Raw genomic sequence first — 57671 nt, forward strand, 5'->3', positions numbered from 1 at the left:
CCCGCCGCGGTGTCTGCACTTTCCGTCGCAGCCGGCACCTTCCACAGTCTGGCCCGGGGGTCGGATGGCACGCTCTACGCATGGGGAAACAACTACTACGGCCAGCTTGGCGACGGAAGCACCCTCCAGCGCACGGCGCCGGTGTCGGTGAATCTGCCGCCCGGGGTAAGTACGCTCAGGGTCACCGCGGGCCGAATCCACACCCTGGCTCAGGGCTCGGATGGCAAGCTGTATGCGTGGGGGAACAACCTCTACTACCAGCTCGGCGACGGCAGCTTCACGGATCGCCCGACACCTCTACCGGTCGTTTTCCCCACCGGCGTGTCCGCACTCGGCGTCGCAGCCGGCCACTACCACAACCTGGCTCGGGGCTCGGATGGCAAGCTCTATGCGTGGGGCGACAACGGCTCCGGCCAGTTGGGCAACGGCAGCACCGCGTACAGCAGGACACCGATGCTCGTGAGCCTGCCAGCCGGCGTGTCCGCGCTCAGCGTCGCAGCCGGCGATTACCACAGTCTGGCCCTCGGATCCGATGGCAAGCTCTATGCATGGGGACGCAACTACTACGGCCAGCTCGGCGGCGGCAGCATCACACTGCGCACGACGCCCGAACCGGTGAGCCTGCCCGCCGGGGTGTCCGTGGTCAGACTTGCCGCGGGCTTCGACCACAGCCTCGCCGTGGGATCGGATGGCCAGGTGTTCGCGTGGGGACGCAATGCCGACGGCCAACTCGGCAATGGTGTGCTTCGCAACAGCGCCGTACCGCTGTCGGTCAATAGCGCGCAGACGATCAGCTTCGCAGCGCTGCCCGATCTTCCGTTGTCAGCAGCCACCATCGCCGTGAGCGCCAGCGCCAGTTCCGGCCTGCCGGTGCGCTTCGATTCATGGACCCGCCTCGTGTGCACGGTGAGCGGAAGTACCGTGACGCTGCTGCGCACCGGCATCTGCGTGGTGTCGGCCGATCAGGACGGCGACGAGAGCCGGGCGCGTGCCGATACGGTGACCCAGTCCTTCACCGTCACCGGCACGGCGCAGACCATCAGTTTCGCGCCGCTGGGCAATACCTGGCTGGGTGAAGCGTCGCCGGCGCTGGTGCTGTCCGCCAGCTCGGCACTGCCGGTCACACTGGTGTCGAACACGCCCGGCGTGTGCGCGGTGGAAGGCAGCGGGCTCACGCTCCTCATGATCGGTACCTGCCAGCTCACAGCCAGCCAGCCGGGCAATGCCAGCTTCGAGCCGGCCGCACCGGTCAGCCGCAGTTTCACGGTGTCGGCTGCGCGCAGCACGCAGAGCGTGAGCTTCACCGCCTTGCCCGCGCTGGCAGTGGGCGCCAGCGGCGCACTGATCGCCAGCGCCAGCAGTGGCCTCGTCGTAGGCTTCGACAGCCTCACCCCGGACATCTGCGCGATCAGCGGCAGCTCGCTGACCGCGGTGAGTACCGGCCTCTGTACGGTGTCGGCCACTCAGTCTGGCAACGCGAGCTTCCGGCCGGCGAACAGCGTGACACAGAGCTTGCAGATCGGTGGCAGCCAGGGCGAAGACGGCGACGTGCCCTTGCCCGGCTGGGCACTGGCCGCCCTGGGTATGGCCCTGGCCCGCGCCGCGATGCAGCGCAGATCGCGGAAGAACGGCGATTGATGGGATGTCGCAGGCGCTGAGCGGTCTAGCGAGCGCGCACTGACCAAAGGATGTCCGGGGTCGCACTGGCAAGCGTGACTGAAATCTTTGGTCCATAAAATGGATGCCGGAAGAACAGCACAGGCACGCGATTGATGGCACTCGGCTCAACATGCAGCGTGATGTCACCCAGGCTTCGCCTGTCGTGGCCGGTTGCCGTGTCCGGAATGCTTCTGGTGTTTGCCGCCGCAACAGCCGACGCCGCTCCGCGCCACGTCGACGCCGACGTGGCCGCGGCGCTTGAACGCGGCGAGGCGCCGCGGGTGATCGTCGAGTTGATCGACGACGACAGCGTGCGGATGTCGAGCACGGTGCAGCGGCGGCGCGACACGATGAAGGCGGCTGTGATCGCCGCGCTGCCGGCGGACCGTGTCAGCGTGCGCCGCCGCTACAGCACGATGCCCCTGCTGGCACTCACGCTGAAGCATGCCGATGCGCTGCGCGCACTGCGGAGCGACGACCGGATCGCCGCTGTATATATGGACAAGCAACGCAAGGCGATCGGCGCGCAGGCGCTGCCGCTGATCGGCCAGCCGGCGGCAGTCAGTGCGGGGTATCCGGGCGCGGGCACGGCGGTGGCGGTGCTCGATACCGGTGTCGATTACACACTGGCGCCGTTCGGCGCCTGCACGGCGGTCGGCGTGCCCGCCGGCACGTGCAGGGTGGTCGCGGCATACGAAGCGGCGGTCGAAGACAATGCGCGCGATGCCGATGGCCACGGCAGCAAGGTTGCGATGACGGCGCTGGCGGTCGCGCCTCAATCTTCCATCGTTGCCATCGACGTGTTCGAGCCCGAAGGCGCCTTCGATTCCGACGTCATCGAGGGCATGGACTGGGCGATTTCGCAGCGCGCGACCTACAACATCGCTGCGCTGAACCTCAGTCTGGGCGACACCCAGCAAAACGCCAGCGCCTGCACGCTGACGCCCTACGTCGCCGCCGTGCGCCGGGCACGCAACGCCGGGCTGGTGGTGGTGATCGCCGCCGGCAACGACAGCTACACGAGCGGTGTTGCCGAACCAGCCTGCGTCGCCAACGCCGTAGCGGTCGGCGCCACCTACGACGCCAACGTCGGCCAGCGCGCCTTCGGCAGCTGCACCGACAGCACGACCGCGGCGGACAAGGTGACCTGTTATTCCAACAGCGGCGAGCCGCTCGACCTTTTCGCGCCGGGCTCGGTACTCACCCTGAGCGGCAACACGCTGGACGGCACGTCTTTCGCCGCGCCCATGGTGGCGGGCGCGGTGGCCGTGCTGAAACAGCGCTTCCCGCTCGACACGCCGGCCCAGCTCGAAAGCCGGCTCACGCTGGGCGGAACCATGATCACCGATGCGCGCAACGGCCTGCAGCGCCCGCGTCTGGCCGTGGGCGCCGCGGTGGCCGGCGTCGGCACCGAAAGCAATGACGCCTTCGCCGCCGCCCGCGCACTGAGCGGCACGGCCGACAGCAACAGCGGCAGCAACACCCTGGCCAGCAGCGAACCGGGCGAGCCGGCGCACGATGGTACCGCCGCCACGCGCTCGCTGTGGTGGACCTGGACCGCGCCGGCATCCGGCGTGCTCACGCTTGACACGAACGGCAGCAGTTTCGACACCATGCTTGCGGTCTATACCGGCAGCGCGCTCGCCTCGCTCACGCTGCAGGCGAGCGACGACGACAGCGGCGACGGATCGCAGAGCAGGCTGGAGCTCATCATCGCAGCCGGCACGACCTACCGCATCGCGGTCGATGGCTTCGCAGCCGCCACCGGCAGCATCGTGCTCAACCTCGCTTTCGACGAACGCGCGGAACAGACCATCGTGTTCCCGTCGCCGGGCGATGTGTGGCTGGACCAGGGCAGTGTCGCGCTGGAAGCGCTCGCCAGTTCCGGCCTCACGGTGACTTACGCGTCGATCACACCGGCTACCTGCAGCGTGAGCGGAAGCACCGCCACACTGATCGCCGCCGGCACCTGCAGCATCGTTGCCAGTCAGGCCGGCAACGGCGACTGGTTCGCCGCCCCTTCGGTCACCCTGGGCTTCACCATCAAACCGGCGCGCGGCACTCAGACCATCACCTTCCCGACTTCCGCCACCACCGCCCTCGACGCCGGTCCAGTCGCGCTCGCCGCCAGCGCCTGTTCCGGGCTTGCCGTGAGCTATACCAGCCTGACACCGACCGTGTGCAGCACCGCCGGCAATCTGGCCAGACTGCTCGCCACCGGCACCTGCACCGTGCAGGCCAGCCAGTCCGGCAACGACGTGTGGCTCGCCGCCATACCCGTCAGCGCGAGCTTCGTGGTCACCGCTGCGACCGCCAGCACTCCGAACGACGGCGATGTGCCACTGCCGGCGTGGGCGTTGGTCGGGCTGGCCGCGGCGCTGGCGGGGAGTGTCTGGCGGCGCGGTCGTTGAGCACTCGGGGCAGGCGCACGCCGCTCAAGCGCGCAAGCCTGCGCGGCACAACCCGATTGACCCCGGCGATCCGGCAGCCATCAAGGTGACGGGTCACCTCCAGGCTTCAGGCGAAGTCATCCGGTGCGAACATTCCGGACGCGTGCGGCAAGTGCGGAGCAGGACGACGCGGCGAAAACGCCGCTGTTGCCGTACCGTCCTCGTCATCCCACCGCAGACCGAAAAACATGAACGGGATGGATCGCATACGGTTGATCACCTCGACCAGCCGGATGCCGTTCGGCTTTGCCTTCACGGACTGCACCAGGCGCCGTGTCGTGCTGAGTGCCAAGCCATGCAGCTCGGCGATCAGCGCCACCGGCATGCCCTGTGCAATGCACATGGCCACCTTCGCTTCCGCTCTCGTCAGGTCAAAAGCGCTGGCCAGGATGCTCGAGTCTGTCTGAAGATCGCCTTTCAGTTCATGCACCACCGCCAGCAGCACCGGACACGAAATGAAAGCCGACGTCTCCTTATCCTGCAACAGCATCAGCGTCATGCCCGCGACACGCAACCCAGCCGGCCGCGCGATACCGACATGTTCGCTGGCAGCGAACGTGGGAGGAGATCCGGCCGACAATCGCGCAGCGTCCGCCTCACGATAAAGCCTGTCGGCCAATGCTCGCAAGGCCCGGTCGTCCTCTGCGTGTGCGAGCGCAACGCGACCTTCACGCTCTGATAACGCTGAACCAGACGACATCAGCGAGCGTGCGGGCCGGTTTGCAAAAAGCACCCTGCACTCGCCATCCAGCAGAACGATCGGCGAACCGCGGTGCTGCATCACGAGTTCAGCAGCCGCATGCTGGCGTCCGAGCCGCGCGTGCAACTGCGCAAACGCGTAGGCCTTTGCGATGTGAAAGGAAAGAAGGTCGCAGGCCAGGACGTCATCTCCTGCCAGCGGCCCCAGTTCTGCGCGCCGTGTGACCAACAGACTGACGGCGGTGTCACCGCTCGCAATCAGTTTGATGCCACTGACCCAGCGTCCTTCATCGGGCGGCAGAAATGCCTTGTAGAGGGGCTCGCTGCAAACGACTGCATCGACGACCCGTTCAGGACAGTGAACCCAGCATCCCGGGCTCGTTGTGTGCAGACGCGTCAGCAGCGGATCACCCTGGCGGACTCGTCTTTTGAACGCACGCCGCGCCTCGGGCGGCACGTCGCCAACTTCGGCATGGAACACAAGCTCACGCCGTGACACCTCGATTTCGCATAGCGCAACCGTGTGGCCTCGTACCACGCGCTTCACCTCTGACAGCGCGTACGCCCAGGTCGCCTCCGAACTTCCGGTCGCGGCGCGATAAAGCTGCTCGATGACCGCATGCAGTTCGGCTCCCTGCTCCATGACACCTCCCGACGCCCCATCACCTCGTACCCGCTCGCATCACCGCGCATACATCGACGCCGGCGCAGCCGGTGGCTGGCCTGCTTGGTGCCGCCACTATGGTCGGAGCTCAATTTCCGATGCCGAACGCAAGCCCTGCTCTGCTCAGGCGCCTCCGCGGGGTGCGGTGCGCATACGCCGCGCGCCCGGGTTCGGGCCGAGCGCAACCGCACGAGCGTGCGCTGCGGCCTCGTTGGTCGGCCGGCGCGGGCGGTGTGCCGTCTCGCCGTCGCACCGCATGCCGAGGAACATCAAGGGCAATGAAAGCACACGGCTCACCACCTCGCTCTGACGAGTGCAGCCCATTTTCGCGAGCATGGACTTCACCTGGCTGCGTATCGTGCTCACCGCCTTGCAGCGGCGCTCCGCGATCTGTTCCACCGACAGGCCCAGCGTGATCGCAATGGCGATCCGCGCTTCCGCCCGCGTAAGTCCGAAGGCACTGGCCACGACCGCCGGATCGGGCGCCGACGCGCCATGCAGCACATGGGCCACCGCGAGCAAGGAAGGCTTGAAACCGAAAGCGCCTATCGTGCGCTCGGGCAGCAGCGAACTGAGCATCATGCCGAGCACGCGGCTCCGCTCGGGCTGCGCCACACCTTCGTGGCCGCTCACCGCCAGCGGCAGATAGGCACTGGCCGGAAAGCGGTCGTCACCCGCCTGGCCGTACAGCGACTTCGCCACCGCGAGTAAGGCCCGGTCGTTGTCCGCATGCCGCAAGGCCAGACGGCCGTCCAGCGCGTACAGCGCGCCACCGCCAGACAAAAGCGAGCCCGCACTGCGGTTTGAAAATCTGACCTGGCATCCGCCATCGAGCAGGAACACCGGCACGCTGAGCTGATGCAGCGCGGCCGACGCAACGCCCGGGCCATCGTCCGGCGGCACGCGCTGCTGATTGAGGCGATACGCCTTGGTGACATGCCAGGCAAGCCGTTCGCACAGCACGAACGCGTCGCCCACCAGCGGCCCCTGATCCAGCCGCCGTGTCACCGCGAAGATCACCGCCACATCCCCGTCTTGCATCAGCTTGATGCCGCTACTCCAGCGTCCGCCATAGGGCAGCAGGAACTCCTGATAGAAGGGGTCGGCTGCGACGAATGCGTCGTCGAACACCTCATGACAATGCGCCCATCGCCCAACTGCCGTAGGCAGCAAACGCGCCAACCGCGGATCGATCATGTGATAGCTGCGTGTGTAATCAAGCAGCGCCTCCGGCGGCGCATCGCCCGCCTCGGCATGAAACAGCAGCGCGCGCCGCGAAACGTCCATGGCCAGCAGCACCACCGCATGCGCTTTGAGTAAGCACTGCACTCCCGCCAGCGCCTGCGCCCAGCTCACGCCGGCCAAGCCGGCGCCTGCCTCATAAAGCCGCGCAACAACCTCGTCCAGCTCCGAGCCCTGTTCCATGACACCTCCGAACGACGCATCGACCACGCAAGGCCGCGCCGCATGGTGGCGGGAACGATGCTTACATGATGTTACATGCGGTCGGGGTATGTGTATCTCATCGGGATGGGGGAGACGATGGGTTGCGTAGCTTGGGTTGGGTACGACGGTGGGGACTTACCCAATATGGGGGATGAATTGGTTGTGGTCGAAGTCTAGATTTCTTCACGAGAGGTAATCGACATGCCGTTAAAAAGTGGAGAGGTTTCGAATTTCAGCCGGCGAAATGCGGAGTGTTTGAAGACATGCTCCGAACGTGCAGCGCGCAATATGCAGTGCCTGACTATTCTAGAAGAGCAAGCATGAATGAATCGGAAAAAATATGGATTGCGCGCATACCAGGCCTTAAGCGTCTGTAGGGCGTTACACACGGGGAGAGTAGTTTAAAAATCTTATGGGGAAAAATATGCCTTTAGTTCTCACGATCGACCAAGCGCTTGTCGCCACGTTGAAAAACACCCCTTCAAATCAACAAAAAACGCTTGGAACCCAACCACATTTTTCTGACTATCAAGTACAGCCACTGGCTACATCATTAAGAGCCGACATTGAGTACGCAATGGCGGTTCGAAAGGACTTCAGAGATCTTAGCGCATCGGAATTCAACTTTTCACAAGAAATTATTGCAGGGCAATCACAAACCGAAGAGCTAAACTATCAGGTTAAAGCAGCCAAATGCGCAGTAAATGCCACGACAAATGAGTTGAATTCAATTAGACAAAAAAAAGAACACGAACAGAGTCGACGTGATAAGTATCAAGCGTTAAACAACAGCCATTACGATGGCAGTACATCAGAACAAATAATTAATTTAAAAAAGGACATCACCACCCTCCAATATTATGGCGGAACAAACGAGGACCATCACGCAACGTTAAGAGAGCGAGGCAGAAGAGTTGCAGATATGACAGAAAAGGTAGAGAAAACTTATCAACACCGTATAACTGTTGAATCTGCAATCTTGAGAAACACATACGAAAGCGAAGCAGAAACAATCGGCCACACATATCTCGCCGCGGTAGAGCGTGTGAAAGAAAAAGAAAACCAATTTAATTCATTAGAAAGAAAATTGTTATTGAACGAGGAACTCCTGTTAAGAAAAAAGTCCGCCGGACAAGCAGGCGGGGCTTTCGACTACGCCAGAAGAATTTCGTCAACGTTGACAAAGTATCATCATATAAAGCAATTAATTATAAATAAATCAATCGCCATAAATAACGGACTAGATAGAGTGTTGTCACCCGAATTTTCCGCCACTCGACCTTCAACATTGCCAGAAAACATTGATTTAAATACAATTGAATTTCTTGACGCCATCGATATTTGGTCAATTGAAGTCAATACTTTTCTCGAGACATTATCTCACTCAGAAAGAAATGACGATCACGTGGCAATAATTGCAATAAAAGACAAAAACACAAATCTTGCAATCGAAGTTTTGAAGGAAAACAATTCGTACCTTCGTGGAATAAGTGCTTGGGTGATCGAGGACAATGAGACTCTTTTAAGAGCAGCCATCCAATCGCCCTCTCAAGTTACCGAAAAAATTGAGGCAATAAAACATTCATCCCACGCCCAAAGAACGATTTTCGGAATTCAAAGCCTTTTTAATCACAACCCGAATGGAAAATGGAATATTTCAATTGAAAAAATACACCAGCCAAAAGCAGCACTGACCCACGTCGTCCTGTATTTTCATTGCGTCCGTTATTCCTAATTTCTGAGCCAAGTGTGAAAGTAAGCCATGCACGATTCACCTTCCCATATTTCAGAAAATCAACAGACTGAGCTTATATACAGTATTCACGAGCAGGACTTTATTCATGGCAAACCCGAAAATAAAGCCTTTTCGCCGACTGAATACTTAAACCCAATACGAGATGCAACAGAAATAGCAAGCCATCTTTTTGGCATTTTTGAAGCCGGCAATTCAAAAGAAAAAATTGCTCCTACCATCGGCCTGTTCACAAAGGCGCTGCAATTACAGCAAGCAAACTATGATATGAGGATAATTGCAACAGGACTATGCAATTTTTCTTCGATTTACGATCTTACTTCAATTGTTAAATATACCTCGATGACAAATCCAACGAAGTTCGCCGCTCTTTCTACGCTGCACATCGCATCAAGCACGTTATCAACAATATCGACCGCCGTTTCAGCCAACGAGAGTGATAATATAAATCGCCAGTGCACCCCAGAACTGTTGTCATTCCTCGGTTCGGCTTTTGGAACAGCATCTCTGTGCACGATCGGACCGCCAGCATGCATTTTTGCGGGCACATTACTCGCCCTTGACACAATAAAGCTTTATGGATGCGTAGTTGAAAATTATTAACAGTTCAAGTTAGATTGAAATCTGAATGCAACATTAGAAATCTCGATACCCGCTCGTAATCGGATACCGCCAATCCTTCCCGAACCCCCGTTCCGTCACCCTCACACCTGGCGGCGCCTGCCGCCGCTTGTATTCATTGCGTTTCAGCAACCCGATCACCCGCTTCACATCCGCTTCGGCAAAACCCTGCGCGATGATTTCGCGCGGTGATTCGTCGCGTTCCATGTAGGCCTGGATGATGGCGTCGAGCGTTTCGTAGCTGGGCAGGCTGTCCTGGTCGGTCTGGTCGGGGCGCAGTTCGGCGGACGGGGCGCGGGTCAGGATGTTGTCGGGGATGTCGGGGCGCTGGCTGTTACGCCACGCGCACAGGCGATAGACGAAGGTCTTGTAGATGTCCTTGATCACGGCGAATCCACCGGCCAGGTCGCCGTACAGCGTGGAATAGCCGACCGCCATTTCGCTCTTGTTGCCGGTGGTGAGCACGATGGCGCCGGTCTTGTTGGAGAGCGCCATCAGCATGACCATGCGCGCGCGAGCCTGCACGTTTTCTTCGGTGGTGTCGGCCGCGGCGTCGCCGAACAGCGGCTTCAACATCTGCTCGAAGGTGGCCATGGCCGGGGCGATCGACACTTCGTCGTAGCGCACGCCGAGATTGCGCACCAGTGCGCGCGAGTCGTCGAGGCTCATCTGTGCGGTGTAGGGCGACGGCATCATGACCGCACGGACGTTTTCGGCGCCAATGGCATCGACGGCGATGCACAGCGTCAGCGCCGAATCGACGCCGCCGGACAGGCCGATCAGCGCCTGCTTGAAGCCGTTCTTGCCGAGGTAGTCGCGCACGCCGAGCACCAGCGTTTCATAACAGTCCTGCTCGACCGGGGTGACCGGCGGCAACGGCTGGGCGACGATGTCGCCGTCGCTGAATTCGACCGTGGCGAAGTGTTCGCGGCAATGTGGCGCACACCAGGCGAGGCGGCCGAGCCGGTCGAGCGCGAACGAGGCGCCGTCGAACACCAGTTCGTCCTGACCACCGACCAGATTGCAGTACACCGCGGGCATGCCCGTCGCGACCACGCGTTCGGCCAGCACCTGTTCGCGCGTGACCGGCTTGTCGACGTGGTAGGGCGAGGCGTTGAGCACGGCCAGCAGCTGGGCACCCGCGGCCGCCGCGGCCTCCGGCGCGCCGGCTTCCCAAACGTCGGCGCAGATATTCACGCCGACCTTCACGCCGGCAACTTCGACCACCAGCGGGGCCGTGCCTTCGTCGAAATAGCGCTGTTCGTCGAACACTTCGTAATTGGGCAGGCGCTGCTTGAAATAGGTCGCTTCGACGCGGCCGCCGCGCACGACACTGGCGGCGTTGTACAGGCGGTCGCCCGTCGCATGCGGGTGACCGACCAGCAGCGCAAGGCCGGCTGGCGCTTCGGCCGCCAGACGCGCCAGCGCGGCGGCACAGCCGCGGATGAAGTCCGGCCGCAGCAGCAGGTCTTCCGGCGGATAGCCGCACAGGGCCAGTTCGGGTGTCAGCAGCAGCTGGGCGCCCTGCTCCACCGCGCGCTGCGCGGCGTCGAGAATCAGGCGGACGTTGTGGTCGAGGTCGCCGACCACGCAGTTGATCTGCGCAACCGCAATGCGGAGGGTGCTCATGGCCTCACTCCATGCGCAGGAAATGTTCGCGGTAGAACTTCAGTTCGTCGATCGATTCGTAAATGTCGGCCAGCGCCTCGTGCCGCTGTGCCTTCTTGAACTGCGCCGCGAGCTCGGGCCGCCAGCGCTTGCACAGCTCCTTCAGCGCCGACACGTCGAGATTGCGGTAGTGGAACCAGGCTTCGAGCTGGGGCATGTGGCGGGCGAGGAAGCGGCGGTCCTGGCAGATTGAATTGCCGCAGATAGGGCTGGTGCGCTCGGGCAGGTACTGGCTCAGAAACGCGATCATTTCGGTTTCGGCGGCCGCTTCGGTGACGGTCGAGGCGCGCACGCGCTCGGTCAGGCCGGACTTGCCGTGCGTACTGGTATTCCATTTGTCCATGCCGGCGAGCACCTCGTCGGACTGGTGCACGGCGATCACCGGCCCTTCGGCGACCACTTCGAGATGCGCGTCGGTGACCACGCAGGCCAGCTCGATGACGCGATCACTGTCCGGATAGAGACCGGTCATTTCCATGTCCAGCCAGACGAGGTAGGTGGGGTCCTGTGCCATAATCGAGAAAATTTCCAAGCGGGATTAATGCGTTCGTCCGAACGCGGATCGGCCTGATTTTGTCACACTCACGTGACCTGGACTCCGTCTAAATCGGAGTTCCGACAGGAACCGCATCCACCCGAGGCTCTCCATCATGCTGACCGAAATATTCGTCCTTGCACTCGTGCTGACCACCGGCGTGCGCCTGTGGCTCGCGACCCGCCACCGCGCGCACATCGCGGCGCACCGCGCCGAAGTGCCGCAGGCCTTCCGCGACAGCATTCCGCTGGACGCCCATCAGAAAGCGGCCGACTACACGATGGCGCGCGTGAGCCTTGCCCGCGCCGACGTGGTGGTGAGCGCACTGTGGCTTCTGGTGCTGACGCTGGGCGGCGGCCTGCAGTGGTTCTACGACCTTGCCGGCAGCCTTGCCGGCGACGGCCTGCTGCGCGACCTGGTGTTCGTCGGCGTGCTGACCCTGGCGTCCGGCGTGATCGATCTGCCCTTTACGCTGTACCGCACCTTCGTCATCGAAGCGCGCTTCGGCTTCAACAAGATGACGCCCGCCATGTTCTTCGGCGATCTGATCAAGCACGGGCTGGTGGCGGCCGCCATCGGCGCGCCGGTGCTGGCCGCGGTGCTGTGGATCATGGACAGCTTGGGCAGCGCCTGGTGGGTGTACGCCTGGGCGTTCTGGCTGGCGTTCAGTCTGGCCGCGATGCTGCTGTACCCGACGCTGATCGCGCCGCTGTTCAACAAGTTCGAGCCGATGCCCGACGGCGAGCTGCGCAGCCGCATCGAGGGCCTGCTCGAGCGCTGCGGTTTTCGCGCCGACGGCCTGTTTGTCATGGACGGCTCGCGCCGCTCGGCGCACGGCAACGCCTACTTCACCGGCTTCGGCAAGGGCAAGCGCATCGTGTTCTTCGACACCCTGCTCAACCGGCTCGGCGGCGACGAGATCGAAGCCGTGCTGGCGCACGAACTGGGCCACTACAAGCATCACCACATCTGGAAGCGCGTGGCGCTGATCGGCGGCGGCAGCCTGGCCTTCTTCGCCCTGCTCGGCTGGCTGATCGACCAGCCGTGGTTCTACGCGCAACTGGGGGTGAGCAGCGAGGGCAACGTGATCGCGCTGATGCTGTTCGCGCTCGTGATGCCGGTGTTCTCCTTTCCGCTGTCGCCCATCATGTCGCTGATGTCGCGCAAGCATGAATTCGAAGCCGACGCCTACGCCGCGGCGCAGACGCGTTCCGGCTGGCTGGTGTCGGCGCTGGTGAAGCTGTACCGCGACAACGCCTCGACGCTGACGCCCGATCCGCTGTATTCCAGCTTCTATGATTCGCACCCGCCCGCCGCATTGCGCGTGGCGAAACTGCAGACGCTCTGACCCCTCAGGAACTCATGGACGCACACGAACTTGCCCAGCAGCACTGCACGCCGCAGAAGGGCGCGCACAAGCGGCTGACCGGCGACACGCTTGCCACCCACCTGCGCAGCGTGCCGGGCTGGATAGAGGCGGACAACCACATTTCCAAGGACTTCCAGTTCGCCGATTACGCGCAGGTGGTCGCGTTTGTGAACCAGGTGGCGGCACTGGCAGCAGCCGAAGATCATCACCCGGACATCATGTTCGGCTTCAACCGGGTGCGCGTGGTGTTCACGACGCACAGCGTGCGCGGCGTATCCCTCAATGATCTGATCTGCGCCGCCCGCATCGAAGCGATGCGCGACCTTTGAACACCGTTGCAGGTCGCGTCGTGTCGGCGCACGGCCGGCACTACATGGTGCGGCTCGACGACGGACAGGTGCTGCAGGCCTTCCCGCGCGGCAAACGTTCCGAAGTCGCCTGCGGTGACCGGGTCGAGCTGTCGCTGCAGGCGGATCAGGCGCGGATAGAGAGCATTCACGAACGGCGCAGCCTGCTCTACCGCAAGGATGCCTTCAAGCAGAAAACGGTCGCCGCCAACGTCGACCAGGTGGTGATCGTCACCGCGACCGAACCGGGCTTCAACGCCGATCTGGTGGCGCGCATCCTGATTGCGATCGGGGCGCAGGACGTCGACGGGCTGATCGTGCTCAACAAGTGCGACCTCGCCGAGGGCCTCGCGGGCGCCCGCGCCCAGCTCGCCGGCTTCGCCGCCATGGGCTACACGGTGCTCGAGCTGTCGGCGAAGCAGGACGTGTCGATGCTCGCCAGCCATCTGAAGGGCCGACTGAACGTGTTCATCGGCCAGTCGGGCATGGGCAAGTCGACCCTGGTGAACGCGCTGATCCCCGGTGCCGCGGCGGCAACGCGCGAGATTTCGGCGGCGCTCGATTCCGGCAAGCACACCACCACTTACGCCCGGCTGTATGAGCTGCCGGGCGGTGGCGAACTGATCGACAGCCCCGGTCTGCAGGAATTCGGCCTGTCGCACCTCGACCTGCCGGCGCTGGAATACGCCTTCGTCGACTTCCGTCCCTGGCTCGGCAAGTGCCGATTCCGCGACTGCGCGCACGACCGCGAGCCCGACTGCGCGCTGCGCGACAACGTCGCCCCGGGACGCATGTCGCTCTACCGCATCCTGCGGAACGAACTGCAGCGGCCGCTGTATTGAGCCAGCAAGCGAGCGAAATACCGGGACATTTTCCCGTCGTGCAGCCGCCCCGAAGCAGGTAGTCCCCGTCCTACAGCCTTGGGCACTCTGCACGTCTAGCATCCGGCCGGTTGCCTCAAATCGCCATCGGAGCCGTGCCCATGCCCAGGATGAACGTCACTGTTTCACTGCGTTACGACGTCGACACCGCGGGCAGTCTCGCGCTGCGCATCCTGCCCGCCGCCACACCCCAGCAGAAGGTGAGCGGCGAGTCGCTGGTGTCGTCACTCGGTGCGCGCAGCCGCATCGTCAACGGCCGCCTCGGCCAGCGCGTACTGCACGTACAGGCGCCGCCCGGTCCGCTCGAAATCGACTACTCGGCGCGCGTGCTGACCACGCATCACCTGGCCGACCCGGCCGCGCTGGCCGAGATCGGCGTCGCCGAACTGCCGTTCGATGTATTGCCCTTCCTGCACGAAAGCCCGTTCTGCCCGACCGAGCCGCTGACCCGTCTGGCCTTTCGCACCTTCGGCCGCATGAAGCCCGGCTACGCGCGCGTGGCCACGCTGTGCGAGTGCGTGCGCGACCGCACCCGTTTCGACCCGGCCCAGGCCGGTGCCGACAAGTCGGTCATGGACACCCTGCTGGACAAGAGCGGCGCCAGCGAACACTTCGCCCATCTCGCCATCTCGCTGTGCCGCGCACTCTACATCCCGGCGCGGCTGGTCAGCGTGACCGGGCCGGGCAGCAGCGCGGCGCAGGGGCTGTCCGGTCTGCACTGCTGCATCGAAGTGTTTCTGGGTGATCGCTGGTATCTGTTCGACCCGACCGGCACGGCGCCGATCGGCCGTCTGATCCGCGTCGGTACCGGCCGTGACGCCAGCGATCTGCCGGCCATCAGCATGCAGGGCGAGGCACAGCAGACGGGTGGCCGTCTGCAGATCACGACGCTGTGTGACGCCAGCGACATGCAGTCCGACGCCTCGGACGCGCTGCGGGCGATTTCGACGGCCGCGCCCGACCTGACGCGCGGCGGATCACTGACCGAGCAGGACGGACGGCGTCAGGCCTGATGCTCAGGCCCGATGTCCGGTCCCTTGATCACTGCAGCATGAAGGTTTCGTATTCCAGCCGACCGAGCTTGCGGTCGAGCGCATACAGGCCGAACAGCAGCGTCAGCAGCACCGACAACGCATAGCCGTAGCCGTAGAAGCTGGCGCCCAGCTTGAAGAACAGCGCGGTGAACAAGATGTTCGACACGCAGAAGAAGGCGCACAGGCCGAGAATGAGCCGGCGCTGGTCCAGGTAGAAGAACACATTCAGCAGTGCCAGCAGGCCCACCTGCAGGCTGGCCGCCAGCGTCTGGATGTACAGCAGCGGCAGGTAGAGCTCGGAAATCTCCAGCAACGCAAATACCGCCGGGCCGGCCACGATGGCCGCCAGCATGGCCAGCGTCTGGATCTTGCCGATTTCGGCCAGGCCCTGACGGATCGAATAGACCATTTCGTCGCGCATGTCCTCGATGTATTCGAGCGAGCCGCCGGCGCGCACCGCATCGAAGAAGCGATCGTAGTACTCGACGAAATCGGTTTCGATGCGCACCAGGAACACCGCCATGCCGGGGATGATCGACAGGTAGGCCATGAACACCGGCAGATCGTAGATGACCGAGGCGCGCAGGGGCCCGATGATGGCGTCGGACGTTTCCGGCCAGCTCCAGAACATGAACTTGTCGGCCCACACGCCGAGGTTGTACAGCAGGCCGATCGCCATCAGCGTCGGATAGCGCGTACTGCGGTCGGCGAATTCGTACGAGATGGTGACCACCGAGCGGTAGTGCCACGACGTCATGATCCACATGCCGACGAGCAATACGAAATGGCCGAGCACGAAGCCGCCGAGCAGGCCTTCCAGCCCCCACGGCCGGGCCAGCAGCGCAGCGGTGACGGTGATCGCGTAACCCAGTGCGTACAGCAGCAGGATGGCGCGGTACATCTTGAGCCCGGACAGGAAGATCGTGGCGACCCAGATGCCGCACAGCAGAACGAAGCCCGACAGCATCAGCAGCCGGTAGGCGACCGACAGGCCGGAAAACAGCGTGAATGCCAGCACCAGCCCGATGATGCCGGCCAGCGCGATCACCCACAGCAGCAGGCCATTGAAGTTCGACATGATGATGTCGTCGCGCTTCTCGAACAGACGGTCCGACACGAAACGGGTGAACGCCAGCTGCACGATGCCGGTCAGGATGAGCGAGGTGGCGATCAGATAGGTCACCGACACCTGGAACTGCGTGACCAGGAATTCCGGCACCACGACGGCACGTGACAGCAGACCGACCATCAGGATGCCGACGATGGACAGCACCCATGGTCCGGAGCCGATCACGCCGGCGTAGCTGTAGGCCTGCGCCAGCCCGAGCAGGCTGTCCTTCTTCAGCAGTTTGCGCAGTTCGAAACCGATGCCGGCCATCAGCGCGCTCCATGCCCGAACGGGCAGCCACCGGCGGTGCGACCTTCGCGCGCCAACGCCTGGGTGTAGACCTCGCGGTAGCGGTCGAACATCTGCGTGTCGCTGTAGTAGCGTTCGACGCGCGCGATGCCGGCCTGTTGCGCGGAGGCCCAGGCGACCGGATCGCCGAGCAGTTCGAGCGCCGCATCGGCCAGCGCCTGCGGATCGGCGATGCCGACCACGCGGCCAGCCGCGCCCAGCGCCTCGTCTTCGTCGCCCAGTCCGTACATCAACTGGCGGCACGACCCGACATCGGTCGACACCGCAGGCACGCCCGCCGCATACCCTTCCAGCAGCACCAGCGGCAGCGCCTCGGAAATCGACGACAGCACGACCAGACCGATCTTCGGCATCAGTTCGTCGATCTTCTGCATGCCGAGAAAGCGCACGTTGTCGTTCAGGCCCAGACTGTCGACCAGGTTGCGGCACTCTTCGGCATAGGCCGGATCTTCTTCGGCCGGGCCGGCGATCCAGCCCTGCGCCTCGGGCATGCGATTCACGACGCGACGCATCGCCCGGATGAAGGTCTTGATGTCCTTGATCGGCACCACGCGGCCGATCAGGCACAGCACCGGCGGCACCTTTTCGGGCCGCTTGTCGCGCAGCGGTGCCAGCTTGTGGATCGCCACGCCATTCGGAATGTTGCGCGTGCGCGGGGCGTCGGCCCCGTCGGCAACCTGGCGCAGACGGTTGATTTCATACAGCGCGATGATGGGGTCGGCCGCGCCATAGGTCAGCCGGCCCAGCCATTCGAAGAAGCGTATCCACAGCTGGCGGAAATAGCTCAGTTCGGACGCGTCCTTCTGGAACACGTTGCGGTTGTCCCGTATCCACTCGTTCTGGTACAGGTCGATCTTGCGTTCCTTGGTGTAGATGCCGTGCTCCGACAGCACCAGCGGCCGGCCGGTCGATTGCGCCAGCATGGCGCCGAGGAAGCCGGCGTATCCGGTCGACACGCTGTGATAGACCTTGGCCGGAATCAGCCCGTGCGCGACGCGCGCGAGCTGCCACAGTGGCTGGTGCATGATGCGCACGGTCCAGAAGTAGTCGACGAAGCTGGGGTCGCTGCAGTACTTGCGGTAGCGGTCGGTCACGATGTCCCACGAAGCCTCGCTGCGCAGGAAGTCGTCGAGGCTGACCCGGCCGCCCGGACTGATTTCACGGCACGCCGCACCGAACAGGTCGAGCGCGTCACCACCGCTGCGGAAGGTGTCGTGCAGGGCCGCCATGCGGGCGAAGCCTTCGGCGTCGCCTGCCATGCCGGTCTTGCGGTCGTGTGCGCTGGCGCTGCCCAGGTCGTCGTGCAGGTAGTGGGTTTCGATGTGCTTCACGTTGTCCGGCAGCGTGTAGCGCATGTCGCCGTAATCGCTGCGCCGGCTGCCGATGAACACCACGGCGAACGTGAGGTCGGGGAAGGCGCGGATGATCTGGTTAACCCAGCTCGACACGCCACCCGACACGTACGGAAACGTGCCTTCGAGCAGCAGCGCCACATCGACGCCTGCCGGTTTGATCGGCTCTGTCATGCGTGCCCCCAGAATCGCAGTACCGGCTGCAGGCGCGAAAGGCCCTCCCAGTCCTGCATGCTCGCCAGCAGGGTTTTCACCCGCGCGTAATCGCGCCGGGCGAACGCCAGTTCGGCCAGATAGGGCACCACGCGCGACGCCGGCAGGCCCAGTTCTCGCGCGCGCCGGTAGGCGGCGTCGGCTTCGTCGAAGCGTTGCAGCTGCTGCAGCAGGCGACCGTGCTGCAAGTGCAGCGCCGGATCGTCGGTCAGCCCTTGCAGCGCGGTTTCGGTATGGCGCAGCGCTTCGCCGACCGCGTAGTCCAGCAGATCGCCCTGCACCAGCCCCTGATAGATGAGTTCCCAGTACAGCGCGGCGAGTTGATGCGCGACCGTGCTGCGTTCCGCGACATCGCGGCTGGCCGCGAGGCGCTTGCGCGCCTCGTGAATGGAGGCGTTGAGCTGCTTCTCGCGTCCGTCGAGCAGACCGTAGGCGAGCAGGCGCAGATCGTCTTCGGCATCGCCCAGCAGTTCGCGCAGCACCGGCGAGCCGATGCGCGACGGCGCATGCGACAGCGCCACCATCGCACGCAGGCGCTGCGGCACCGGCGCACGCTCGTTCTTCAGGAACTGGCGCACGCCGGCCTGACGGAATCCGGCGGACGACTTTTCGCTGCTTTCGTGCGTGTCGAGTTCGGGCAGACGCACCGCGGTGAAACGCTGCGGCGCACGCAGGCGGGGCAGCAGGTGGCGCAGCAGCGCACCGATGATGACGCCGACGAAGCCGAGCAGCGGCACGAAGAAGATGCAGCTGAACAGCAGCGCCAGCACGCTGGCGCGCGGCTTCGACTGCCGCGCCGGGATCAGCAGATAGACGGCCAGCGCAAGCAGACCGCTGGCGGGCGCGTGTATCGCCAGATAGGCCAGCAATGCCTGATCGGCATGCTCGACCAGAAGCAGCGCCTGCAGGGCGCCGAGCTCGGTCAGCAGGGCCATCAGGCCGAGTTTGCTAGCGCCCATGACGACCCTTCAGCAGTCGATCCAGCAGCGTCAGCGGTTCGACCGTATCGATCAGGTGGATGCGGCTGCCGATGCCGCTCGCATCCAGCCCGCCGCTGCGGTGCTGCGCCAGCCAGGCGTCGATGCGCGCGAGATAGCCTTCGACCGCCGCACTGCCGGCAAGTGGCATCAGCGTGATCAATTGCGAACCGGTGTCGCTGCGCACCAGCCAGACCACATCAAGCGAGCGCTGGATGCGGCTGATCTGCAGCGCCAGATCGTCTTCCGGCGCAGCGGCCGGAAAATCGAGCGTGACCAGCGCGCTGGCCACCCCGGATTCGACCCGCACGCGCCACATGCGCGCCAGTTCGAAGGCGAAGTCGGGCGGGCAGTCGGGGTGTACCGTGCGGATCGGTGCCGCCAGTTCGCTCGCCGACAGGCCGTCGGCGTAGTAGCCGAGCAGCAGGTTGAGCATCTGCAGCGTTTCGTCATGCAGCGCGAAGAACGGCATGCCGTCGACCACCAGCAGCGCGCGCATGTCGCCGTTCATGTCGGTCAGCGGCGCCACGACCAGGTAGCGCGAGCCGCTGAGCGCGCGTTCCTCGTCGAGCGCGATGTGGGCAAGGCGGCGCCGTTCGCAGGCATAGCCGACCAGCGGATCCGCCATGTCGATGTCGAACTGCGCACCCAGATGAACCGGCGCGGCGCCGACCGCATGGCCGTCCTGATCGATCTGCAGCAGGGCGGCTCGTTCGATCTGGCAATACTGGGACACCAGCCGCAGCAGTTCGGCGGCACCGGGCAGCGAAGTCCCCGCGGCCGCCGGCGCCGATGCCAGACCGCGCAGACTGACCAGCGCATCGCGCATCGACACCGGGCGCGAAATGAGGTCCTGCTCCAGCCGGTCATGCGACAGGCGCAGCAGATAGTGCTGGTGCGTCAGATATTCGAGCCGCTGTTCGAGATAGGCCTGCACGCTTTCGGCGCGCCGCACGCGGCCGCGCCACAGCGACGAAAACTCGCCGCTGATCATCACCGTGATCAGCCAGCCGAGGAAATACAGTTTGGGCAGTTCGCCCAGCGCCACGCCCAGCTCGCCGAACACGAACCAGGCGCCGAACACGATGGCGCTGCCGACCAGACCCGGAATCGGTCCGTAGCGCAGCGCCACCAGCACCGGACCCAGCCACACCCACGCGAACTGCGAGCGCAGGAAGAAGGGATCGAGCGGATTCAGCCAGAACGCCAGTGCCAGTGCCAGCACCGGCAGCACCAGGGTTTCGGTCAGCGCCGATGCGCCGGCGCCGGAACCGGTCGGCGTGAAGCGATCGATGATGCGCCTGAGCAGCGGCTCATCGACGCGGCGGATGACCGGCTTCTCGCCGGGCGCGCGCGGATTCATTTACTTCAGGGCCGGCACGAGGAGCGACTTGATCAGTTCCTGCGCCACGCCGGACAGCGATTCGCGGCTCCAGCCGCTCTTGCCGCCGACGCCGCTCCACACGACCTTGCCGCCGTCGATCTCGACGATCTGCAGCGCCACGCCCACCGCCGGTTCGCCATCGACGCCGACCTTGTAGCGCCACTCGTCGACAGTGCCGGTGACCGCATAGCGCGCGCCCTGCTCCTTCGCCCAGTCCATCGCCTTGTCGGCGTCCTTCGGTTTGCCGGATTCGAACAGGTTGTCGTTCTGCAGGCTGACCGGGTAGCGCTTCAGGTTGGCCACGCCGAGCGAACGCAGCAGGCCTTCGGTGACGCTTTCGGCGCGCTGGCCGGCGAATGGCGTTTCGGTCGCGTTGGCGAACGGCAGCACCACCCAGGCGGCGTTCTTGTCGGCGCCCGAGGGCGGCGAGTGGTCGATGACGGCGCAACCGCCAAGCAGCGTGACGACGGCCAGCAGGCCCAGAGTGCGGTGGATCAGGCGGGTCATGGTGTATCTCCCTGTTCTAGAAAGGCGGCCATCAGAAGAACAGCCGGTAATGAAGCGCAAATTCGGTGGTGCGAGCGAACAGCCCGCCACCGCCCTTGTTCTGTCGCCAGGACAGCGAAAAATGATCGGTGCCGAGCACGCTGCCGGCCAGGCCGAGCGCCACGTCGTAACCGGCACCCGACACGCTGTTGTTGAGCACGCCGACCGAGCCGAAGGGCCGCAGCGCCTTCGTGTAGTCGCGCGCCAGCCGCACGTTGTGGGTCAGTCGCACACCGTGCAGGTTGAAGCTTTGCGGCCGCAGCGCGGTGGCGTCGGACGCGCTGGCGAAGAACAGCCGGTTCTTGATGTCTACGGCACGCGCATCGGCGAGATCAATGTCGGACGGATTGAAGCGGTAGCCCGCCACATAGGCGCTGACTTCGAGGTCGGGCAATTCGGTACGGATCGAGTGCACATATTCCGCCTGCCATAGCCGGCCGCGGCCGATGTCGAGATCGTTCTGCGCCTGATAGCGGTAGCGCGACAGCTGCAGACCGATGCGGTCGTAGCGCGACACGCGATAGGTGCCGCGCAGTTCGACCTGATCGCGCATGCCGGCGACGCGCAGGCCGAGGTTTTCGGTGGCCGGCATGTTCAGGCCGATGCCCAGCGATCCGGACAAGCGCCGGTCGATGCGCTGTTCGCGCTCGATGGCGAACGGATGAATCGTTTCGAAGCCGTCGCGCTGGCCGACGGTGATGCGGGTCACGCCATCGCCGTGCGCCCAGGCCAGCCGGCCGAGCAGGTATTCGCGTTCGTCGGGTACCGCGGAGTAGTCGACGTTGTCGCCGCGACCGCGCGTGATCGAGCCGAACTCGACGCTGAACCGCAGGTCGGGCGCGACACCGATGTCGAGTGTGGCGGACTGCTGGCGCTCGTCGATGCCGGCCAGTTCGCGCTGGGCGATGTCGAGGTCGAAGCGGTCCGAGTAGTCGAGCAGCGCATCGCTCAGCTGCAGGTGCAGCGGCGCGTCGTCGCGCTGTGCGTCCATCGTTTCGAAGGCGGCCGTCTGGGCACGCCGCACATCGCCGACCATTCGCGCACTGTTGACGCGGTCGTAGCGCGGCAGGCGTTCGTCCCACTGCTCAAGCAGCGCGCCGACCGCTGCGACATCGCCTTGACCGAGTGCGGCCGTGATGTCGGCCCACAGTGGGCGGTTCAGCGCGCGACCGTACTGGTGCCACAGAAAGCCGCGCACCGCTTCGTATTCGCCGTGATCGATGAACCAGGACAGCGCCAGTTCCTTCGCCGCCGGCAGCCATTCGCCGTCGGGCGCGCGATCGAGCCGCAGCACCTCGCGCAGCAGCGCATGCGATGCGTCGCCCGGCTGTTGTGCGCGTGCGAGGCGCACACGCGCCAGCCGCTGCAGCTGCGCGATGTCGTCGGCGGCGAGCACCCGCAGCTTCGGCCGCTCGGCGCGCCACAGCTGCTCGCGCAGCCGCCAGGCGCGCTCGGTTTCCTGATTCTGTTCCAGCGCATCGGCGACATTCATCATCCACAGGAAGTCGCCGCGCTGCGCGCCGACGCGCGGCAGCAGATAGCGTTCGAGCGCAGTCTGCGGGCGCGACAGCGCCTGCCAGGACGCCGCCAGCGCGTCATGCAGCAAGGGTTCGCGCGACCATGACTGTTCGTGGCGCGCCAGCAGTTCGCGCAGCGCCAGCGTGTCGTTGCCGTCGATGAACAGCCACAGCAGCGCGGAGCGCACCTCGACCGAGCCCGGATCGATGGCCAGCGCGGCGCTGAAGTCGTCCAGCGCCTGCGCCTTGCGGCCGGCGGCCTGATGCCAGCGCGCGCGGATCTGCAGGAACAGCGGAAGCTGTTCGGCATCGCGCCGCTGGGCGTCCGACAGCTCGCCGATGATGCGGCCGATGTCCTGCGGCCGACCCGTGAACACATAAAGATCCAGCGTACGCATCAGCCAGACGCGATCGCCATGGAGGCGCCAGCCGCGCTCGGCTTCGCGCGCCGCCTGCAGCGGTGCGACATCCAGCAGCAGTTCGACCAGATCCTGCAGTTCGGACACCTCGGCATCGTCGAAGCGCGTGATGCGTGCCAGCGCGTCGCGCGCGCGGTCGTCGTCCTGCAGCAGCTGGGCCAGCGATGCATAGAGCCGCCAGTAATCGCGATCGGCATCGCTGGCCGCCGGGCGGACCGCTTCGAGCGCCGCCATCGCTTCATCGAAGCGGTTACGCGAAATCAGCAGCGCCGCCCGGCGCGACGTGCGACGCACATCCGGCGTGGCGCTGGCGTCGATGCGCGCCAGCGTGGCCAGTGCGAGCTCGATGTCGGCGGCGCGCTCGGCCAGATCGGCCAGCGCCACCAGCACCGTCTGCGGCGGGTTCGCCCCGCCCAGGCCCTGCAGGAATTCGATGCCCTCGCGCGGTCTGCCGAGCCGTTCATAGGTGGCGATGATGGCGGTCAGCAGGCGGCTGTCGCCGGGCTGCCGTGCGATGCGGTGACGCAGGCCAGCCAGCAGGGCTTCGTCGTCGAGCAGGCCGGGGGCCAGCCGCAGCACCGCGTCCCACGCGTCTTCGCGGCCGGTGCGCCGGGCGATGACCAGCCACTGGTCGAGACCTTCCTGCGGTTTGCCGGCCCACTCCGACGACGTGGCCAGACGCTCCCGCCAGATCAAGCTGTCGGGCGCCTGGCGCACCGCCGATGCGGCGACGCGCTGCGCGTCGTCGAGCTGGCGGTTGCCCAGAAAGGCCTCGAATCCGAGCGTGTAGATGCGGTCATCGAACGGCAGATCGGGCACGCCTTTCGTCGCCACCCGCCAGGGCCGCGCATCGAAGCCGGACTGCGCCAGCAGCGTGCGCCGCCATTGCTGCTGCAGCGACAGCTTCAGCATGGCGCGCGCGAAGCGCGCCGCCGCGTCGGGACGGTTGGCGGCGCGCGCCAGCGTGACCAGGTAGTACAGCACTTCGGTGTCGCCCGACAATTCACCCAGTTCGCGTTCGGCCGTTTCGAGCGCCAGCGCCAGCAGGTTGCCCGACTGCAGGGTGCGGATGGCCTGCAGATAAAGCTGACGACGCGTTGCGGCATCCGGTTCGGCGGCACGCAGCAGCAGCAGGATTTTCGCGGCGCTCTGGTACTCGCCGTGGCCGAGCAGTTCCTTCGCCGCCTCGCGATAGATGCGCGGGTCAGGCCGCACACCTTCGCGCGTGAAGCCCGACAGCAGTTCCAGCGCCAGCACCGCCTGGCCCCAGGAAAGCGCACGTTCGACCAGTGCCATGCGGTTCTGGTCGGTCAGGCCATCGATCAGCACGGTGCGGCGCAACTTTTCGGGCAGGGCCGCTTCGAGTTCGGCGCGCCGCGCAGAACCTGGCTGGCTGGCCAGCAGCTCGCTTTCGAACACCGTCCATTCGACCCAGCGCGCCTCGGTGCCCGCGGCACCGGCTGGCGTGCCGGACAGCAGCGGCGCCAGCGCGCGGCGCGCATCGTCGTAGTCGCGCCGCGCCAACGCCTGTCGCACCAGCGCCAGGCGCAGTTCGGGATTGTCGGGATCGGTGCGCAGCAGATTGCGCAGATAGGCGATGGTCAGCGTGTCGCCACGGGTCGCGTTCAGCGTGTATTGCACCAGTTCGCGATACGGATAGAGCACGACCAGCAGCAGCGCCACCAGCAGCGCAATGCCCAGCAGCACATGCGGCGCGACCAGCCGCGGCCGCTCAAGCGAGGCGGCAGCGTAACTCGATCGTCGCAGCATGCGCGGTCAGCCTGAAGTGTGAAAGTCCCGCGTCGCTACGGTAGGGCTTGAGCGCCTTGCCGTCCGCACTGGCGGTGCATCGATCGATGTTCGCGAGCGCGAATTCGAGCGGCACGTGGGCTCGCAGGTCCAGCACCAGCCGATCTGCATCGCGCGTCATCGCGGCGATGCGGCCGTTGCTGCTGGACAGCGCGGGCGCCGCCGGCGCCGTGGGCAGCAGGCCGAAGCTCGCCTGATCGGCGGCCAGATGCAGATAGCGGCCTTCCGGTCCGGCGTTGAAGCCCGCCACGCCGGACGCTGCGGCGATATCCGGATAACCCAGTTCAACCGGCAGGCGCAGCGTTCGCAGGTGCGGCGCATTGCGCACCAGGTAGCGCTGTCCGTCCAGTGAGCGCGCCAGCACGAGGTCGTTGAAGTTCATCGCGATGCGCACGTACTCGCTCGGAAACACCGGGTGGACGTCCTGCGCCAGCGCATGGCGATACACCTTGTGCAGCGCGTCGAGCGCCGCCCGCTTGCTGGCCGAATACGTGTGGTAGTAGATGTTGATCGGCTTCAGACGGCGCGGTGAGCCCGTGTAGTCGAAGGTTTCGATGACGCGCCCGAAGCCGTAGAACGGGCCGGTCCACAAGTTCGTGTAGACGTTCTCGTTCATGATCGGCGCATGCACGTGGAAGCGCCGCCCCTGCCACGATCCCAGCGCGGACACCGCGGCCAGACTGGCGTAGTTGCGGGTGGCCACCGTGTAGCCGCCATTCATCTGCAGCATGCCGGCGGCGTCGACGATGTCCAGCGCAGCTTCGGTGGGCGACGCATCGCCGGTCCACAACATCAGCCCGACCGGTTTGCCGGGCGGTGCCAGACGACTGCGGATGTAGTCGCGCGAACCCAGAATCTCGCGCTGCAGGCTCGGCACATAGCCCTTGGGCGCCAGCGAGTAACCTTGCAGCGACTCGCGCACCTCGCCGCGTTCCACGCTGTCCCAGAAGAACGGGTGCGTATAGCTGTGCGACGCGATTTCGACGTGCGGCAGCGCGAACATGCGACGCGCCACATCTTCCATCAGCGGCGACTCTTTCGGGTACGCACCCTGCGGGCTGGTTTCAACCTCGATGACCGACATCGCGTGCGGCACGACGTAGCGCTTGAGCACATCGTCGAGCAGCACTTCCGCCGCCAGACGACGGCCCGGCATTTCGGCGCGCGAAGGAAAACCGTCGCCATCGATGTGGGCGAAGAACATGCGGCGTCCGGCTGCCGTCGTGGTGTCGGCGACCGGCAGCGCAGGCAGCGCCAGCGCCTGACGGATGAAGGCAAAGGGTTCGACGATCCAGCGCGACTGTTCGTCCTCGCCCGGGAGCACGCGCACCACGAAAGGATTCAGCACGTAGCCGCCCCACCCGGTGAGGGCGGCCGCATCGTAGTGCGTACCGTTGGCGTCCGACAGGCGCAGCAGCGTCCGTGCACCGGGCGCCGACACCCGGATCGGCTCGACACCGCGTCGCTCGGGAAGCGCCGGCGACTCGTAGCCGATCAGCGCATCGGCACTGACGACCTTCAACGCACCTTTCGGCGGCGCCGCGTCGTCGAGCCCGGCGGCACGCACGAAGCTGCCCGCGGGCTGGAACCCGAAACTGCCGAATACCGCAACCCGCGTGCCGTCGGCGATGCGCGCAGCCAGCCAGTTCGACAGCGCGCCGGTGCGATCCGGCGGAACGTAGCCGTCGAACCAGGCGACGACGCCGGCGTAGTCGCCGGCGGAAACCGCTTCCGGAAGGGGGCCGTTGACGTCTACATACTCCGCCACATAGCCCATGTGATTGACCGGCATTTCGGCGTAGCGGTGTGCATTCGACGCATTGATGCGGGTCGATTCACGGGCGTTGTAGAGGAACATCACCTTGCGCGGCAGCACTTCGATCAGGCCGACGCCGGTTGTTTCGAGCGCGGCATCGGTGACATAGGGCACGATGCCGTGCGACAGGATGCGTTGGGCGGTCGCCCGCGCCAGCGCGCGGTCGGTCGGCGCCACATAGTCGATCGCCAGCACCGTGGCACCATGCTGGTCGCGTGCCGCGAGCAATTGGCCCAGCAGCCAGTCGCGATCCGCCTGCGACACCTCGACATAGCGTTTCTTCTTCGCGTCCCAGCCGCGATAGAGCGATTCGGCCGCCACGGCGAACACCTCGCCGCGCAGCGCGGGCAGCAGTTCGAAGCCGCGGTTCATGATGAGGCGGATGCCCGGAAAGCGTGTGCGCATCAGGCGGATCACCGCCACCAGGCCGGCCTGCTGCGCCGCAACGTCAGCGTTCTTCACCAGGTGGTAGGAATCGAGCGTGTCGAGAAAGAAGCCGCGGTAGCCGCGCGTCCACAGCGGTGCAATGACCTGCTCGGCGAAGAAGGCCGGCCAGTCCGGCTGCGCCTGATCGATCACGATGGATTGCCAGTCGGTATTGCTGCCGATGCGCCACGGCGCCGGGATGCGCGAGGCGTAGCCGCGCGACGGATGCACTTCGCCGACGCTGACATAGGCGAACAGTTCGCTGCCGGCACCTTCAGCCTTGCCGGCACGGTAGGCGACCGGATCGAAACCGTGGTCGGGTTCGACCACCGCGATGTCGAACGCCTTCAGGGAGGCCAGCGGCGCCTGCTTGCCGTAGTGCAACGCGATCGAAGGGAGGTCAGCCGCGCGCGCTGGCGTCACGCAAGCGAAGCATGAAGCGACGAGACACAGCAGGACGCACAGAACACCTCGCAACCCCCGGGGCATCAGGGTACGCGGCGTGGCGCACGCGTCGGTTGCGCGTGCGCAATGCCAGTCGGCTCGAGCGGACATGCTCCGGACAGGTTCGTGGTTGGAACCCGGATTAACGACGGCCTTGCGGGAACCTTTAGCTTTGCGGGCGGGGCGGCGGAAACGCCAGAAAGGACAACGGTCCTGTGCGGCGCAACGCGCGCCGCCACGCAGCGCACCGGGCCCCGAGCGATATCAGCCCGGTATCCAGTCCGGCGAGGGCAGTGCGTGGAAGGCCTCGCGCAGGCTTTCGCCCCAGCGGCTGCGGATCATTTCGAAGTAGGCGTTGTCGGCGTCGATGCGCAGGCTGGAGCACACCTTGAGCCCGTCGCGGCGCAATACCAGGAGGTCGAGCGGCAGTCCGACCGACAGGTTGGACCGTATGGTCGAATCCATCGATATCAGCGCGCACTTGGCCGCATCGTCGAGCAGGGTTTCCGGGCGGATGACGCGGTCGATGATGGGCTTGCCGTACTTGGCCTCGCCGATCTGGAAGTATGGCGTATCGCGTGTCGCCTCGATGAAATTGCCGGCCGAGTAGATCTGGAACAGCCGCGGCACCTCACCCAGGATCTGACCGCCGAGGATGAAGGATGCGTTGAATTCGATGCCGAACTCCTGCAGGGCATCGGCGTCGCGCGCATACACCTCGCGCAGGCAGTCGCCGACATGGCGGGCCGCTTCGAAAAGGTTCGCCACGGTATGCAGGTTGGGGCCGTCGGTGGTCAGGCGCTCGCGCAACAGGCTCACCAGCGTCTGCGTGACCGCGAGATTGCCTGCGCTCATCAGCACGAGCACGCGTTCGCCCGTCCGCTCGAACACATTCATCTTGCGGAAGGTATTGATGTGATCGACCCCCGCATTGGTGCGTGAATCGGACAGGCAGACCAGCCCGGCGTCGAGCAGCATGCCCACGCAGTAAGTCATGGCAGAATTTCCGGCAGGTGTGGAAGAGGAATGTTATCCGTGTCGGCGGGGCTGTGCGCAGTGCGGCCCGAAAAGCGACAGCCGGGCGAGCCCGCCCGTTCAGTGGCGGTGCACGGACACCCGCGTCACCGTCATCACGGCATGGTCAGCCGTGTCGCTCAGACGCACCGGGCAGGCGTCCAGATGATCGCGGCCGACAGCCAGCCGGCAGTAGCCCTGCCCGGCCAGCGACCGTTCGAGCACATCGACGCTGACCCAGCCGGCTTCGCCACCGGCAGCCGGGCCGCTGGCCAGCCAGACATCGACCCAGGTATGCGGCGCAGCCCATTCCCCGGCGGCATCGACCAGATAGCCGCTGACGAAACGGGCCGGCAGGCCGGCGGCACGACAGCAGGCGATGAAGGCATGCGCGATGTCGGCGCCGCAGCCGCGCCCGGCTTCGAATGCACTGGCGGCACCGGCCGGCGGCACGCATTCGGGCTGATGACGGACAGCGCCGCATACCGCGCCGCTCAGATCGAGCAGTTCGCCCACGGTGTCGCGCCGCGCGCGAAGATGGGTGGCCGCCATCGCATGCGCCTGCTCGTCGCTTTCCGTCAGGCGGCTGGTCGCCAGATAGGACAGCGGCGACAGCGTACCCGCATCGCGCGGCATCCACGCCGCATCGTCGGTCATGCGAACCGTCCCGCTGACCAGAATGGACAGCTCGCTGTGCGGGCGGTCAAGCGTCAGCAGGTGACCGACATTGCCATGCGCATCGATCGAGCGGCGCGCGTTGCCCGGCGCCTGAACCTTCCAGGCCAGTGCCCGCTGGGTCGAATCCTCGCGCGGCGTCAGTCGCAGTTGCTGGATGCTGTACTGCACCGGCCGCGTGTAGCGCAGCGTGGTTTCGTGGCGGATGTCGAGCAGCATGATCGTCTCCTCTGATTTCGGCAGTCAAGTCGTCGCCGGGCCGCCCCCAGGGCGACTTGTCCCCCCGGGGGGACTCAATTCGACGACATGGGCACCAGGAAGTCTTCGGACACCCGGTTGCCCAGATCGATGACACGTACGATGAATTGCGTGAGGTATTCGTGCAGGCCACGCGCGAACACGTCCTCGATGCGGCCGAACTTCAGGCTGGCCTGCAATTCGCCGGCACGTCTTTCGGTTTCGCTCGAACGGTAGTTCGACAGCGCATTCAGGTTTTCGAACACTTCGACCATGCTGGTGCGCAACGAGCGCGGCATCTGGTCGTTCAGGATCAGCAGTTCGGCGACCTTGACCGGCGTGATCAGGTCGCGGTAGACCTTGCGATACACCTCGAATGCCGACACCGAGCGCAACAGCGCGCTCCACTGGTAATAATCGGCTGCGGTATCGGGCGGTGCGGCACCGTCGACCAGCATGTGGTACTTCACGTCGATGAAGCGCGCGGTCGCGTCGGCCCGTTCGAGGAAGGTACCGAGGCGAATGAAGTGAAACGCCTCGTCGCGCAGCATGGTGCCCAGCGTGACGCCGCGCGACAGGTGCGAGCGGAACTTGACCCACTCGAAGAATTCACCGATTTCGCTGCCGGCGAGCTTCCAGCGCGGGTAGTCGCGCATCTTGAGCCAGGTGTCGTTGGTGGTTTCCCACATTTCCGACGTGATGGTGCCGCGCACCGCGTGGGCGTTTTCGCGCGCCATGCGCAGGCAACTCATGATCGACGACGAATTCGTGCCGTCGAACACCATGAATTCGAGCACCGATTCCATCGTGGCTGCACTGTGCTTGGCGCGGAAAGCGTCTTCCAGACCGGTGATCGACAGTGTCGCCCCCCAGCCGGCGTCGATGCCGCCTTCGGCCTGCGGCACCATCGACATGCGGTAATTCACGTCCAGCATGCGGGCGACGTTTTCGGCGCGCTCGATGTAGCGCGCCATCCAGTAGAGGTGATCTGCGGTGCGGCTCAGCATGTCAGACCTCCAGTATCCAGGTGTCCTTGGTGCCGCCGCCCTGCGACGAATTCACCACCAGCGAACCTTCCCGCAGTGCCACGCGGGTCAGGCCGCCCGGAACCATGTTGATGTCCTTGCCCGACAGCACGAACGGACGCAGGTCGATGTGGCGCGGCGCGATGCCGGCATCGACGAAGGTCGGGCACGCGGACAGCGCGAGCGTGGGCTGGGCGATGTAGCGATCCGGCGTGTCGATGATGAGCTGCCGGAAGCGTTCGATCTCCTCCTTCGTGGCACGCGGGCCGATGAGCATGCCGTAGCCGCCTGCGCCATGCGTCTCCTTGACGACCAGTTCGTCCAGGTGGGACAGCACGTAAGCCAGATCGTCCGGCTTGCGGCACATGAAGGTCGGTACATTGTTCAGCAGCGGTTCTTCGCCGAGGTAGAAACGGATCATGTCCGGCACATAGGGATAGATCGACTTGTCGTCGGCCACGCCGGTACCGATCGCATTGGCCAGCGTGACATGTCCGTCGCGATAGACCTGCAGCAGCCCCGGCACGCCAAGCATGGAATCGGGCCGGAAGGCGAGTGGATCGAGGAAGTCGTCGTCGATGCGGCGGTAGATCACATCCACCCGCTGCGGACCCTGCGTGGTGCGCATGTACAGGTGCTCGTCGCGCACGAACAGGTCCTGCCCCTCGACCAGTTCGACGCCCATCTGCTGGGCGAGGAAGGCGTGTTCGAAGTAGGCCGAGTTGTAGGCCCCCGGCGTGAGTACGACGACCGTGGGATCGATGACCCCGGCCGGCGCCACAGCGCGCAGATTGGTCAGCAGCATGTCCGGATAGTGTTCGACCGGCGCCACGCGGTAGCGCGAGAACAACTCCGGGAACAGCCGCATCATCATGCGCCGGTCTTCCAGCATGTAGGACACGCCGGAGGGCACGCGCAGATTGTCTTCCAGCACGTAGAACTCGCCGGCACCGGCACGCACGACGTCGACCCCGGCGATGTGCGCATAGATGCCGCCGGGCACATCGACGCCCTGCATTTCCGGGCGGTACTGGCTGTTCGACAGGATCTGTTCGGCCGGCACGTGACCGGCCTTGATGATTTCCTGGTCGTGGTAGACGTCATTCAGGAACATGTTCAGCGCCTTGACCCGCTGGCGCAGACCGGCCGCGAGCTGCTTCCACTCCTGCGCCGGAATGATGCGCGGCACGATGTCGAACGGGATCAGGCGTTCCTTGCCGGATTCTTCGCCATAGACGGCGAAGGTGATGCCGACGCGGTGAAAGACGAGGTCGGCTTCGGCACGCTTCTGGGCAATGCGCTCGGGGGGCGTTTCCGCAAGCCACTTCTGGTATCCGGCGTAGTGACTGCGCACCGTGCCTTCGGCACTGTTCATTTCGTCATAGATCGACGACGGATTTGCCATGATCGTGTTGTCTCGGTGGTGATGTGTCGCGTGTGCTGACTTCATCCGGAGCACAGCGAGAAATGTGCCATGCCCCAAAGCCGCGTCGATACTCGAAAACCCCTGCCTCGAATGGGTTTTTGCACCACAACGGTGCGGCAACCGGATTCAACTGGTGCAGAGCCGCAAAACAAAACGCCCCGCAAGGTGCGGGGCGTTCCGGAGTGTTGAAGCGGCACGCGCTCAGATGCGTTCGATGATGCCGGCAATGCCCTGCCCGCCGCCGATGCACATCGTGATCAGGCCGTAGCGGCCGCCCGTGCGCTGCAGTTCGTACAGACACTTGACGGTCAGGACGGCGCCGGTGGCACCGACCGGATGGCCGAGGCCCACTGCACCGCCGTTGACGTTCACCTTGGCCGGATCAAGACCGAGTTCGCGCGTCACGCACATCGCCTGCACCGCAAACGCCTCATTCGATTCGATCACGTCGAGATCGGACGCCTTCAGGCCGGCACGCGCGAGCGCCAGCTTGACGGCGGGAATCGGGCCCGTGCCCATGATGCTGGGCGCTACGCCGGCGACCGCATAGGACACCAGGCGGGCCAGCGGCTTCGCACCGGCGCGCGCCGCGGCACCCGCTTCCATCATGACGATGGCGGCTGCGCCATCGTTGATGCCCGAGGCGTTGCCGGCCGTCACCGAGCCGTCCTTCTTGAACACCGGGCGCAGCTTTGCCATGCCTTCGATCGTGGCGTCACGACGGAAATGTTCGTCGGTGTCGATGACCGTCGTACCCTTCTTGGTCTGCACTTCAAGCGGCGCGATCTGCGACTTGAAATGGCCGGCATCGGTTGCGGCAGCCGCGCGGCGGTGCGACTCGACGGCGAAAGCGTCCTGATCTTCACGACCGAAACCGAACTGGCTGGCGATGTTCTCGGCCGTGATGCCCATGTGTGTCGTTTCGAACGGATCGGTCAGTGCGCCGACCATCATGTCGATCATCTTGGTGTCGTTCATGCGGGCGCCCCAGCGCGCAGCCGGCATCAGGTAGCCACCGCGGCTCATGGTTTCGACGCCACCGCCGACTGCACATTCGGCATCGCCGAGCTGGATGGCATTGGCGGCCGACACGATGGCCTGGAAGCCGGAACCGCACAGGCGGTTCACGCCCATTGCGCAGGATTCCTGGGCCATGCCGGCATTGAGTGCGACGACACGCGACACATACATGTCACGCGCTTCGGTGTGGATCACGTTGCCGAACACCAGATGCTGCGCTTCCTTGGCATCGACACCGGCGCGCGCGAAGGCGGCCTTGACGACATGCGCGCCCAGATCACATGCCGTGAAATCCTTCAGCGAACCGCCGTAGGCACCGATCGGCGTACGCGCTGCACCCACGATCACCACTTCTCTCTTGTCAGCCATCGCCACAACCTCCCTTGAAATCAGTTTCCGAACACGTTTCGAATCAGTTTCCGATATAGCCGGCCAGTGTCAGCAAGCCAAGCAGGATCAGACAAAACACCAGTGTGCGCCAGACCAGCCCAATCGCGCTTTGCATCAGATCAACATCGGCGTCATTGCCCATGCCCAGTTCGGGCCGGTCAGCCACCTCCCCAAGCTCGAACAGCGGCGCACCGAGCTTGACGCCCAGTGCGCCGGCCCCACTGGCCAGCAGGATGCCGGCCGCCTGTTCGGGCCACCTTGCCGCCTGCGTACGCCAGCAATGCACCGCATCCTCGAAATCGCCGACGATGGCGAACGTGGCGGCGGTCATGCGCACGGGTACCCAGTCCAGCCATTCGTACATGCGACGCGCAAAGCGGCCGAATGCACCGAATTCGATGTTTTCCCGCCGCGCCCACGACCACGACAGGCGTTCCGTAAGCCGATACAGCAGCGGTCCGGTCGGCCCGGGCAGCAGGGCGAACAGCGCAAGCGGCGCAAGCACGTGCCGGTGCGCCGCGAGGATGCCCTGCTCGATGGACAGCCGGGCGATTTCCTCGGTCTTCAGGCGATCGGTATTGCGCTGCAGCCAGTCCGACAGCTCGCGTCGCGCCGTGTCCGGATCGTCGGCGCGCAGTGCGTCTGCAATCGCCTCGAAATGATGGCTGAACTGGCGGAAACCCATGGTGACGTAAAGCACCAGCACGTTGAGCGCCCAGCCGAGCAAGGGGTTGATCCACACCAGCACGAGGTACAGACACCACACCGCGAACACCGGCAGGCCGACCGCGAGCACCCAGGCGATCACGCCGTGCCGCGCTTCACCGGCATTGAGCCGCTGTTCGAACCAGAAGGCGTAGCGGGCAAGCGGCCCCGCCACTACGCGTTCGTAGGACAGCGGTTTGTATTGCTCGATCAGGAGTGCGACGAAGAGGGACAGCCAGGTCATGAAGAAGCGTCAGTTGCCGTGCCAGCCTGCGGACGATAGCACACCGCGGAATCCGGCGCCGGGCGGGCGTCCGCGGCCAGATGTCAACACAGCCCGTTGTCACCGCCGCAGTGGCGGTTCGGCGAGCAGGTGCTCGGCGAAACTGACGATCATCCCGGCAGTCGCACCCCAGATGTCGTAGCCCTGCCAGGGCATGGCCCAGTACTCACGCATCACGCCTTCGTGCTCGATGCGGCCGCGCGTGCGGTTCGACGGATCGATCAGGAAGGACAGCGGTGTTTCGAAGGCTTCGGCGACCTCGAAAGGATCGAGCCGCAGCACAAGCGGTGCATGCAGAAGGCCGACCACCGGCGTCACTCGAAATCCGCTCGCCGTGATGAAGTAGTCGGGCAGGCGGCCGATCAGTTCGACCTGTCCGGCCGCCAGACCGATTTCTTCCTGCGCCTCGCGCAGCGCGGTGGCTTCGGGCGACACATCACCCGGGTCGACCCGCCCCCCCGGGAAGGCGATCTGTCCCGGGTGATCATAAAGATGGGCGCTGCGCCGGGTCAGCAGCAATGTCGGCTCGGCACCGCCGATGACCACCGGCACCAGCACGGCGGCGGGCGTGAAGCCGGCGAAGCGCTCGTCGATCGGGCACGGCTGCAGCGCGCGCAGGCGACTGCGCAAACCATGCGGGTCGAAACCGGCGGACGACAGCACGGGCGTGTCCATCAGAAGCGCTGCTTCAGCGTCATGATCTGGCCCGTGCGCTGCATGTCCATGCGGTTCAGAAAGCTCATGCCAAGCAGCACGTGCGGCATGTCGGTCTCCATCACCGCCGCGTCGACATTGCTCAGCGTCACGCCGCCCAGTTTGACGCTGGCCAGCTTGACCCGCCAGGCGCGCACCACGCCATTGGCGGTCTGCACCACCATGACCGGCGCCGACGCGGTGCGGATATTGGCGCGCAGCGCGTCGCTGCGCCCGAGCGCAATGACCGTGGCACCGGTATCGAGCAGGAAGCGCACCGGTGTGCCGTTGATCGCACCATCCGACAGGAAATGTCCCTGCGAATCGGCGTTCAGGTGGATGGCGACCGCCCCCGCATCGCTGCTGCGCGACGAGGCGACATTTTCGCCGATGCGCAGTTGCACGCGCCGGCCCTCGACTTCAACCCATGCGCTGTCGCGGTCGACCGATAACAGCCGGATGCCTTCCGGCGAACGGGCACCGACGGACAGCGTGCGCGGCGCACCGCCATCGACCACCAGCACCGCCTTGCCGCCGAACACACCGGCCAGCGACAGGTCGACTGCCTGTGCGGAACAGACCGCCAGCGACAGAAGCATCGCTAGAATGTACGCAGGAGGTCTATTGATGAAGCCCATTGCAGTTTTCCGTCACAGCCTGACCGAGGGGCCAGGACATATAGCAACATACATGAAAGGCATAGGTCGCGACATCAAGGTGGTCGCCATCGACCGTGGAGATGTCGTTCCGCACGATCCGACCGCGTTTGCCGGCCTGTGTTTCATGGGCGGCCCGATGAGTGTTAACGACCCGCTGCCCTGGATACCTGAGGTGCTTGCGCTGATCCGCCGCGCGGTGGATGCCGACATACCGGTCATCGGTCACTGTCTGGGCGGACAGCTGATGTCGAAAGCGCTCGGTGGCACGGTGGGCGCCAATCCGGTCAAGGAGATCGGCTGGCGCGACGTGACGCTCAAAGGTCCTGCTGCGCGCGAGTGGTTCGGCGACCGGGCGGGTTTCCTGTCGTTTCACTGGCACGGTGAAACCTTTACGCTGCCCGAAGGTGCCACCCATCTGCTGGCGTCGGATGCCTGCACCCATCAGGCCTGGGCGATCGGCAAGCATCTGGCGATGCAATGCCACATCGAAATGACCGAAGCGATGATCCGCGAGTGGTGTGTCGGCGGGCAGAAGGAAATCCGCGAGGCTTCGGCTCAGCCGACGGTGCAATCGGCCGACGGCATGCAGCAGGACATCGAGGCGCGCGTGGCGGCGCTGCACGCGGTGGCGGAAACCGCCTATGCGAAGTGGAGCGAAGGTCTGAAGGACTGAGCCGCGCCGCCGGCTGACGACGCGGCCGCGCGCCGCTCAGTCGCGGAAATTGCCGAACTGCAGCGGGATGTCGGTCACCTGCTTGCGCAGCAGCGCGATCGCGTCCTGCAGCACGTCGCGCTTGGCGCCGGTCACGCGCACCTCTTCGCCCTGGATGCTGCCCTGTACCTTGAGCTTGCTGTCCTTGAGGACGCGCACGATCTTCTTGGCCGATTCGCTCTCGATGCCCACCTTGAGCTTCAGTTCCTGCTTCGACTTGTTGCCGCTGATCTTCTGCGCGTCGCCACGCTCGATCGAACGCACGTCGATGTTGCGCTTGGCGAACTTGGTGAGCAGCACGTCGTAGACCTGGTCGAGCTTGAAGTCATCATCCGCGTACAGCGTCAGCAGCTTGTCGCCCTGCTCGACGCGCGCATCCGACCCCTTGAAGTCGAAGCGGTTGGCAATTTCCTTGTTCGCCTGATCGACCGCATTGCGCAGTTCGACCATGTCTATTTCGGAACTGATATCGAAGGAAGGCATGCGTCGGTTCCCGGAAGTGTCCGCTCAACCGAAGTGGCAGACGTAGTGATAGGGCTCGCCGGTGACCTCGATGTCGAATGACGAGTTGCCGGGTACATCATAGGACTCGCCCGCGCCGTAGGTCTTCCACGCCGTTTCACCCTTCAGGCGCACACGGCAGCTGCCCGCCACACCTTCCATGATTTCCGGTGCGCCGGTGTTGAAGGTGAGCGTGGCCGGCAGGATGACGCCGACCGACTTCTTCGTGCCGTCGGCGAACTGGATGCTGTGGCTGACGCACTTGCCGTCGAAATACACATTGGCCTTCTTGACGACATTGACGTTGTCGAACTGGGACATGCTTGCGTTCCTGTAAGTGGGTTTGCGACTGGAGACTTACTTGCCGCGCTTGATCGCTGCGTTGGCGGCAATGCGCATGCGCAGCGCGTTCAGCTTGATGAAACCGGCCGCATCCTTCTGGTCGTACGCACCGGCGTCGTCCTCGAAGGTGGCGATGGTCGGATCGAACAGCGAATCGGTCTTCGAATCGCGCGCGACGACGACGACATTGCCCTTGTAAAGCTTCAGCCGCACCCAGCCATTGACCGATTGCTGCGTATGGTCGATCAGCGCCTGCAGCGCGCGGCGCTCCGGGCTCCACCAGTAGCCGGTGTAGATGATGCTGGCGTAGCGCGGCATCAGGTCGTCCTTCAGATGGGCCACTTCGCGGTCCAGCGTGATCGACTCGATGGCGCGGTGGGCGCGCAGCAGGATGGTGCCGCCCGGTGTTTCGTAGCAGCCGCGCGATTTCATGCCGACGTAGCGGTTCTCGACCAGGTCGAGGCGGCCGATGCCGTGCTTGCCACCGATCTGGTTCAGCGAGGCCAGAAGCTCGTGCGCCTTCATGCGCGTGCCGTTGATGCTGACCAGATCGCCGCGCTCGAATTCGAGATCGAGGTATTCGGCCGCGTCCGGCGCCGCTTCCGGCGACACCGTCCAGCGCCACATCGACTCTTCGGCCTCGGCGGACGGATCTTCGAGATGACGGCCTTCGTAGCTGATGTGCAGCAGATTGGCGTCCATCGAATACGGCGAGCCACCCTGCTTGTGCTTCATTTCGATCGGTATGCCGTGCGTTTCGGCGTAGGCGAGCAGCTTTTCGCGCGAAAGCAGATCCCACTCGCGCCACGGCGCGATCACCTTCACATTCGGCATCAAGGCGTAGGCCCCCAGCTCGAAACGAACCTGGTCGTTGCCCTTGCCGGTCGCGCCGTGCGAAATGGCGGTGGCGCCTGTTTCGCGGGCGATGTCGATCAGGCGCTTGGCGATCAGCGGACGCGCAATCGAGGTACCGAGCAGGTATTCGCCTTCGTAGATCGTGTTGGCACGGAACATCGGAAACACGAAGTCGCGCACGAACTCCTCGCGCAGGTCGTCGATGTAGATGTTCTCCGGCTTGATGCCCAGCTTGATCGCCTTGGCGCGCGCCGGTTCGAGCTCTTCACCCTGGCCGAGATCGGCGGTGAAGGTCACGATTTCGCACTGGTACACATCCTGCAGCCACTTCAGGATGACCGAGGTGTCCAGGCCGCCCGAATAGGCCAGGACCACTTTCTTGATGTCGCCGCTACTCATCGTGCCACTCATCGTATTTCGTCTTTCGCTTTCAGTTGATCCGTTGATTCGTTGATTCAGCTGCCGGACACGCGGCCCAGCAGCAGGAATTCCATCAGCGCCTTCTGGGCGTGCAGGCGGTTTTCGGCTTCTTCCCACACCACCGAATGCGGGCCGTCGATCACGTCTGCACTGACCTCTTCTCCGCGATGTGCCGGCAGGCAGTGCATGAACAGCGAATCCGGCTTCGCGGCCTTCATCATGTCGGCGTCGACCTGCCAGTCGGCGAACGCCGCGGCGCGCGCCTCGTTCTCCGCTTCCCAGCCCATCGAGGTCCATACATCGGTGGTGACCAGATCGGCGCCGCGCGCGGCGTCCATCGGGTCGGCGAAACACTCGTGATGATCGGTACCGACGCCGGCGCGCTCGGGTTCCACCTCGTAGCCGGGCGGCGTCGAAATATTGAGCTTGAAGTCGAACAGCTCGGCCGCCTGCATCCAGGTGTGGCACATATTGTTCGAGTCACCGATCCACGCCACCGTGCGGCCCGATAGCTCGCCACGGTGCTCGATCCAGGTGTAGATGTCGGCCAGCACCTGACACGGGTGGTATTCGTTGGTCAGACCGTTTATGACCGGCACCCGAGAGTTGGCCGCAAAACGCTCGATGATGGTCTGTTCGAAGGTGCGGATCATGACCACGTCGCACATGCGCGAAATGACCTGCGCCGCGTCTTCCACCGGCTCGCCGCGTCCAAGCTGCGAATCACGCGTATTCAGGTAGATGGCACTGCCACCCATCTGGTGCATGCCGGCTTCGAACGACAGCCGCGTGCGCGTGCTCTGCTTCTCGAAAATCATCACCAGCGTGCGGTCCTGCAGCGGCCAGTACTGTTCGTAGCGCTTGAACTTGTCCTTGATCCAGCGCGTGCGCGCGAACACGTAGTCCAGTTCTTCGCGCGACAGATCGGTGAGTTGCAGAAAGTGTCTGGGTCGAGTCATCGTCAGGCGGCGAGCTGGGCGCCCGCGAGAAAGTTGCGGATGAGGGGCGCCAGGCGCTGCACCAGTTCCTGGCTGTCGGCATCGGAATAAATCAGCGGGGGTACCAGACGGATGGTGCTTTCCGACGTGACGTTGATCAGCACGCCCGCTTCGAGCGCCTGCGCGACCAGCGCACCGCACGGCCGGTCGAGTTCGACACCGATCATCATGCCGACGCCACGAATGTCCTTCACGCCGGCGGTGTCGGCCAATGCCGTGCGGAAGGCGGCGCGGATCGCATCGCCCTGACGCACCGCGTTTTCCATGAGGCCATCGCGCTCGATCACGTGCAGCGTGGTCAGCGCCGCGGCGCAGGCCAGCGGATTGCCGCCGAAGGTCGAGCCGTGCGTGCCGGGCTTGAACACACCGGCCGCCGGACCGCGCGCAAGGCAGGCACCGATCGGCACACCGGAACCCAGACCCTTGGCCAGCGTCATCACGTCCGGTTCGATACCCGCATGCTGAAAGGCAAACCAGCTGCCGGTGCGGCCGACGCCGCTCTGCACTTCGTCGACCATCATCAGCCACTGATGCTGGGAGCACAATTCGCGCAGTTCGCGCACGTAGGCCAGATCGGCCGGATGGATGCCGCCTTCGCCCTGGACCGGTTCGAACAGCACGGCCACCACATTGCGGTTGTGTTCGGCAATGGCCTTCACGGCGGCGATGTCACTGAACGGCACCCGGTAGAACCCCGGCGTCAGTGGCTCAAACCCGGCCTGCACCTTGCGGTTGCCGGTGGCCGACAATGTGGCCAGCGTGCGTCCGTGAAAGGCGTGCTCCATGACGATGATGCCCGGCAGCTCGACGCCGCGCTGATGTCCATACAGGCGTGCCAGCTTGATCGCCGCCTCGTTCGCTTCGCAACCGGAGTTGCAGAAGAACACCTCGTCCATGCCCGACAACGCGGCCAGACGGTCCGACAGGTCTTCCTGCGCGGTCACCCGGTAGAGGTTCGAGCAATGGATCATTTCGGCGGCCTGGCGGCAAATCGCTTGCACCAGATCAGGGTGGCCGTGGCCCAGCGTGTTGACCGCCACGCCCGCCATTGCGTCCAGATATTCGCGTCCGGCATCGTCGAACAGGCGGGCGCCCTTGCCGTGCGTGAAGGCGACCGGCTGCCGGCCGTATGTATTCATCAGATGCGTCATCGAAAGCTCCGCGACCGCGTGGCGAGTGTGCCGTCAGGCGCACTATGGAAAACGAAAAAAGCACGGCGGCTCGCGCCGCCGTGCTTGATCAAGCCACGATTTTAGTTCAAAGCCGTCACGCTGTGTAGCGCCAGACCTTCATGTTGCGGCGCACATCGTCACTGCAGCGCAGCAACAGGCGCAGGTGATACATCGCTTCACGGCCCGCCCGAAGCCAGCTTCAGGACGCTAGCGCCTTGATCCGGAACAGATCATCAGCATGTGCGACGCGCCGACTTCAATCTGGCACAAAGCGTGCTAGAACCGAGCAACCCATGTAGATCTGTTTCAGCTTGCGTTCGGCGTCGTCCGCCGACGTACCTGGAATGCTCAGGTTCTCCATCAACACGCCGCTGCGTGTGCGAATGCTGAATCCGAACCGCGCTACCGGAGATCGCACCGTCGAAGGCTTCACTGCTTTGTGAGCGCGCATGGGTGAATTAAGCATAAATCGCAATCTCGTCATGGAGATAGCGCGAGTATAGAAACTAGTTGGTAACTTTACAATTCGTTCTGATTGTTTTTAAAGGATTTCTTGTTTGCTCACTTCGCTGCCAGCGCACGCGTCTGTGACTCGGGTCAAGAATTCCATCGCACAGGTCGTAAATCCGATATGAGCGCTCTACCGCACATTGACGCCACCGCTTTGTCGATTGCCGATTCACCGGCGAACGAGGTCCTGTCGACACGCCATGCCGATGACGCATTGCGCGACGGGAGCCGCGCCCCGCGCAGTTTCACCATCATCGGCGCAACCGCGAATGGCAAGCCATTCCGACCCAGCGATTGGTGCGACCGTCTGTGCGGCGTGATGTCGTCGTTCGGCAGCCAGCGCAAGATGCGCTACTCGCCATTTGTGCGGCCAGGGTGCTGGATCACCGGGGAAAAGTGTGTTTTCGTCGATGCGCGGCTGTATGACCTCGAACCGCTGGCCTACAATTTCCTGATGCACTTCGCGCGCGACAACGGCTTGCGCGTCGACTATCAGGTCAGCGACACGCTGCCCTGACGTTCACGGCCGCGATCGGCCCGGGTCGTCCGGAATGCGGACGGAAAGTGAGCACGGGAGTCCACGACAACGTACGAATTCCGGATCGATCATCCGGATGACCCGCCCGAAACCTCAGAGCGTCGCTCCGGAAAAGCTGCGGGATAAAAAAAAGCCGACCCCAAGGTCGGCTTTTTCTTTTGTATCGAGGCTCAGGCCGCTGCGGCCATCGACTTGATCGCACCTGACAGGCGGCTCTTGTGGCGAGCGGCCTTGTTCTTGTGAATGATGTTCTTGTCGGCGATGCTGTCGATCGTCGTCTGTGCCTTCAGGAAGATCGCCTGCGCGGCCTGCTTGTCACCGGCGAGAATCGCCTTGCGGACGTTCTTGATCGCCGTGCGAAGTTCAGAGCGCTGGCTCGTATTGTGATCGCGACGAACGTTTGCCTGACGGGCGCGCTTGCGTGCTTGTGCTGAATTGGCCATGTTGCGAACTCGTGTTCGGGAAAACACGCGAATATACATAAGCTCACAGTGCGGCGCAAGCCCCCTTTCGAGCTCCCGGGAGGCACGTTCGCGCTGCGCGCTCTGGTAAGGTGCGCGCTGACCCGGCATCGCCTTCTTTCGATGAATCTGCTCCGCGCACTCGCGACCGTCAGCAGCATGACCCTGCTGTCGCGCATCCTCGGCTTCGTACGCGACTTCTTCATCGCACGTGCTTTCGGTGCGGGTGCCGCGACCGACGCCTTCTTCGTCGCCTTCCGCCTGCCCAACCTGTTGCGCCGCATGTTCGCCGAAGGTGCGTTTTCGCAGGCCTTCGTGCCCATTCTCGGCGAGTACCGCAATCGGCGCGGCACGGACGATACGCGGGCGCTGATCGATCGGGTGGCGACCCTGCTGGCGCTCATCGTCGCCGGCGTGACGCTGCTCGGCATCCTCGGCGCGCCGTGGCTGATCTACATATCCGCCCCGGGTTTCGCCGCCGACGCCGAAAAGTTCGACCTGACGGTCATGCTGACCCGCATCACCTTTCCCTACATCCTTTTCATGTCGCTGGTGGCCATGGCCGGCGGCGTGCTGAACACCTTCAGCCGTTTCGCGATACCGGCATTCACACCGGTACTGCTGAATCTGAGCTTCATCGGCATGAGCCTGTTCGCAGCACCCTTCTTCGATCCGCCGGTGCTGGCGCTCGCCTGGGCGGTATTCATCGGTGGCGTATTGCAGCTGGCGCTGCAGGTTCCGGCACTGATGCGCATCGGCATGCTGCCGCGCATCAGGCTCGATCTGCAGGACCCCGGCGTGCGGCGTGTCTTCAAGCTGATGCTGCCGGCCATCCTCGGCGTGTCGGTGTCGCAGATTTCATTGCTGATCAACACCATCTTCGCGTCCTTCCTCGAAAGCGGATCGGTGTCGTGGCTGTATTACGCCGATCGCCTGATGGAATTTCCGGCCGGTCTGCTCGGCGTGGCGCTGGGTACCATCCTGCTGCCGTCGCTGTCGCGCAGTCACGCCGACGGAAACACCGGTGAATTTTCCGGCCTGCTCGACTGGGGCCTGCGGCTGACCCTGATGCTCACGCTGCCTGCTGCACTGGCGCTCGCCCTGCTCGCCACGCCGCTGGTGGCCACGCTGTTCCACCACGGCCAGTTCACGGCGCACGATGTGCTGCAGACGCGCAACGCGCTGGTCGCCTACAGCGTCGGACTGTCCGGGCTGATCCTGGTGAAAGTGCTCGCCCCCGGCTTCTATTCGCGCCAGGACATCCGCACGCCGGTGAAAATTGCGCTCGGGGTGCTGGTGCTGACGCAACTGATGAACCTCGCCTTCATCAAACCGCTGGCGCACGCCGGGCTGGCGTTGTCGATCGGTCTCGCATCGCTGGTCAACGCCGCGCTGCTGTATCGCGGCCTGCGGCGCATCGGCGCCTATCTGCCGGCACCCGGATGGGCCGCTTTCTGGCTGAAGATCCTGATCGCGCTTTCGGTCATGGGCGGCGTGCTGTACTTCAGCGCCGATTTCGCGGGCGACTGGCTGCGCGCAGGTACGATAACGCGCATCCTGAACCTAGCCTGGATTGTTCTGGCGGGCGCGGGCAGCTATTTCGCCACGCTGTTTGCACTGGGTTTCCGGCTGCGCGATTTTTCGCGTCGCGCAACATCCTGACTGGAGGGCACGCATGAAACTGACGAGCAAGAACTTCGCGGACAAAGGCCGCATTCCGGGCGAAAACGCCTTCTGCATTCCGGCCGCCACCGGCCACGTCTGCCTGGGCGCCAATCGCAACCCGCATCTGGCCTGGTCCGGCCTGCCGACCGGAACGCGGTCGCTGGTGCTGATCTGCAACGATCCGGACGTACCGACCCGGCCGGACGATGTGAATCAGGAAGGACGCACCGTGCCGGCCAGTCTGCCGCGCACCGATTTTTCGCACTGGGTGCTGGTGGATCTCGCTCCGTCAGGGGAAATCGCCGAAGGCGAATTCTCGTCCGACGTGACGCCGTGCGGCAAGCGGGGCCCGACCGGGCCGCACGGCACGCGCCAGGGCATCAATGACTACACGGCGTGGTTTTCCGGCGACGAGCAGATGAAGGGCGACTACTACGGCTACGACGGTCCCTGCCCGCCGTGGAATGACGAAATCCTGCATCACTACGTGTTCACGCTGTACGCGCTGGACATCGAGCGGCTGCCGGTTGACGGACGTTTCACCGCCGCCGATGCACTCAAGGCCATGGCTGGCCGGGTGCTCGGGGAAGCGAAGCTGACCGGCGTGTACTCGCTTAACCCGGCAGTCGCCGGCTGACGCACCCTCAGGCCTCGTCCGGCTCCGGATCGTCGACCGCCGCGTCGCGCTGCGCGCGGATGCCGGCGATCACGTCAGCCGGCGCCGCAGCCGCGATGCGCGGTGTCGCGTATTCGACGTCGCCGCACTGCGCGCGGTGGCGCAGCGCATGGTCGATCAGCACCAGCGCCAGCATGGCTTCGGCCACCGGCGTCGCGCGGATACCGACACACGGATCGTGACGGCCGTGCGTGTTGACGATGACCGGGTTGCCCGCCTTGTCGATCGAATGGCGGTCGAGCCGGATGCTCGACGTCGGCTTGATGGCGATCGATACGCGCACGTCCTGTCCGGTCGAAATGCCACCAAGCACACCGCCGGCGTTGTTCGACAGATAGCCCTGCGGCGACATTTCGTCCGAATGTTCGGTGCCGCGCTGCTCGACACTCGCAAAACCGGCGCCGATTTCGACACCCTTGACCGCATTGATGCCCATCATGGCGTGCGCGATATCGGCATCAAGCCGGTCGTAAACCGGCTCGCCCCAGCCAACCGGCACACCGGATGCCATGACATCGATGCGCGCGCCGCAGGAATCGCCCGACTTGCGCAGTGCGTCCATGAAAGCCTCAAGTTCGGGCACGATGGCCGCGTCGGGGGCAAAGAAGGGGTTGTCGGCAATTGCCGTGCGGTCACGGTACGCGATGCGGAGCGGACCGAGCTGACTCATCCAGCCGTGGATGTCGATGCCGTGTCGCTCCTTCAGCCACTTGCGCGCGATCGCGCCGGCCGCCACGCGCACCGCGGTCTCGCGCGCCGACGAACGACCGCCGCCGCGGTGGTCGCGGATGCCGTACTTCTGCCAGTAGGCGTAGTCGGCATGCCCCGGGCGGAAGGTTTCGGCAATGTTGCCGTAGTCCTTCGAACGCTGGTCCTGGTTGCGGATCAGCAACGCGATCGGCGCGCCGGTCGTAATGCCCTCGAACACACCTGACAGGATTTCCACTTCATCCGGCTCGCGCCGCTGCGTCACGTGACGCGATGTGCCGGGCTTGCGCCGATCAAGTTCATGCTGGATGTCGGCAGCAGTCAGCGCCAGCCCCGGCGGGCAGCCATCGACCACGCAGCCGATGGCCGGGCCGTGCGATTCACCGAAGGACGTGACACAGAACAGCGTGCCCAAAGTGTTGCCGGACATGGGAAAACCCGCGATTTTTCAAGGCCCGGAGTTTACCATGCGCCCCGGTTGCGCCTTTCCGGCGCACACCACCCGTGATTGCACCCGCCTCGCCATGACGCAACGCTTCGCCCTCATCATCGTGCTCACCATCGTCGCGGGCCTGTGGCTCGACGGGCAGGCCTGCGCCTGGGCACAACCGGTGGTGTCCATCTGGACCTGGATGCTGTTCGCCCTGCTGTGCTGGCGCGCCGATGCCGACCATCGCCGGCTGTGGCTGGTCTGCCTGGCGTGGGCGACCTTCGGCGAAATCGTGCTCGCGCTGGTCTGGGGGCTGTACGAATACCGGCTCGGCAATCTGCCGCTGTTCGTGCCGCCCGGCCATGTACTGCTGTTCGCGCTCGGCATGTGGCTCACCGAGCGGCTGCCCGCTTCACTGCCGGACGCCGTTCCGGCGCTGGGCGCCGGTCTGGTCCTGTCCTTCGCATGGCTGGAAGCCGACACCATCAGTCTGCTGCTGTTCGCCTTCTTCCTGCTGTGCATCCGGTACGGTCCGTCACCCCGGCTGTACGGCACCATGTTCGCACTTGCACTGCTGATGGAACTGTACGGCACCGCGATGGGCAACTGGACCTGGGCGCTGCTCGTTCCGGGGCTGCCGTTTACCGCAGCCAATCCACCGATCGCAGCCGGTGCGTTCTATTGCATGCTGGACTGGCTGGCGGGGCTTGCGATGCGTCGGGACGACGACGCCGCGACGGTCGAGGCGCGCTGAGCCCCGAGTCGGTGGGCGTCAAAGCCCGGTCATTCGCCGTACTGCGGCGAAATACATCCGGTAGGGCAGCAGTCGCAGCAGCAGCAGCCAGCGCGTGAAGCGGTGCGGAAAGTGGATGTGGAAGTCGCCGCGGGCGAGGCCGTTCAGGATATGCCCCGCCGCTTCGTCGGAGGAAATGAGGGCCGGCATCTTGAAGTCGTTCTGAGCGGTCAGCGGTGTTTCGACGAAGCCGGGGCAGACCAGATGCACGCCCAGCCCGCGCGGCCGCACGTCCATGAAGAGCGTTTCGGCGAAATTGATCAGCGCCGCCTTGGTCGCACCGTAGATGATGGCCTTCGGCAGGCCGCGATAACCCGCCACGCTGGACAGGATGACCATCGCACCCGACTGCGCGGCGAGCATGCCGGGCAGCACTGCGGCACAGCCCTTCATGACGGCGGCGACATTGGTGTTCAGCGTGGCGTCGATGTCGGCCGGATCCAGTTCCCAGGCACGCACCGCCTGATAGCGAGCGGCGACGAACAGCACGGCATCGATGCCGCCCCAGCGCGCGGTCAGCGTGGCGGCCGCATGCGCCAGTGCGTCGGGTTCGGCCACGTCGAGCGGCAGCACCACGGCCTGGGGAGACAGCGAACCCAGCTGCGCGAGCTTGTCCGCACTGCGCGCCGACAACGCCACCCGGGCGCCGTCGGCCATCAGCCGTCGCGCCAGCGCTTCGCCGATGCCGGACGATGCGCCGATGAGCCAGACGCGTTTGCCCGACCAGTCGGCCAGCGGCGGATTCAGCGGCGCAAACATCAGGGCGCGCCGCGAGTGAACGACAGCGTCACCTCGCCGAGGTGGAAGCCGAATTTGCTCATTGCCGAGCGGTTGAGCATCACCTTGTCGTCGATCATGTACATCCAGTCGTCGAAGTCGACGTTGTAGACGCTGCCATCGACCGGCAACGCCAGCACGTAACGCCAGCGCAGCGCACTGCCGCTTGCCTCGCCGGTCGCTTCGCCGACGACATCGTCGGCACGGCCAATGTAGCGCCCGTTGCCCAGATCCCTGATGGTCCACACGCGGCGGCTGGTCGTGCCGTCGCTCCATGAAAAGTGTTCGTCCAGCGTGCCGGTGTCGCCTTCCCAGCGCGCCTCGATGCGCACCGTGAACCGCTTGATCACCTCGCCGCCTCGGTCCTGGAACATGCCCCAGCCATTGACCGTGCCGTTGAAGTAGGTGCGCAGGTCCATGACAGGCTTCTGCCCTGCATAACGATCGACCGCCACGCCGCCACATCCGGCCACCAGTACGGCAGCGCACAACGCACCGATGAAGCTCCGCATCCGCCAGAACATCGATTTCACGATTTCAGTCCTCCGTATTCGGCTTCGGTTGCCATGTCCGTTCCCGCTGGGTTGTTCAATTCGGGTTCCACTCCCGGTTCAAGCCAGTCCGCATGGCGCCACAGCAGCACGCAGGCGGCTGCCTTGAGCACCAACGGCACCAGCCCATAGACCGCAGCCAGCGCCAGTCGTGCATCGGCATCGGTGGCGCCCGGCTGATAGCCGAGCACGCCCAGCAGCGGCAGTGCCAGACCGGCTGCCAGCGCCAGATTCATCTTGGTGACGAAGTTCCACACGCCGAAGCTGCCGCCAGCCGACAGCGGTTCATCGCGCCGGCCGACCAGACCGGCCACCAGCGCCGCCGGCAACGCGAGGTCGGCACCGAGTGCGATGCCCGAAGCTGCACAGATCAGCATGAAGGCCACGTCATCACCGGGGCCGAGCGTGAACGCCCACGCGAAGACCGATATCGCGAGCACCATCGACGCTGCCCAGCTGCGCGCGCGGCCGTAGCGGTCCGACAGGCGTGTCCACAAGGGCAGCGCCAGCACGCCGGCGACGAAGTACAGCGCGAGAAACAGTCCTTCCCGCTCCGCTGCGCCAAGCACGTCGGCGATGAAGAACAACACGAGGGTGGCCGGAATCGCCGACGCGATCCCGTTGAGCGCAAACACCGCGAGCAGGCGACGGAAGCGCCGGTTCTGCAGCACCTCGCCCAGCACTGCACGCAGCGGCTCGTGCCGCATCGGCTGTACGCGGCTCGCCTCCGGCACGGCAAACAGCGTGATGACGGCACTCACCGCCAGCAGCGGCAGCCAGTACAGCACCGCCTGCCACAGACCCTGCGCCGCATCCGGCGACAGCAAGCCCGGCGCGATGGACGCCGCCACGACACCGACCAGCGCACAACCCTCGCGCACCGCGACCAGCCGGGTGCCCAGGGCCGGCGTCGCCGACAGTTCGGCGCCCCAGGCGTAATAGTTGATGGTGCTGATGCTGTAACCGGCATAGACCAACGCCAGCGCACCGATCAGCCAGAACACCGGATCGGTGCCTTCGGCCGGACGCACCAGTGCAAGCAGCCCGAGCGCCAGCGGCAGCAAGCCCATCCACACGAGGCGACGACGGCCACGCGCGCGATCACTGGCGGCGCCGATCAGCGGGTCGATCAGGGCGTCGAGCAGACGCGCTGCGAACAGCACGATGCCGAGCACGGTCAGCGATACACCGAAGCTGTCGGCGTACAGCTTCGGAATGTGTACGTAGATGGGCAATGCCGCGGCGGCCAGCGGTGCGCCGAGCACGCCATAGGCAAACAGGCGCGCAGATCTCAACTGGACGGGAGCGATTCGGCCAGCAGACGGGCGCGCAGCTTCGGCTCGCGGGTGCGGGCGTCAAGCCAGATGGCGAAGAAGGCATCGGACAGCGCCTTGTCTTCGATGGCCGGCAGTTCCACGCCCTGATGGAAAAAACGCGCGCTGCCATCCGTCATCTTCACGCCGGTCAGCACGTCGCCGTCCTTCACGTCGGGGAACACGCCGGTCAGGATGTCCTTCCAGCGCGCCAGACGCTTCTTGTCGCGTTCGCCCAGCCGCTTGATCTCGTCGATGCTGGCTTCGGCCAGCTTGTAGCCTTCGAACGAGCGGGCATAGCGGATGCTCAGCGCAAAACCGCCGTCCGGCGAATAGCTGCCACCGGTTGCCCACAAGGAGGCGTCATACAGCTTGAAGCCGAACCAGCGCATCTCACCCTTGCCGAGCGGTTTCAGGTCGGGCAGCACGTCGCCGGCCCCCGCCAGAGGCTGGGCGGACGCGATGCCGGCGACCATCAACAACAAGGCAAGCACTCTGCGCATCAGGTTTTCTCCAGATGAAATTGATGAACATCGATCGAACCGGCACGGAAACCGGCTTCGCAATACGCCAGATAGAAGCGCCACAGCCGCTGGAAGCGACGATCGAAACCCAGCGCGCGCAAGGCGTCTGTGCGCGCTTCGAAGGTGGCGCGCCAGCGTGCCAGCGTCAGCGCGTAATCGAGCCCGAAGCGGAAGTCGTCGCGGACGTGCAAGCCGACCTTCTCCGCCTGCTGCACGAACACGCTGGGCGAGGGCAGCATGCCGCCCGGAAAAATATACTGCTGGATGAAGTCAGTTCCTTTACGGTAACGCGCAAACAGATCGTCTGCGATGCTGATCGTCTGGATAACCGCCTGACCACCGGACGCCAGCAGGCTGTCGAGCTTGGCGAAGTAGGTCGGCCACCAGCGCTCGCCGACGGCTTCGAGCATTTCGATCGATACGATGTGCGACGCCTTGCCGCGCAGGTCCCGGTAATCACGCAATTCACAGGTCGCGCGGTCGGCATAGCCGCCACGCTCTGCGCGCTGTCGCGCCCATGCGAGCTGTGCGGGAGACAGGGTCACACCATGCACGCGCGCACCGGCACGCTGCGCCGCGACCTCGGCAAAACCACCCCAGCCGCAACCGATCTCGATCACGCTGTCGTCGGCCGACAGCCCCATCACGCGCGCGATGCGCTGGTACTTGGCGAGTTGCGCTGCTTCCAGATCGCGCCGGGAGTCGCCTTCGTACAGAGCGCTCGAGTAGGTCATGCTGCCGTCCAGCCACAGACCGTAGAACTCGTTGCCCAGATCGTAGTGGGCAACGATGTTCCGGCGGCTGCCTCGTCGTGTGTTCGCGCGGCCGAGATGGCGCATGCGCGCAAACACCAGTGCCAGCAGGTTGCCGTGCACCGCGCGCTGCAGCGCGTCGCGGTTCTGGGCAAACAACGTCAGCACACGGCCGAGTTCGTCGGTATCCCACAGGCCGTCGAACCAGGCTTCGCCAAGACCGATGTCGCCGCGCGCGATCACGCGGTCGAACACCCCCCAGTCGAGGATGCGCATTTCGACCGGCTGACCTCGGCCGCCGAAAGACACCATTTCTCCGTCCGGAAGAGACATCATCAGCCAGCCGTGCTCGATGCGTTCGAGCAGCTTGAATACATGGCGCGCGGCCGATGGGAGCTTTCCGTGTCGCGCAAGCGCGACCATGGCATCCGGTTGGTTCATCGGGTCAATTCCTGTACTGGAGGAGCCGGTTTTCTGAAAAAGGGCACATGCGCCCGCCACAGGTGAAAGGCCTGGATGTGTATGCGCGCAATCACACCCAGTGTCATCAGCGGGAAAGCCGCCAGCGCACGCCACGCGACGGCACGACTCATCGGCACGGCGCGACCTGAGACACGGGTACGCAACTGCCGTTCCGCGCCTTCGAAATAATCGATCGCCACTGCATGCTGGCTGCCGCGCTGGTCGAAACGGAAGCGGTAGCGACCGCTGACCGGAAAGAAGGGCGACACGTGAAACACCTTGCGTGTCTCCAGCCATTCGCCGTTCAGGATGGGGCGGCGGTCGTCGTGCGACACCAGGTAGGCATGGCGTTCACCGAAGGTGTTGCTCACCTCGCACAGTACGGCGCGCAAGGCACCTCCCGCGTCGTGACAGAACCAGAAGCTGACCGGGTTGAACACATAACCGAACAGCCGCGGCATGGTTTGCAGGACCACGTCCCCATCAACGCCGGCCAACCCCTCCTGCGCCAGCAATGCGCGTATCCACGGCAGCGGATGCGATCCGTCGCGTGCGCCGTGGTCGCGGAAGTGCAACGACAAGGGCGCCCAGCGGTTCAACGCCAGCATCGGAATTTTCGATGAACCCAGCGTATCGAGTCGGAAGCGCATGAAAAACAACTGATACGCGAAGCGGCGACGAACCCGTGCGGTCCGCTCATGCATCACTGCGCCGCGGCACAGGCTGACATCGCTGGCAGCCATCATGCAGCCAGCACCGGCTCGCTGCGTTGCCAGGGCACGTCGGCACCGAGTTGCCGCGCCACGCGCACCGCCGAGGACAGACCGTCCTCGTGAAAGCCATAGCCCGTCCAGGCGCCGCAGTACCAGATGCGATCGCGGCCCTGGATCTCGGGCAACCGCTGCTGCGCATCGATCGCCGGGCCATCGAACAGCGGGTGCGCGTACTCGATACGTGCGATCACGCTGGCCGGATCAGGTTCGATGAACGGGTTCAGCGTCACCACGACAGGCTGTCTGAACGGCAGCGGCTGCAGGCGGTTCATCAGGTACGACACGCTGACCGGCCGTTCGTCAGGTGCGCCTTCTCCCGCCAGGTAATTCCAGGCCGACCAGACGCGGCGGTTGCGCGGCAACAACTGTGTGTCTGTGTGCAGCACTGCATGGTTGGGCTGATAACGTATGGCGCCAAGCAGCCTCCGTTCCGCCTGTGTCGCAGCGTCGCCCAGCAAGGCCAGTGACTCATCCGAATGGCTGGCCATCACGATCTGGTCGAAGCATTGAGGCGCGCCGCCCGCGTCGATCCACACGCCGTCTTCTGCCCGGCGTACACGAGTGACTGCAGCACCACGTCGCACGTCCGATAAAAGAGCAGCCAGCTTTTTCACGTACTCGCGCGAGCCGCCACGCACGGTGAGCCACTGCGGTCGGTCATTCACGCGCAGCAACCCGTGGTTGTGGCAGAAGCGGGCAAACGTGGCGAGCGGGTAGGCCATCATCGTGCGGGTCGGACAGGACCAGATCGCCGCCGCCATCGGCAGCAGATACCAGTCCCGGAAAGCCTCGCTGTAACGATGCTTCACCAGGAACTCGCCGAGCGAAAGATGCTCGGCGCTGCCATTGGCTGCCCGCTCGGTCACTTCGCTGTTGAAGCGCATGATGTCCTGCAGCATCCGCCAGAACCTGGGGCGGGCCAGATTCGCCGGCTGCGCAAACACGGTGGCGAGGCTGCTGCCGCTCCACTCGATGCCGGAGTCGCGCAGGCTGACGCCAAAGCTCATCTCGCTGTCCGCGATGTCCACACCCAGATGAGCGAACAAACCGCAAAGATGCGGGTAGGTCGCCCGGTTGAACACGATGAAACCGGTATCCACCGGGTGGCGTACGCCATCCAGTTCGACGTCCAGCGTGTTCGAGTGACCGCCGAGGCGGTCGTGCTGTTCGAACAGGGTGACCTGGTGTTCGCGCGAAAGCAGCCATGCGGCTGCGAGTCCGGAGATTCCGGAACCCACGACTGCAATCCTCATAATTCTCCTGGAAACCGCATTGGATGATGGGCGGCAGGACCCTCCCGCCGCACCAGGCGTAACTTTACCTTGACACCACCCTCGAACGGCAAATTGACACCCGCTTCAACGCGCGAGCGCAGCCTCTATGGCGGCGATCATTTCTGGCGATTCCGGCGCCACATTGCTCGGAAACGACGTGATCGTGCTGCCATCTCTCGCAATCAGGTACTTGTGAAAATTCCATGCCGGTTCAACGCCGGTCAGGCGCGTGAGGTCGGAATAAAAGGGATGGCGCTGCGCCCCTTTCACGACGGTCTTCGAGAACATCGGAAACTTGACGCCATAGGTCATGCTGCAGAACGCCGCGATGTCCTTGTCGCTGCCCGGTTCCTGATTGCCGAAATCGTTTGACGGAAAACCGAGCACGGTAAATCCGCGCGCACCGAAGCGTGACTGCAGTTTTTCCAATCCATCGTACTGCCGGGTGAAGCCGCAGCGGCTTGCGGTATTGACGACAAGCAACACACGGCCGCTGAATTCGCACAGCGACTTGGGTTTGCCATCGAGCAGGCCGGGCAGCGATCGATCCAGCAGTGTCGGACAGGCTTCAGCCATGGCGGCTCCGGTCGTCAATGTCAAGAGGACAGCAAGCAGCCAGTCAGCGCGACGCACGACTGAGCTCACAACAGCGTACCGTCGTTTCGGAAAACGCCGGCGGCAGGAAATGGATGCCCGTCACCGCGCGATGCAAGTGAATGAGTGTTTCGTTGGGCGTCGGTTTGTGCGCAGCACCTGCCGGCACTGCCAGTTCGACCTGCGCAGGCTTCGCCGCGGCCGACGGCTCGTCTGCACCCGGCAAGCGTGCCAGGCACACACTGGTGAGCGCACCCGCTCCTGCGAAAAGAAGTCCCGCGACAACAGCGTGTTTCATGACTGACCCCCAATTTTGTCCTGGACAAAACCCTCTGTAGCTCTTAATCTAGGGCTCATTGAACGCTTTGTCAATGGTTTGTCCAGGACAATATGAAACACGACGCCAACGGGTCTGGTCGATTGACGATCAGCGCCGTCGAACGCGAAACAGGCCTTCCCAAAGACACACTTCGCGTGTGGGAAAGGCGTTACGGGTTCCCTCAGCCCGCCCGAGATGAAGCGGGCGAGCGTCTGTATACGCAGGAAGACGTCAATCGGTTGCGCCTGATCCGCAGATTGATCGACCACGGCTGGCGGCCAGGCAAGCTGCTGGCCGCCAGCGAGGCGGATCTGCAGCGGATCATCGAGGCAGAACGCGTCGCGAGCACGTCAGTTGCGCCGGATGGTGGCGTGCCGACGGACGAAGTACTTGCGGCAATACGGCGCCACGATGTGCCTGCACTCCGCGACCTGTTTCAGCGCACCCTGCTCGAGCGGGGACTGCAGGCCCTGGTTTCGGATCTGGTCGCGCCGCTCAACGTGGTCATCGGCGAAGCCTGGATACGCGGCGAACTGGGCGTTCCCGAAGAGCACTTCTACACCGAGCAGGTGCAAAGCTTCCTGCGCGGCACCCTCGCCGGTTACACCCGACCGGCCGCTCCGCCGCGCATCCTGCTCACGACACTGCCGGAGGAGGAACATGGCCTCGGGCTGCTGATGGTGGAGGTAATGCTGGCGTCCGAGGGCGCGCAATGCTGTTCGCTCGGACCCCGCATGCCACTCACCGACATCCGCACATCGGCCTTGACCTCGGCGGCCGACATCGTCGCGCTCTCCTTCAGCGCCGCTTACCCGCTGCGTCTGGCACTCGCCGGCGTTCGTACCCTGCGCGACTCTTTGCCGGACACGGTGGATATCTGGGTCGGGGGCGCGGGCGCGCACGAGCGACTGGCAGGCATCCCGGGCGTATCAGTCATCGGTGCCATCCGCAGCGTGCCCGACGCATTGGCCGAGTGGCGTGCGGCCAGGTTTCCCGATTCGTCCATCGTCGCCCTCAACTGATGCACGGACTCTCCCGGCGCGTGCCAACCGGCCGGGAGTTTCTCCTGAAATATGCACCGGGCAAGCCGCTCCGTCTCGATAGCGTCGCTTTCATCCGTCTATTTCATTTACCGGCAACGCGCTGAACGTGGTTTGATCTGATCGGTCGCACATGTACAGCATTCATCATGCTGACTTGTGCTGGCGTAAAATGGCGTTTTCCCGAGGAGCCCGCCCATGCTCTACCCCGAACTGTTCAAGTCACTCGAATCCGCCCGCTGGGACATGGACAAAGACGTGCCTTGGGACGGTTTCGATGCGTCGCTGCTGTCGGACGAACAGGCGCTGACCATCAAGATGAATGCCATCACCGAGTGGTCGGCGCTGCCGGCGACCGAAATGTTCCTGCGCGACAACCGCGACGACTCCGACTTCTGCGCCTTCATGTCTGTGTGGTTCTATGAGGAACAGAAGCATTCGCTGGTGCTGCTCGAATACCTGCGCCGCTTCCGACCCGACCTGTCACCGACCGAGCAGGAACTGCACGAGGTGCGTTTCGAATTCGATCCCGCACCGGCACTGGAAACGCTGATGCTGCATTTCTGCGGCGAAGTTCGGCTGACCCAGTGGTACCGCCGTGCGTCGGAATGGCACACCGAGCCGGTCATCAAGCACATCTATGGCCTGCTGTCGCGCGATGAGGCGCGGCATGGCGGCGCCTATCTGAAGTACATGAAGCGTGCGATCGAGCGCACCGGCGACACCGCGCGTGCAGCGTTTTCCAAGATCGGCATGCTGATGGCAGCCAGTGGGCGCGCCGGCAAGCCGCTGCACCCAACCAATCTGCATGTCAGCAAGACGCTGTACCCGCGCGACACGATACAGTCCCGCCTGCCCGACCCTGACTGGCTGGAGCACTGGCTGGACCAGCAGATCCGTTTCGACAAGGACTGCGAGGCGCGCGTCATCGGCGGCATCCTGCGCAATCTCAGTTCGCTGTTCGGCGAAAGTTTCAAGACCATCGGCGACCTGAACCGCTTCCGCAAGCAGTTCGCCACGGCAGCTTGATGCAGGGCGGGATCCCGGCTTTCGAGGCCAAACTGTGCGCACCGACCGACCTGCCGGCGCGTGCAGCCGATCTTCCCGGGCCGCGGGTATTTACCAACGGTTGCTTCGACATCCTGCATCGCGGTCACGTGACCTGCCTCGCGCAGGCGCGCGCGCTCGGTGGGTCGCTGATCGTGGCGTTGAACTCCGATGCATCGGTACGCCGGCTCGGCAAGGGCGATGATCGTCCGGTCAATCCGCTGGACGACCGCGCCGCCGTGATCGCGGCACTGGAATCGGTCAGTCTGGTCACCTGGTTCGACGCCGATACCCCGCTCGACCTCATTCTCGCCTGTCGTCCCGAAGTGCTGGTCAAGGGCGGCGACTGGGCGATCGAGCGCATCGTCGGTGCGCACGAAGTGCTGGCGCGGGGCGGCCGCGTCGAATCCATCGCCTTCGAGCACGAACGCTCGACCACCGGGCTGCTGCACAAGATCCGCCGCCTCTGATCGCGCTGGCGGGCACACGGCATCGCACCATAACCGTGCATACCGGGGCTCGACCCTTATCATCCGGCTTGACCGCCACCCGTCCGTCCGCCCGTTCCGATGAAACAACTGCTTGAATCCCGTCTCGTTTTTCTGCCGATGCAGCGCTCGCTTTTCATCTGCTGCGTCCTGATGTCCTTCTCGGCGCTTGCTGCGCCGATCGTCGAAGATACGATGGCGCAGCGCGTACTCGCCTGTACCGGCTGTCACGGCGCCGAAGGTCGCGCTGGCCCGGACGGCTACTACCCGCGCATCGCCGGCAAGCCGGCCGGCTATCTGCACAACCAGTTGCTGAACTTCCGCGACGGGCGTCGCCAGTACCCCTTGATGTCGGAACTGCTTCAGACGCTTGGGGACGACTACCTGCGCGAGATGGCCGACCACTTCGCCGCGCTCGACCTGCCCTACCCGGCTGTGCGCGCCACCGGCCCCAATGCCGCACTCGGGCGCGGAGAAAAACTGGTGCGCGAGGGCGATGCAGCGCGTGACCTGCCAGCCTGCGCCAGCTGCCATGGCGACGCACTGATGGGTGTCGCGCCCGCGATTCCAGGCCTGATCGGCCTGCCGCGCGACTATCTGGCTGCCCAGCTTGGTGCGTGGAAAAACGGCATCCGACAGGCGCATGCACCGGACTGCATGGCACAGATCGTCAAACAACTGAGCGCGGACGACATCGGCGCGGTATCGCAATGGCTGGCTGCGCAAACCGTGCCGGCCGGCGCCAAACCCGCTGCCCTGCCGGCGCGCGATCTGCCGCTGCGCTGCGGTGGCGTGCCAGCGTCGCAGACGGCCGGGGGCGCCGCACGATGAAGCGCGCCGCACTGATCCTTCCGCTGCTCGCGCTGCTGGCGGCACTGGTCTGGTGGTCGACCGGTCACGACACCGGCGCCGACGCGCAGCCGGTCGCCGACGCCTCCCGCTCCGCTGCGCCGCCGGCCGAACTCGTCGCACGCGGCGAGTATCTGGCGCGCGCCGGCAACTGCATGGCCTGCCACAGCGCGCGCGGCGGCACGCCATGGGCCGGCGGGCGCGCCATCGACACCGCATTCGGCACCTTCTACACCAGCAATCTCACCCCCGACCCCGACACCGGCCTTGGCCGCTGGACGGCCGACGATTTCTGGCGGGCGCTGCACGAAGGTCGCTCGCGCGATGGTCGGCTGCTCTATCCGGCCTTTCCCTACACGAGCTACACCCATGTCACGCGCGAAGATTCCGATGCGCTGTGGGCCTATCTGCAGGCGCTGCCCGCGAGCCGGCAAGCCAGCCGGCCGCATGTGCTGCGTTTCCCGTACGACTCGCAGGCCGCGCTGGCCGCCTGGCGCACGCTGTATTTCAAGCCCGCCGTTTTCCAGGCCGACGCGTCGCAGTCTGCCGCCTGG

52 protein-coding genes (2 of these 52 only partly in view) are annotated in these 57671 nt (G+C 64.6%); 18 read left to right on the plus strand and 34 right to left on the minus strand.

Features of this window, described 5'->3' with window-relative positions; genetic code table 11:
* Both NMQ16_RS07625 and NMQ16_RS07630 read left to right on the plus strand, forming a co-directional pair.
* On the plus strand, positions 1-1638 hold the final stretch of the coding sequence (locus tag NMQ16_RS07625) for a hypothetical protein (RefSeq protein ID WP_257079936.1). It extends 1776 nt beyond the left edge of the window; the window shows 1638 of its 3414 coding nt (coding positions 1777-3414); its start codon lies off the left edge, out of view; the stop codon is at positions 1636-1638.
* Between the two features lie 161 nt (positions 1639-1799).
* A complete protein-coding gene (locus NMQ16_RS07630; protein ID WP_257079937.1) occupies positions 1800-4070 on the plus strand; it encodes a S8 family serine peptidase in 2271 nt (756 codons plus the stop codon).
* Positions 4071-4176: 106 nt separating this feature from the next.
* On the opposite strand, the gene NMQ16_RS07635 is transcribed toward NMQ16_RS07630, so the two are convergent.
* Positions 4177-5451: a helix-turn-helix transcriptional regulator gene (locus NMQ16_RS07635; protein WP_257079938.1), complete on the minus strand. Its 1275-nt coding sequence runs from the start codon at positions 5449-5451 to the stop codon at positions 4177-4179.
* Between the two features lie 144 nt (positions 5452-5595).
* On the minus strand, positions 5596-6897 hold the full coding sequence (locus NMQ16_RS07640; protein ID WP_257079939.1) for a hypothetical protein: 1302 nt from the start codon (positions 6895-6897) through the stop codon (positions 5596-5598).
* Positions 6898-7342: 445 nt separating this feature from the next.
* On the opposite strand from NMQ16_RS07640, the gene NMQ16_RS07645 reads away from it, so the two are divergent.
* Both NMQ16_RS07645 and NMQ16_RS07650 read left to right on the plus strand, forming a co-directional pair.
* Entirely contained in the window at positions 7343-8653 is a 1311-nt protein-coding gene (locus NMQ16_RS07645) for a hypothetical protein (protein ID WP_257079940.1), read from the plus strand.
* A 27-nt stretch (positions 8654-8680) separates the two neighbouring features.
* Complete coding sequence (locus NMQ16_RS07650) at positions 8681-9274, plus strand: hypothetical protein (RefSeq protein ID WP_257079941.1); 594 nt, start codon at positions 8681-8683, stop codon at positions 9272-9274.
* Positions 9275-9307: 33 nt separating this feature from the next.
* On the opposite strand, the gene NMQ16_RS07655 is transcribed toward NMQ16_RS07650, so the two are convergent.
* Complete coding sequence (locus NMQ16_RS07655; protein WP_257079942.1) at positions 9308-10921, minus strand: NAD+ synthase; 1614 nt, start codon at positions 10919-10921, stop codon at positions 9308-9310.
* A gap of 4 nt (positions 10922-10925) precedes the next feature.
* Positions 10926-11474 (minus strand): oligoribonuclease, encoded by a 549-nt coding sequence (orn, locus tag NMQ16_RS07660; RefSeq protein ID WP_257079943.1) that lies wholly within the window; start codon positions 11472-11474, stop codon positions 10926-10928.
* Positions 11475-11610: 136 nt separating this feature from the next.
* Between orn and NMQ16_RS07665 the strand changes: the two genes are divergently transcribed.
* From NMQ16_RS07665 to NMQ16_RS07680, 4 genes are all read left to right on the plus strand, one after another.
* A complete protein-coding gene (locus NMQ16_RS07665; RefSeq protein ID WP_257079944.1) occupies positions 11611-12843 on the plus strand; it encodes a M48 family metallopeptidase in 1233 nt (410 codons plus the stop codon).
* 14 nt (positions 12844-12857) lie between these two features.
* Positions 12858-13193, plus strand: coding sequence for a 4a-hydroxytetrahydrobiopterin dehydratase (locus NMQ16_RS07670; protein WP_257079945.1), 336 nt, complete (start codon positions 12858-12860; stop codon positions 13191-13193).
* 44 nt (positions 13194-13237) lie between these two features.
* Positions 13238-14053: a ribosome small subunit-dependent GTPase A gene (gene rsgA, locus NMQ16_RS07675; protein ID WP_257080126.1), complete on the plus strand. Its 816-nt coding sequence runs from the start codon at positions 13238-13240 to the stop codon at positions 14051-14053.
* Positions 14054-14193: 140 nt separating this feature from the next.
* A complete protein-coding gene (locus NMQ16_RS07680) occupies positions 14194-15105 on the plus strand; it encodes a transglutaminase family protein (RefSeq protein WP_257079946.1) in 912 nt (303 codons plus the stop codon).
* Between the two features lie 28 nt (positions 15106-15133).
* Here NMQ16_RS07680 and pelG read toward each other — a convergent pair whose 3' ends face one another.
* The 15 genes from pelG to NMQ16_RS07755 all read right to left on the minus strand — a co-directional run bounded on the left by pelG (position 15134) and on the right by NMQ16_RS07755 (position 35552).
* A complete protein-coding gene (gene pelG, locus NMQ16_RS07685) occupies positions 15134-16504 on the minus strand; it encodes an exopolysaccharide Pel transporter PelG (protein ID WP_257079947.1) in 1371 nt (456 codons plus the stop codon).
* Complete coding sequence (gene pelF / locus NMQ16_RS07690) at positions 16504-18069, minus strand: GT4 family glycosyltransferase PelF (protein WP_257079948.1); 1566 nt, start codon at positions 18067-18069, stop codon at positions 16504-16506. Before pelF ends, pelG begins: the two co-directional genes overlap by 1 nt.
* Complete coding sequence (locus NMQ16_RS07695; RefSeq protein WP_257079949.1) at positions 18066-19067, minus strand: hypothetical protein; 1002 nt, start codon at positions 19065-19067, stop codon at positions 18066-18068. Before NMQ16_RS07695 ends, pelF begins: the two co-directional genes overlap by 4 nt.
* Entirely contained in the window at positions 19057-20448 is a 1392-nt protein-coding gene (locus tag NMQ16_RS07700) for a PelD GGDEF domain-containing protein (RefSeq protein ID WP_257079950.1), read from the minus strand. Before NMQ16_RS07700 ends, NMQ16_RS07695 begins: the two co-directional genes overlap by 11 nt.
* Positions 20449-20976, minus strand: a complete 528-nt coding sequence (locus NMQ16_RS07705) for a penicillin-binding protein activator LpoB (RefSeq protein ID WP_069039808.1) — start codon at positions 20974-20976, stop codon at positions 20449-20451.
* Between the two features lie 31 nt (positions 20977-21007).
* Positions 21008-24721, minus strand: a complete 3714-nt coding sequence (locus NMQ16_RS07710; RefSeq protein WP_257079951.1) for a tetratricopeptide repeat protein — start codon at positions 24719-24721, stop codon at positions 21008-21010.
* Positions 24684-27425: a bifunctional glycoside hydrolase 114/ polysaccharide deacetylase family protein gene (locus NMQ16_RS07715; RefSeq protein ID WP_257079952.1), complete on the minus strand. Its 2742-nt coding sequence runs from the start codon at positions 27423-27425 to the stop codon at positions 24684-24686. The genes NMQ16_RS07710 and NMQ16_RS07715 overlap by 38 nt, the downstream gene beginning before the upstream one ends.
* Before the next feature lie 285 nt (positions 27426-27710).
* A complete protein-coding gene (locus NMQ16_RS07720) occupies positions 27711-28442 on the minus strand; it encodes a proteasome-type protease (RefSeq protein WP_257079953.1) in 732 nt (243 codons plus the stop codon).
* A gap of 99 nt (positions 28443-28541) precedes the next feature.
* Entirely contained in the window at positions 28542-29354 is an 813-nt protein-coding gene (locus tag NMQ16_RS07725) for a transglutaminase family protein (RefSeq protein ID WP_257079954.1), read from the minus strand.
* 74 nt (positions 29355-29428) lie between these two features.
* Positions 29429-30379, minus strand: a complete 951-nt coding sequence (locus tag NMQ16_RS07730) for an alpha-E domain-containing protein (RefSeq protein WP_069039803.1) — start codon at positions 30377-30379, stop codon at positions 29429-29431.
* A gap of 1 nt (position 30380) precedes the next feature.
* Positions 30381-31802, minus strand: coding sequence for a circularly permuted type 2 ATP-grasp protein (locus tag NMQ16_RS07735; RefSeq protein WP_257079955.1), 1422 nt, complete (start codon positions 31800-31802; stop codon positions 30381-30383).
* Between the two features lie 222 nt (positions 31803-32024).
* Positions 32025-33212: a beta-ketothiolase BktB gene (bktB, locus tag NMQ16_RS07740; RefSeq protein ID WP_257079956.1), complete on the minus strand. Its 1188-nt coding sequence runs from the start codon at positions 33210-33212 to the stop codon at positions 32025-32027.
* Between the two features lie 43 nt (positions 33213-33255).
* The gene (locus NMQ16_RS07745; protein ID WP_257079957.1) at positions 33256-34182 is read right to left on the minus strand and encodes a CobD/CbiB family protein; all 927 of its coding nucleotides are present in this window, start codon (positions 34180-34182) and stop codon (positions 33256-33258) included.
* A 99-nt stretch (positions 34183-34281) separates the two neighbouring features.
* Complete coding sequence (locus tag NMQ16_RS07750) at positions 34282-34896, minus strand: CoA pyrophosphatase (protein WP_257079958.1); 615 nt, start codon at positions 34894-34896, stop codon at positions 34282-34284.
* Positions 34896-35552 (minus strand): TIGR02281 family clan AA aspartic protease, encoded by a 657-nt coding sequence (locus NMQ16_RS07755; protein ID WP_257079959.1) that lies wholly within the window; start codon positions 35550-35552, stop codon positions 34896-34898. The genes NMQ16_RS07750 and NMQ16_RS07755 overlap by 1 nt, the downstream gene beginning before the upstream one ends.
* On the opposite strand from NMQ16_RS07755, the gene NMQ16_RS07760 reads away from it, so the two are divergent.
* Positions 35542-36246 carry a type 1 glutamine amidotransferase gene (locus NMQ16_RS07760; protein WP_257079960.1) on the plus strand — a complete coding sequence of 235 codons (705 nt, stop codon included), beginning with the start codon at positions 35542-35544 and terminating at the stop codon, positions 36244-36246. The two genes, NMQ16_RS07755 and NMQ16_RS07760, sit on opposite strands and share 11 nt — an antisense overlap.
* Positions 36247-36282: 36 nt before the next feature.
* On the opposite strand, the gene NMQ16_RS07765 is transcribed toward NMQ16_RS07760, so the two are convergent.
* The 5 genes from NMQ16_RS07765 to NMQ16_RS07785 are packed head-to-tail and all read right to left on the minus strand — an operon-like array spanning position 36283 to position 40552.
* Positions 36283-36768 carry a YajQ family cyclic di-GMP-binding protein gene (locus NMQ16_RS07765; protein WP_257079961.1) on the minus strand — a complete coding sequence of 162 codons (486 nt, stop codon included), beginning with the start codon at positions 36766-36768 and terminating at the stop codon, positions 36283-36285.
* Positions 36769-36792: 24 nt separating this feature from the next.
* The gene (locus tag NMQ16_RS07770) at positions 36793-37107 is read right to left on the minus strand and encodes a pyrimidine/purine nucleoside phosphorylase (protein ID WP_257079962.1); all 315 of its coding nucleotides are present in this window, start codon (positions 37105-37107) and stop codon (positions 36793-36795) included.
* A gap of 36 nt (positions 37108-37143) precedes the next feature.
* Entirely contained in the window at positions 37144-38382 is a 1239-nt protein-coding gene (locus NMQ16_RS07775; RefSeq protein WP_257079963.1) for an argininosuccinate synthase, read from the minus strand.
* Positions 38383-38438: 56 nt separating this feature from the next.
* Positions 38439-39362, minus strand: coding sequence for an ornithine carbamoyltransferase (gene argF, locus NMQ16_RS07780; RefSeq protein WP_257079964.1), 924 nt, complete (start codon positions 39360-39362; stop codon positions 38439-38441).
* A gap of 2 nt (positions 39363-39364) precedes the next feature.
* A complete protein-coding gene (locus NMQ16_RS07785; protein WP_257079965.1) occupies positions 39365-40552 on the minus strand; it encodes an aspartate aminotransferase family protein in 1188 nt (395 codons plus the stop codon).
* A gap of 574 nt (positions 40553-41126) precedes the next feature.
* Here NMQ16_RS07785 and NMQ16_RS07790 point away from each other — a divergent pair.
* Positions 41127-41600, plus strand: a complete 474-nt coding sequence (locus NMQ16_RS07790; RefSeq protein WP_257079966.1) for a DUF3579 domain-containing protein — start codon at positions 41127-41129, stop codon at positions 41598-41600.
* 191 nt (positions 41601-41791) lie between these two features.
* Here NMQ16_RS07790 and rpsT read toward each other — a convergent pair whose 3' ends face one another.
* Positions 41792-42064, minus strand: coding sequence for a 30S ribosomal protein S20 (gene rpsT / locus NMQ16_RS07795; protein ID WP_257080127.1), 273 nt, complete (start codon positions 42062-42064; stop codon positions 41792-41794).
* 141 nt (positions 42065-42205) lie between these two features.
* On the opposite strand from rpsT, the gene murJ reads away from it, so the two are divergent.
* Together murJ and NMQ16_RS07805 are read left to right on the plus strand one after the other, a co-directional pair.
* Complete coding sequence (gene murJ, locus NMQ16_RS07800) at positions 42206-43744, plus strand: murein biosynthesis integral membrane protein MurJ (RefSeq protein WP_257079967.1); 1539 nt, start codon at positions 42206-42208, stop codon at positions 43742-43744.
* A gap of 13 nt (positions 43745-43757) precedes the next feature.
* A complete protein-coding gene (locus NMQ16_RS07805; RefSeq protein WP_257079968.1) occupies positions 43758-44384 on the plus strand; it encodes a YbhB/YbcL family Raf kinase inhibitor-like protein in 627 nt (208 codons plus the stop codon).
* A gap of 7 nt (positions 44385-44391) precedes the next feature.
* On the opposite strand, the gene aroC is transcribed toward NMQ16_RS07805, so the two are convergent.
* Positions 44392-45561 (minus strand): chorismate synthase, encoded by a 1170-nt coding sequence (gene aroC, locus NMQ16_RS07810; protein WP_257079969.1) that lies wholly within the window; start codon positions 45559-45561, stop codon positions 44392-44394.
* 37 nt (positions 45562-45598) lie between these two features.
* Between aroC and NMQ16_RS07815 the strand changes: the two genes are divergently transcribed.
* Complete coding sequence (locus NMQ16_RS07815) at positions 45599-46315, plus strand: hypothetical protein (protein WP_257079970.1); 717 nt, start codon at positions 45599-45601, stop codon at positions 46313-46315.
* Positions 46316-46333: 18 nt separating this feature from the next.
* Here NMQ16_RS07815 and NMQ16_RS07820 read toward each other — a convergent pair whose 3' ends face one another.
* The 8 genes from NMQ16_RS07820 to NMQ16_RS07855 form a co-directional block, all read right to left on the minus strand.
* Positions 46334-47113, minus strand: coding sequence for an SDR family oxidoreductase (locus tag NMQ16_RS07820; RefSeq protein ID WP_257079971.1), 780 nt, complete (start codon positions 47111-47113; stop codon positions 46334-46336).
* Positions 47113-47655 carry a DUF3833 domain-containing protein gene (locus NMQ16_RS07825; RefSeq protein WP_257080128.1) on the minus strand — a complete coding sequence of 181 codons (543 nt, stop codon included), beginning with the start codon at positions 47653-47655 and terminating at the stop codon, positions 47113-47115. The genes NMQ16_RS07820 and NMQ16_RS07825 overlap by 1 nt, the downstream gene beginning before the upstream one ends.
* A 5-nt stretch (positions 47656-47660) precedes the next feature.
* A complete protein-coding gene (locus NMQ16_RS07830) occupies positions 47661-48977 on the minus strand; it encodes an MFS transporter (protein WP_257079972.1) in 1317 nt (438 codons plus the stop codon).
* On the minus strand, positions 48974-49498 hold the full coding sequence (locus tag NMQ16_RS07835) for a chalcone isomerase family protein (protein WP_257079973.1): 525 nt from the start codon (positions 49496-49498) through the stop codon (positions 48974-48976). Before NMQ16_RS07835 ends, NMQ16_RS07830 begins: the two co-directional genes overlap by 4 nt.
* Entirely contained in the window at positions 49498-50712 is a 1215-nt protein-coding gene (locus NMQ16_RS07840; protein ID WP_257079974.1) for a cyclopropane-fatty-acyl-phospholipid synthase family protein, read from the minus strand. Before NMQ16_RS07840 ends, NMQ16_RS07835 begins: the two co-directional genes overlap by 1 nt.
* Entirely contained in the window at positions 50709-51479 is a 771-nt protein-coding gene (locus NMQ16_RS07845; protein ID WP_306441735.1) for a DUF1365 domain-containing protein, read from the minus strand. Before NMQ16_RS07845 ends, NMQ16_RS07840 begins: the two co-directional genes overlap by 4 nt.
* Positions 51476-52744, minus strand: coding sequence for an FAD-dependent oxidoreductase (locus tag NMQ16_RS07850; protein WP_257079975.1), 1269 nt, complete (start codon positions 52742-52744; stop codon positions 51476-51478). Before NMQ16_RS07850 ends, NMQ16_RS07845 begins: the two co-directional genes overlap by 4 nt.
* 120 nt (positions 52745-52864) lie before the next feature.
* Positions 52865-53356, minus strand: a complete 492-nt coding sequence (locus tag NMQ16_RS07855) for a glutathione peroxidase (protein WP_257079976.1) — start codon at positions 53354-53356, stop codon at positions 52865-52867.
* A 408-nt stretch (positions 53357-53764) separates the two neighbouring features.
* Between NMQ16_RS07855 and NMQ16_RS07860 the strand changes: the two genes are divergently transcribed.
* The 5 genes from NMQ16_RS07860 to NMQ16_RS07880 all read left to right on the plus strand — a co-directional run.
* Positions 53765-54715, plus strand: coding sequence for a MerR family transcriptional regulator (locus NMQ16_RS07860; RefSeq protein ID WP_257079977.1), 951 nt, complete (start codon positions 53765-53767; stop codon positions 54713-54715).
* 216 nt (positions 54716-54931) lie between these two features.
* Complete coding sequence (locus NMQ16_RS07865; protein ID WP_257079978.1) at positions 54932-55762, plus strand: ferritin-like domain-containing protein; 831 nt, start codon at positions 54932-54934, stop codon at positions 55760-55762.
* On the plus strand, positions 55762-56250 hold the full coding sequence (locus NMQ16_RS07870) for an adenylyltransferase/cytidyltransferase family protein (protein ID WP_257079979.1): 489 nt from the start codon (positions 55762-55764) through the stop codon (positions 56248-56250). The genes NMQ16_RS07865 and NMQ16_RS07870 overlap by 1 nt, the downstream gene beginning before the upstream one ends.
* Positions 56251-56349: 99 nt before the next feature.
* Complete coding sequence (locus NMQ16_RS07875) at positions 56350-57099, plus strand: c-type cytochrome (RefSeq protein WP_257079980.1); 750 nt, start codon at positions 56350-56352, stop codon at positions 57097-57099.
* Positions 57096-57671, plus strand: the start of a protein-coding gene (locus NMQ16_RS07880; RefSeq protein ID WP_257079981.1) for a cytochrome c. Its footprint extends 708 nt past the window's final position; the window shows 576 of its 1284 coding nt (coding positions 1-576); it begins with the start codon at positions 57096-57098; the stop codon falls past the right edge of the window. Before NMQ16_RS07875 ends, NMQ16_RS07880 begins: the two co-directional genes overlap by 4 nt.

Source organism: Methyloversatilis sp. XJ19-49 (assembly GCF_024580145.1).
Taxonomy (GTDB): domain Bacteria; phylum Pseudomonadota; class Gammaproteobacteria; order Burkholderiales; family Rhodocyclaceae; genus Methyloversatilis.

Coding starts and splice junctions, on each gene's coding strand:
- NMQ16_RS07630 (WP_257079937.1), top strand. CDS start 1,800: ATGTCACCCAGGCTTCGCCTGTCGTGGCCGGTTGCCGTGTCCGGAATG.
- NMQ16_RS07635 (WP_257079938.1), bottom strand. CDS start 5,451: ATGGAGCAGGGAGCCGAACTGCATGCGGTCATCGAGCAGCTTTATCGC.
- NMQ16_RS07640 (WP_257079939.1), bottom strand. CDS start 6,897: ATGGAACAGGGCTCGGAGCTGGACGAGGTTGTTGCGCGGCTTTATGAG.
- NMQ16_RS07645 (WP_257079940.1), top strand. CDS start 7,343: ATGCCTTTAGTTCTCACGATCGACCAAGCGCTTGTCGCCACGTTGAAA.
- NMQ16_RS07650 (WP_257079941.1), top strand. CDS start 8,681: ATGCACGATTCACCTTCCCATATTTCAGAAAATCAACAGACTGAGCTT.
- NMQ16_RS07655 (WP_257079942.1), bottom strand. CDS start 10,921: ATGAGCACCCTCCGCATTGCGGTTGCGCAGATCAACTGCGTGGTCGGC.
- orn (WP_257079943.1), bottom strand. CDS start 11,474: ATGGCACAGGACCCCACCTACCTCGTCTGGCTGGACATGGAAATGACC.
- NMQ16_RS07665 (WP_257079944.1), top strand. CDS start 11,611: ATGCTGACCGAAATATTCGTCCTTGCACTCGTGCTGACCACCGGCGTG.
- NMQ16_RS07670 (WP_257079945.1), top strand. CDS start 12,858: ATGGACGCACACGAACTTGCCCAGCAGCACTGCACGCCGCAGAAGGGC.
- rsgA (WP_257080126.1), top strand. CDS start 13,238: ATGGTGCGGCTCGACGACGGACAGGTGCTGCAGGCCTTCCCGCGCGGC.
- NMQ16_RS07680 (WP_257079946.1), top strand. CDS start 14,194: ATGCCCAGGATGAACGTCACTGTTTCACTGCGTTACGACGTCGACACC.
- pelG (WP_257079947.1), bottom strand. CDS start 16,504: ATGGCCGGCATCGGTTTCGAACTGCGCAAACTGCTGAAGAAGGACAGC.
- pelF (WP_257079948.1), bottom strand. CDS start 18,069: ATGACAGAGCCGATCAAACCGGCAGGCGTCGATGTGGCGCTGCTGCTC.
- NMQ16_RS07695 (WP_257079949.1), bottom strand. CDS start 19,067: ATGGGCGCTAGCAAACTCGGCCTGATGGCCCTGCTGACCGAGCTCGGC.
- NMQ16_RS07700 (WP_257079950.1), bottom strand. CDS start 20,448: ATGAATCCGCGCGCGCCCGGCGAGAAGCCGGTCATCCGCCGCGTCGAT.
- NMQ16_RS07705 (WP_069039808.1), bottom strand. CDS start 20,976: ATGACCCGCCTGATCCACCGCACTCTGGGCCTGCTGGCCGTCGTCACG.
- NMQ16_RS07710 (WP_257079951.1), bottom strand. CDS start 24,721: ATGCTGCGACGATCGAGTTACGCTGCCGCCTCGCTTGAGCGGCCGCGG.
- NMQ16_RS07720 (WP_257079953.1), bottom strand. CDS start 28,442: ATGACTTACTGCGTGGGCATGCTGCTCGACGCCGGGCTGGTCTGCCTG.
- NMQ16_RS07725 (WP_257079954.1), bottom strand. CDS start 29,354: ATGCTGCTCGACATCCGCCACGAAACCACGCTGCGCTACACGCGGCCG.
- NMQ16_RS07730 (WP_069039803.1), bottom strand. CDS start 30,379: ATGCTGAGCCGCACCGCAGATCACCTCTACTGGATGGCGCGCTACATC.
- NMQ16_RS07735 (WP_257079955.1), bottom strand. CDS start 31,802: ATGGCAAATCCGTCGTCGATCTATGACGAAATGAACAGTGCCGAAGGC.
- bktB (WP_257079956.1), bottom strand. CDS start 33,212: ATGGCTGACAAGAGAGAAGTGGTGATCGTGGGTGCAGCGCGTACGCCG.
- NMQ16_RS07745 (WP_257079957.1), bottom strand. CDS start 34,182: ATGACCTGGCTGTCCCTCTTCGTCGCACTCCTGATCGAGCAATACAAA.
- NMQ16_RS07750 (WP_257079958.1), bottom strand. CDS start 34,896: ATGGACACGCCCGTGCTGTCGTCCGCCGGTTTCGACCCGCATGGTTTG.
- NMQ16_RS07760 (WP_257079960.1), top strand. CDS start 35,542: ATGAAGCCCATTGCAGTTTTCCGTCACAGCCTGACCGAGGGGCCAGGA.
- NMQ16_RS07755 (WP_257079959.1), bottom strand. CDS start 35,552: ATGGGCTTCATCAATAGACCTCCTGCGTACATTCTAGCGATGCTTCTG.
- NMQ16_RS07765 (WP_257079961.1), bottom strand. CDS start 36,768: ATGCCTTCCTTCGATATCAGTTCCGAAATAGACATGGTCGAACTGCGC.
- NMQ16_RS07770 (WP_257079962.1), bottom strand. CDS start 37,107: ATGTCCCAGTTCGACAACGTCAATGTCGTCAAGAAGGCCAATGTGTAT.
- NMQ16_RS07775 (WP_257079963.1), bottom strand. CDS start 38,382: ATGAGTAGCGGCGACATCAAGAAAGTGGTCCTGGCCTATTCGGGCGGC.
- argF (WP_257079964.1), bottom strand. CDS start 39,362: ATGACTCGACCCAGACACTTTCTGCAACTCACCGATCTGTCGCGCGAA.
- NMQ16_RS07785 (WP_257079965.1), bottom strand. CDS start 40,552: ATGACGCATCTGATGAATACATACGGCCGGCAGCCGGTCGCCTTCACG.
- rpsT (WP_257080127.1), bottom strand. CDS start 42,064: ATGGCCAATTCAGCACAAGCACGCAAGCGCGCCCGTCAGGCAAACGTT.
- murJ (WP_257079967.1), top strand. CDS start 42,206: ATGAATCTGCTCCGCGCACTCGCGACCGTCAGCAGCATGACCCTGCTG.
- NMQ16_RS07805 (WP_257079968.1), top strand. CDS start 43,758: ATGAAACTGACGAGCAAGAACTTCGCGGACAAAGGCCGCATTCCGGGC.
- aroC (WP_257079969.1), bottom strand. CDS start 45,561: ATGTCCGGCAACACTTTGGGCACGCTGTTCTGTGTCACGTCCTTCGGT.
- NMQ16_RS07815 (WP_257079970.1), top strand. CDS start 45,599: ATGCGCCCCGGTTGCGCCTTTCCGGCGCACACCACCCGTGATTGCACC.
- NMQ16_RS07820 (WP_257079971.1), bottom strand. CDS start 47,113: ATGTTTGCGCCGCTGAATCCGCCGCTGGCCGACTGGTCGGGCAAACGC.
- NMQ16_RS07825 (WP_257080128.1), bottom strand. CDS start 47,655: ATGTTCTGGCGGATGCGGAGCTTCATCGGTGCGTTGTGCGCTGCCGTA.
- NMQ16_RS07835 (WP_257079973.1), bottom strand. CDS start 49,498: ATGCGCAGAGTGCTTGCCTTGTTGTTGATGGTCGCCGGCATCGCGTCC.
- NMQ16_RS07840 (WP_257079974.1), bottom strand. CDS start 50,712: ATGAACCAACCGGATGCCATGGTCGCGCTTGCGCGACACGGAAAGCTC.
- NMQ16_RS07845 (WP_306441735.1), bottom strand. CDS start 51,479: ATGATGGCTGCCAGCGATGTCAGCCTGTGCCGCGGCGCAGTGATGCAT.
- NMQ16_RS07855 (WP_257079976.1), bottom strand. CDS start 53,356: ATGGCTGAAGCCTGTCCGACACTGCTGGATCGATCGCTGCCCGGCCTG.
- NMQ16_RS07860 (WP_257079977.1), top strand. CDS start 53,765: ATGAAACACGACGCCAACGGGTCTGGTCGATTGACGATCAGCGCCGTC.
- NMQ16_RS07865 (WP_257079978.1), top strand. CDS start 54,932: ATGCTCTACCCCGAACTGTTCAAGTCACTCGAATCCGCCCGCTGGGAC.
- NMQ16_RS07870 (WP_257079979.1), top strand. CDS start 55,762: ATGCAGGGCGGGATCCCGGCTTTCGAGGCCAAACTGTGCGCACCGACC.
- NMQ16_RS07875 (WP_257079980.1), top strand. CDS start 56,350: ATGAAACAACTGCTTGAATCCCGTCTCGTTTTTCTGCCGATGCAGCGC.